54 protein-coding genes, 1 tRNA gene and 1 pseudogene (1 of these 56 only partly in view) are annotated in these 55744 nt (G+C 64.0%); 30 read left to right on the forward strand and 26 right to left on the reverse strand.

All coding sequences use genetic code 11. The features are described 5' to 3' along the window. Positions 1-90: 90 nt before the first annotated feature. Complete coding sequence (locus F7R19_RS03995) at positions 91-999, reverse strand: glutamate/aspartate ABC transporter substrate-binding protein (RefSeq protein WP_061957563.1); 909 nt, start codon at positions 997-999, stop codon at positions 91-93. A gap of 151 nt (positions 1000-1150) precedes the next feature. Then, positions 1151-2428 carry a D-amino acid dehydrogenase gene (locus tag F7R19_RS04000; RefSeq protein WP_150979427.1) on the reverse strand — a complete coding sequence of 426 codons (1278 nt, stop codon included), beginning with the start codon at positions 2426-2428 and terminating at the stop codon, positions 1151-1153. Between the two features lie 182 nt (positions 2429-2610). Between F7R19_RS04000 and F7R19_RS04005 the strand changes: the two genes are divergently transcribed. Continuing rightward, positions 2611-3564, forward strand: coding sequence for a LysR family transcriptional regulator (locus tag F7R19_RS04005; RefSeq protein ID WP_150979428.1), 954 nt, complete (start codon positions 2611-2613; stop codon positions 3562-3564). A gap of 89 nt (positions 3565-3653) precedes the next feature. Next, positions 3654-4988: a polyamine export protein PaeA gene (locus F7R19_RS04010; RefSeq protein WP_150979429.1), complete on the forward strand. Its 1335-nt coding sequence runs from the start codon at positions 3654-3656 to the stop codon at positions 4986-4988. Between the two features lie 265 nt (positions 4989-5253). Here the strand turns inward: F7R19_RS04010 and F7R19_RS04015 are convergent, their stop codons facing one another. Next, complete coding sequence (locus F7R19_RS04015; RefSeq protein ID WP_150979430.1) at positions 5254-5532, reverse strand: helix-turn-helix domain-containing protein; 279 nt, start codon at positions 5530-5532, stop codon at positions 5254-5256. Positions 5533-5710: 178 nt separating this feature from the next. Between F7R19_RS04015 and F7R19_RS04020 the strand changes: the two genes are divergently transcribed. From F7R19_RS04020 to F7R19_RS04035, 4 genes are all read left to right on the forward strand, one after another. Then, positions 5711-6037, forward strand: coding sequence for a hypothetical protein (locus tag F7R19_RS04020; RefSeq protein ID WP_150979431.1), 327 nt, complete (start codon positions 5711-5713; stop codon positions 6035-6037). 78 nt (positions 6038-6115) lie between these two features. Beyond that, positions 6116-6664, forward strand: coding sequence for a hypothetical protein (locus F7R19_RS04025; RefSeq protein WP_150979432.1), 549 nt, complete (start codon positions 6116-6118; stop codon positions 6662-6664). A gap of 102 nt (positions 6665-6766) precedes the next feature. Next, positions 6767-7012: a hypothetical protein gene (locus tag F7R19_RS04030; RefSeq protein ID WP_150979433.1), complete on the forward strand. Its 246-nt coding sequence runs from the start codon at positions 6767-6769 to the stop codon at positions 7010-7012. A 476-nt stretch (positions 7013-7488) separates the two neighbouring features. Further along, positions 7489-7719 (forward strand): major capsid protein, encoded by a 231-nt coding sequence (locus F7R19_RS04035; RefSeq protein ID WP_170292553.1) that lies wholly within the window; start codon positions 7489-7491, stop codon positions 7717-7719. Positions 7720-8551: 832 nt separating this feature from the next. Here the strand turns inward: F7R19_RS04035 and F7R19_RS04040 are convergent. Further along, a complete protein-coding gene (locus F7R19_RS04040) occupies positions 8552-8812 on the reverse strand; it encodes a hypothetical protein (RefSeq protein ID WP_150979435.1) in 261 nt (86 codons plus the stop codon). A 127-nt stretch (positions 8813-8939) separates the two neighbouring features. Between F7R19_RS04040 and F7R19_RS04045 the strand changes: the two genes are divergently transcribed. The 5 genes from F7R19_RS04045 to F7R19_RS04065 all read left to right on the forward strand — a co-directional run bounded on the left by F7R19_RS04045 (position 8940) and on the right by F7R19_RS04065 (position 12399). Continuing rightward, complete coding sequence (locus F7R19_RS04045) at positions 8940-9272, forward strand: hypothetical protein (RefSeq protein WP_150979436.1); 333 nt, start codon at positions 8940-8942, stop codon at positions 9270-9272. Continuing rightward, positions 9272-9571, forward strand: coding sequence for a DUF2523 domain-containing protein (locus tag F7R19_RS04050; RefSeq protein ID WP_150979437.1), 300 nt, complete (start codon positions 9272-9274; stop codon positions 9569-9571). Before F7R19_RS04045 ends, F7R19_RS04050 begins: the two co-directional genes overlap by 1 nt. Next, on the forward strand, positions 9568-10731 hold the full coding sequence (locus tag F7R19_RS04055; protein ID WP_150979438.1) for a zonular occludens toxin domain-containing protein: 1164 nt from the start codon (positions 9568-9570) through the stop codon (positions 10729-10731). The genes F7R19_RS04050 and F7R19_RS04055 overlap by 4 nt, the downstream gene beginning before the upstream one ends. Positions 10732-11236: 505 nt before the next feature. Continuing rightward, entirely contained in the window at positions 11237-12112 is an 876-nt protein-coding gene (locus F7R19_RS04060) for a rolling circle replication-associated protein (protein ID WP_150979439.1), read from the forward strand. A gap of 29 nt (positions 12113-12141) precedes the next feature. After that, positions 12142-12399: a hypothetical protein gene (locus tag F7R19_RS04065; protein ID WP_150979440.1), complete on the forward strand. Its 258-nt coding sequence runs from the start codon at positions 12142-12144 to the stop codon at positions 12397-12399. Here F7R19_RS04065 and F7R19_RS04070 read toward each other — a convergent pair. The 4 genes from F7R19_RS04070 to F7R19_RS04085 form a co-directional block, all read right to left on the reverse strand. Continuing rightward, entirely contained in the window at positions 12396-12986 is a 591-nt protein-coding gene (locus F7R19_RS04070; RefSeq protein ID WP_150979441.1) for a recombinase family protein, read from the reverse strand. The genes F7R19_RS04065 and F7R19_RS04070 overlap by 4 nt on opposite strands. A gap of 186 nt (positions 12987-13172) precedes the next feature. Continuing rightward, positions 13173-13262 (reverse strand) — tRNA-Ser (locus tag F7R19_RS04075). Between the two features lie 83 nt (positions 13263-13345). Then, the gene (gene serS, locus F7R19_RS04080) at positions 13346-14653 is read right to left on the reverse strand and encodes a serine--tRNA ligase (RefSeq protein WP_150979442.1); all 1308 of its coding nucleotides are present in this window, start codon (positions 14651-14653) and stop codon (positions 13346-13348) included. A gap of 126 nt (positions 14654-14779) precedes the next feature. After that, on the reverse strand, positions 14780-16153 hold the full coding sequence (locus F7R19_RS04085) for a replication-associated recombination protein A (protein WP_150979443.1): 1374 nt from the start codon (positions 16151-16153) through the stop codon (positions 14780-14782). Between the two features lie 220 nt (positions 16154-16373). Here F7R19_RS04085 and F7R19_RS04090 point away from each other — a divergent pair, with 220 nt between their 5' ends. Beyond that, entirely contained in the window at positions 16374-17057 is a 684-nt protein-coding gene (locus F7R19_RS04090; RefSeq protein ID WP_150979444.1) for a hypothetical protein, read from the forward strand. Between the two features lie 206 nt (positions 17058-17263). Next, positions 17264-17431 carry a hypothetical protein gene (locus F7R19_RS29655; protein WP_167585503.1) on the forward strand — a complete coding sequence of 56 codons (168 nt, stop codon included), beginning with the start codon at positions 17264-17266 and terminating at the stop codon, positions 17429-17431. Here the strand turns inward: F7R19_RS29655 and F7R19_RS04095 are convergent. The 3 genes from F7R19_RS04095 to F7R19_RS04105 form a co-directional block, all read right to left on the reverse strand. After that, the gene (locus F7R19_RS04095) at positions 17428-17853 is read right to left on the reverse strand and encodes a hypothetical protein (RefSeq protein ID WP_150979445.1); all 426 of its coding nucleotides are present in this window, start codon (positions 17851-17853) and stop codon (positions 17428-17430) included. The genes F7R19_RS29655 and F7R19_RS04095 overlap by 4 nt on opposite strands. 18 nt (positions 17854-17871) lie before the next feature. Continuing rightward, complete coding sequence (gene lolA, locus F7R19_RS04100; protein ID WP_061957556.1) at positions 17872-18507, reverse strand: outer membrane lipoprotein chaperone LolA; 636 nt, start codon at positions 18505-18507, stop codon at positions 17872-17874. A gap of 133 nt (positions 18508-18640) precedes the next feature. Further along, positions 18641-20971: a DNA translocase FtsK gene (locus F7R19_RS04105; RefSeq protein WP_150979446.1), complete on the reverse strand. Its 2331-nt coding sequence runs from the start codon at positions 20969-20971 to the stop codon at positions 18641-18643. A gap of 181 nt (positions 20972-21152) precedes the next feature. Here F7R19_RS04105 and trxB point away from each other — a divergent pair, with 181 nt between their 5' ends. The 3 genes from trxB (at position 21153) to F7R19_RS04120 (ending at position 23530) form a co-directional block, all read left to right on the forward strand. Beyond that, a complete protein-coding gene (gene trxB / locus F7R19_RS04110) occupies positions 21153-22106 on the forward strand; it encodes a thioredoxin-disulfide reductase (RefSeq protein WP_061957554.1) in 954 nt (317 codons plus the stop codon). 96 nt (positions 22107-22202) lie between these two features. Beyond that, a complete protein-coding gene (locus tag F7R19_RS04115; RefSeq protein WP_150979447.1) occupies positions 22203-22868 on the forward strand; it encodes a Smr/MutS family protein in 666 nt (221 codons plus the stop codon). A gap of 14 nt (positions 22869-22882) precedes the next feature. After that, positions 22883-23530 carry a trimeric intracellular cation channel family protein gene (locus F7R19_RS04120; protein ID WP_150979448.1) on the forward strand — a complete coding sequence of 216 codons (648 nt, stop codon included), beginning with the start codon at positions 22883-22885 and terminating at the stop codon, positions 23528-23530. A gap of 90 nt (positions 23531-23620) precedes the next feature. Here the strand turns inward: F7R19_RS04120 and glnK are convergent, their stop codons facing one another. Both glnK and F7R19_RS04130 read right to left on the reverse strand, forming a co-directional pair. Further along, a complete protein-coding gene (gene glnK / locus F7R19_RS04125) occupies positions 23621-23959 on the reverse strand; it encodes a P-II family nitrogen regulator (RefSeq protein WP_061957551.1) in 339 nt (112 codons plus the stop codon). 102 nt (positions 23960-24061) lie between these two features. After that, a complete protein-coding gene (locus tag F7R19_RS04130; RefSeq protein WP_150979449.1) occupies positions 24062-26125 on the reverse strand; it encodes an NAD(+) synthase in 2064 nt (687 codons plus the stop codon). A 153-nt stretch (positions 26126-26278) separates the two neighbouring features. On the opposite strand from F7R19_RS04130, the gene F7R19_RS04135 reads away from it, so the two are divergent. Next, on the forward strand, positions 26279-27469 hold the full coding sequence (locus tag F7R19_RS04135) for a GNAT family N-acetyltransferase (RefSeq protein WP_084004039.1): 1191 nt from the start codon (positions 26279-26281) through the stop codon (positions 27467-27469). Between the two features lies 1 nt (position 27470). Here F7R19_RS04135 and F7R19_RS04140 read toward each other — a convergent pair whose 3' ends face one another. Beyond that, positions 27471-27656, reverse strand: coding sequence for a cytochrome b (locus tag F7R19_RS04140; protein ID WP_407648720.1), 186 nt, complete (start codon positions 27654-27656; stop codon positions 27471-27473). A gap of 140 nt (positions 27657-27796) precedes the next feature. Between F7R19_RS04140 and F7R19_RS04145 the strand changes: the two genes are divergently transcribed. Further along, entirely contained in the window at positions 27797-28339 is a 543-nt protein-coding gene (locus tag F7R19_RS04145) for a hypothetical protein (RefSeq protein WP_150979450.1), read from the forward strand. 19 nt (positions 28340-28358) lie between these two features. Then, positions 28359-28626 (forward strand): annotated as a pseudogene (locus F7R19_RS04150) (peptidogalycan biosysnthesis protein); the annotation flags it as partial. A 1-nt stretch (position 28627) separates the two neighbouring features. On the opposite strand, the gene F7R19_RS04155 reads toward F7R19_RS04150, so the two are convergent. Next, entirely contained in the window at positions 28628-29203 is a 576-nt protein-coding gene (locus tag F7R19_RS04155) for a cytochrome b (protein WP_150979451.1), read from the reverse strand. Between the two features lie 194 nt (positions 29204-29397). Between F7R19_RS04155 and F7R19_RS04160 the strand changes: the two genes are divergently transcribed. Then, a complete protein-coding gene (locus F7R19_RS04160) occupies positions 29398-29901 on the forward strand; it encodes a hypothetical protein (RefSeq protein ID WP_150979452.1) in 504 nt (167 codons plus the stop codon). A gap of 85 nt (positions 29902-29986) precedes the next feature. Here F7R19_RS04160 and ppa read toward each other — a convergent pair whose 3' ends face one another. Further along, positions 29987-30514, reverse strand: a complete 528-nt coding sequence (ppa, locus tag F7R19_RS04165) for an inorganic diphosphatase (protein WP_150979453.1) — start codon at positions 30512-30514, stop codon at positions 29987-29989. Between the two features lie 235 nt (positions 30515-30749). Here ppa and F7R19_RS04170 point away from each other — a divergent pair, with 235 nt between their 5' ends. From F7R19_RS04170 to F7R19_RS04185, 4 genes are all read left to right on the forward strand, one after another. Then, on the forward strand, positions 30750-32186 hold the full coding sequence (locus F7R19_RS04170) for an aldehyde dehydrogenase family protein (RefSeq protein ID WP_061957542.1): 1437 nt from the start codon (positions 30750-30752) through the stop codon (positions 32184-32186). Next, positions 32179-32421 carry a hypothetical protein gene (locus F7R19_RS04175; protein ID WP_061957541.1) on the forward strand — a complete coding sequence of 81 codons (243 nt, stop codon included), beginning with the start codon at positions 32179-32181 and terminating at the stop codon, positions 32419-32421. Before F7R19_RS04170 ends, F7R19_RS04175 begins: the two co-directional genes overlap by 8 nt. A 154-nt stretch (positions 32422-32575) precedes the next feature. Continuing rightward, positions 32576-33337: an SDR family oxidoreductase gene (locus F7R19_RS04180; protein WP_061957540.1), complete on the forward strand. Its 762-nt coding sequence runs from the start codon at positions 32576-32578 to the stop codon at positions 33335-33337. Positions 33338-33413: 76 nt separating this feature from the next. Next, positions 33414-34727 carry an MFS transporter gene (locus F7R19_RS04185; protein ID WP_061957539.1) on the forward strand — a complete coding sequence of 438 codons (1314 nt, stop codon included), beginning with the start codon at positions 33414-33416 and terminating at the stop codon, positions 34725-34727. A 176-nt stretch (positions 34728-34903) separates the two neighbouring features. On the opposite strand, the gene F7R19_RS04190 is transcribed toward F7R19_RS04185, so the two are convergent. The 6 genes from F7R19_RS04190 to F7R19_RS04215 form a co-directional block, all read right to left on the reverse strand. After that, positions 34904-41005 carry a hybrid sensor histidine kinase/response regulator gene (locus F7R19_RS04190; protein WP_150979454.1) on the reverse strand — a complete coding sequence of 2034 codons (6102 nt, stop codon included), beginning with the start codon at positions 41003-41005 and terminating at the stop codon, positions 34904-34906. A 36-nt stretch (positions 41006-41041) separates the two neighbouring features. Then, on the reverse strand, positions 41042-43237 hold the full coding sequence (locus tag F7R19_RS04195; protein WP_150979455.1) for a methyl-accepting chemotaxis protein: 2196 nt from the start codon (positions 43235-43237) through the stop codon (positions 41042-41044). Between the two features lie 52 nt (positions 43238-43289). Next, a complete protein-coding gene (locus F7R19_RS04200) occupies positions 43290-43835 on the reverse strand; it encodes a chemotaxis protein CheW (RefSeq protein WP_061958987.1) in 546 nt (181 codons plus the stop codon). Positions 43836-44037: 202 nt separating this feature from the next. Continuing rightward, a complete protein-coding gene (locus F7R19_RS04205) occupies positions 44038-44406 on the reverse strand; it encodes a response regulator (RefSeq protein ID WP_061958986.1) in 369 nt (122 codons plus the stop codon). Between the two features lie 33 nt (positions 44407-44439). Beyond that, entirely contained in the window at positions 44440-44937 is a 498-nt protein-coding gene (locus F7R19_RS04210; protein WP_150979497.1) for a response regulator, read from the reverse strand. Positions 44938-45312: 375 nt separating this feature from the next. After that, positions 45313-45483 carry a rubredoxin gene (locus tag F7R19_RS04215; protein WP_008644874.1) on the reverse strand — a complete coding sequence of 57 codons (171 nt, stop codon included), beginning with the start codon at positions 45481-45483 and terminating at the stop codon, positions 45313-45315. A 252-nt stretch (positions 45484-45735) separates the two neighbouring features. On the opposite strand from F7R19_RS04215, the gene hemL reads away from it, so the two are divergent. Further along, the gene (gene hemL / locus F7R19_RS04220; RefSeq protein ID WP_150979456.1) at positions 45736-47028 is read left to right on the forward strand and encodes a glutamate-1-semialdehyde 2,1-aminomutase; all 1293 of its coding nucleotides are present in this window, start codon (positions 45736-45738) and stop codon (positions 47026-47028) included. Here the strand turns inward: hemL and dapA are convergent. Continuing rightward, positions 47015-47950, reverse strand: a complete 936-nt coding sequence (gene dapA, locus F7R19_RS04225) for a 4-hydroxy-tetrahydrodipicolinate synthase (RefSeq protein ID WP_150979457.1) — start codon at positions 47948-47950, stop codon at positions 47015-47017. The genes hemL and dapA overlap by 14 nt on opposite strands. Positions 47951-48319: 369 nt before the next feature. Between dapA and F7R19_RS04230 the strand changes: the two genes are divergently transcribed. The 3 genes from F7R19_RS04230 (at position 48320) to F7R19_RS04240 (ending at position 50366) form a co-directional block, all read left to right on the forward strand. Then, positions 48320-48922, forward strand: a complete 603-nt coding sequence (locus F7R19_RS04230) for a LemA family protein (RefSeq protein ID WP_061958984.1) — start codon at positions 48320-48322, stop codon at positions 48920-48922. A gap of 67 nt (positions 48923-48989) precedes the next feature. Beyond that, complete coding sequence (locus F7R19_RS04235; RefSeq protein WP_099047631.1) at positions 48990-49817, forward strand: TPM domain-containing protein; 828 nt, start codon at positions 48990-48992, stop codon at positions 49815-49817. Between the two features lie 12 nt (positions 49818-49829). After that, positions 49830-50366, forward strand: coding sequence for a TPM domain-containing protein (locus F7R19_RS04240; RefSeq protein WP_150979458.1), 537 nt, complete (start codon positions 49830-49832; stop codon positions 50364-50366). 21 nt (positions 50367-50387) lie between these two features. Here the strand turns inward: F7R19_RS04240 and F7R19_RS04245 are convergent, their stop codons facing one another. Continuing rightward, positions 50388-51659 (reverse strand): MFS transporter, encoded by a 1272-nt coding sequence (locus F7R19_RS04245; protein WP_084004173.1) that lies wholly within the window; start codon positions 51657-51659, stop codon positions 50388-50390. Between the two features lie 80 nt (positions 51660-51739). On the opposite strand from F7R19_RS04245, the gene F7R19_RS04250 reads away from it, so the two are divergent. Both F7R19_RS04250 and F7R19_RS04255 read left to right on the forward strand, forming a co-directional pair. Continuing rightward, entirely contained in the window at positions 51740-52657 is a 918-nt protein-coding gene (locus F7R19_RS04250; protein ID WP_061958981.1) for a LysR substrate-binding domain-containing protein, read from the forward strand. Positions 52658-52868: 211 nt separating this feature from the next. Then, positions 52869-53657 carry a metallophosphoesterase gene (locus tag F7R19_RS04255; protein WP_150979459.1) on the forward strand — a complete coding sequence of 263 codons (789 nt, stop codon included), beginning with the start codon at positions 52869-52871 and terminating at the stop codon, positions 53655-53657. 197 nt (positions 53658-53854) lie between these two features. On the opposite strand, the gene groL is transcribed toward F7R19_RS04255, so the two are convergent. Continuing rightward, positions 53855-55498, reverse strand: coding sequence for a chaperonin GroEL (gene groL, locus F7R19_RS04260; protein ID WP_061958979.1), 1644 nt, complete (start codon positions 55496-55498; stop codon positions 53855-53857). Between the two features lie 90 nt (positions 55499-55588). Continuing rightward, positions 55589-55744: the 3' portion of a co-chaperone GroES gene (groES, locus tag F7R19_RS04265; protein ID WP_061958978.1), read on the reverse strand. The gene runs 135 nt beyond the window's last position; 156 of the gene's 291 nt are visible here — the last part of the coding sequence; the start codon falls outside the window, past its right edge — the gene reads right to left on this strand; its stop codon occupies positions 55589-55591.

Genomic DNA, 55744 nt, shown 5'->3' on the forward strand with positions numbered 1-55744 from the left:
GCGCCAGCCCGCTCTACGCCCCCCTCGTCTACAAAGAAAAACGAGGGGGAACATCCAGTGCCGCTCAATGAAAATGAATCTGAACGAGCCTTACTGGAACGCCTTGTCGTTAGGCTCGGCGAACAGTTGTTTCATCTCCGGCGACAGCGCATAGTTCATATTGATATTGCGCGGCGGAATCGGCTGCAGGAACCACTTCGTATATAGCTTCTCGGCTTGGCCGCTCTTCTGGATATCGGCCACCACGCCATCGACAAGTTTCTTGAACGAGGCGTCGTCTTTGCGGAACATGCAGGCATAGTTTTCGGTCTGCAGCGGCGTGCCGACCACCGCCCAGTCGGCGGCGTTCTTGGCCTTGGTGCGCTCGCCGTAGAGCAGCGGCTCGTCCATCACGAATGCCACCGCGCGGCCCGACTCCAGGATCAGGAATGCCTGGCCATGGTCTTTCGCGCTGGTCAGGTTCATGTTCATGCCTTCGCCATTCATCTTCACCAGCAGGCGCTCGCCAGTGGTGCCGGCCGTGGTCACCACGTTCTTGCCCTTCAACTGCGGAAAGTCCGTCACGCCCGAATCCTTCTTCGTCAGCATGCGGATGCCGTAGATGAACAGGCTGTTCGAAAACGCCACCTGTTTCTGGCGTTCGGTGTTGTTGGTGGTGCTGCCGCACTCGATATCGATCGTGCCGTTCTGCATCAGCGGAATGCGGTTCTGCGAGGTGATCGGCGTGAGCTTGACCTGCAGGTTCGGCATGTTCAGAGTCGACTTGACCTTGTCGACGATCGCCAGCAGGTAGTCATGCGAATAGCCCATGACATTGTTGCCATCGGAATACGAAAACGGAATCGACGACTCGCGATACCCGAGCGACATCACCCCGCTGTCCTTGATCTTCTTGAGCGTGTCGCCATCGGCGGCGTGGGCGCCGGCGGCAGCGCCGGCCAGCAAGGCGGCGGCTGCGAGGCGGTGGATGGAATTCGGACGGACAGACAGTGACTTCATGATTCGCTCCTTGGAGGGGGCTTGGTTTTTAATGGCAAGACCTGAGGCAATCTCGCTACCCAACGTTCACTTCGATACCGCGTACTGCTGCGTACTGATGACTGACGACTGCTACCTGCTTCCCGTACAACCCGTTTGGCGTCGCCCTGCACTAGGCCGACGCTGCACTGAAATCTTCCGCGTCCAGCGCTGGCTTGCGCCCGGCCAGACGGTCGGCCAGCAGCCCCGCGCTGCCCATGGCCAACGTAAAACCAAGCGCGCCGTGACCGAGGTTGAGCCACAGCCCCGGCACGCGCGATTCGCCGATCATTGGCAGTCCGGTCGGGGTGGCCGGCCGCAGTCCGGCCCATGGCCGCAGCGCATCGAGGTCGTCCCCGTTCGTCACGTTGCCGAAGACCGCGCGCGTCTGCGTGACCAGGGTCTGCGCGCGCTGCCGGTCGACCACTGCGCCGCCGCGCACGATATCGGCCATTCCCGCCACGCGCAGAGTATTGCCGATCCGTGCATAAACGATCTTGTTGGCAAAATCCGTCACGCTGATATGCGGCGCGGTCGCGCCGTCGACAATCGGCACGGTGATGCTGTATCCCTTCAGCGGCCACAACATCGGCCGGACGCCCGTCGGGCGCAGCAACGGCACGCTGCCGATGCCGCCCGAAACGATCACCAGATCGGCGGCGATCTCGCCACGGTCGGTGCGCACGCCGGTCACTCGACCGCCACTGCGCACCAGTTCAGTTACCCGCGTGCCAAAGCGCAGCGACACGGCCCGGTTGCCTTGCAACAGATGGGCCAGCGACACGCAGAAGCGATGACAATCGCCCACTTCCTCGCTCGGCGTGTAGATCGCGCCGGCAATATCGTGTCGAATGGCTGCCAGCGCGGGCTCCAGCGCCACCGTCGCGTCGCGGTCGAGCGCCTGCTGCTCGCAGCCCAGGCTGGCCTGGTAGTCGAGCAACCGGCAGGCGGCCTCGTAGGCCGCAGCGTCGCGATGCACCACCAGCTTGCCGCGCCGGGCGAAATCGAATCCGCCGCCCTCTTCGCGCGCGTCGGGCCGATCGACGAAAGCCTGCATCAGATCTCGCGAGTAGAACGCCAGCCGCAGCAGCTTGCGCGTGGTGGCCTCGCTCGTCGATGCGTTACACGCCCGCACAAATGCCATCAGCCAGCGCCATTGGGCCGGATCTGCCGACGGGCGGAAGCGCATTGGCGAATCGCGGTCCAGCAGCCAGCCCGGCACCTTCGACAACACGCCCGGACCGGCCAGCGGCGCCACGTAGCTGTAGCTGAGCTGCCCGCCGTTGGCGAAGCTGGTTTCCTCACCCGGTCCGTCGTGACGTTCAACCACGGTGACTTCATGACCATCATTGGCCAACCGCCACGCAGTGGTCATGCCGACCACGCCGGCACCCACGATCGCTACGCGCATCTGACTTGCCTTGTATTCCGAACCAACAATGGGCCAGAGCGTAGAGCAGTCCGTGCGGCTTGCCCAATGCCAATACGTGCCAGAATATGTCCTCAAGCTATAGGTGACCGCCACCCGGGTCTACCCGTAGTGCACAGCACCAATTTCCGCACCAAAGCGGCCATTTCGATGGCACCACAACGATGCGCCTGCGCCAGATCGAAGTCTTCCGCGCGGTGATGCTGACGGGCACCGTCAGCGAAGCCGCACGCCTGCTCCATGTATCCCAGCCGGTAGTGACGCGCGTACTGCAGCATGCGGAAGCGTCGCTGGGCTTCCGGCTGTTCGATCGGCAGCGCGGACGGCTGCAGCCCACGCCCGAAGCCCGCGCGCTCTATGGCGATGTCGAAAGGCTATATGGCGAGATAGAGCGTGTGCGGCGCGTATCCGAAAGCTTGCGCCACAAGGGCGCGGGCCGGCTGCGCGTGGCGGCCACACCAAGCCTGGCCAATCCGCTGCTGGTGCCGGCGGTGCGCCGTTTTTGCGCGCGCCATCCCGACACGCAGGTACAGGTGCTGACGCACCACACCAACGAGATCGTCGCCGCGCTGCTGGCCAACCAGATCGATGTCGGCTTTGCCTTCTCGCCGCCGCGCCACGAGGCTATTACCAGCGAACCGGTTGCCGCCGGCCGCATGCTGTTGGCGGTGCCACGCGCCCAGCCGCTGCCTTCGGTCGGCCGTCGCGGCACCGTGCCGATCCGCAAGGTCATGGAGCGGCCTTTCATTGGCTATGACGATGACAGCTCGCTTGGGCTGCTTGTGCGGCAGACGCTGGCGCGGCATGCGCTGGAGCCGCACTCGACGCTGGAAGTCCAGACGTATTCGCTCGCGCTGGCGCTGGTCGATGCGGGCCTCGGCCTGACGTTGCTCGACCAGTACACCGCGTTGAGCGCCAATCCCGCGCATGTCGCCCTGCACGATGTGCAACCGGAGTTACCGTTCGAAATTCAGATGCTGCGCGCCAGTCATCGCGGCGCATCGAGCCTGGTCGATGACATGCGCACGCAGTTTGCAGCCGCCGCGCAGACGCTGGCCGCCACGCTGCATGAGCGGCTCGAAACGCCTGTCGCGCAGTTCGACGCGACAGCGCGCTGATCGCACTTCATCGACATTGACCAGACAATTGACAGCCCACGGCTGCGTGCACCATCATCGACACGCACCGATCAGCGCATGACCTACCCATGTTCGTCCTGACCCTTCTACTGCTGGTGCTGGCGAGTGCGTTCTTTTCGATCTCCGAGATCGCCCTGACCGCAGCCCGGCGCACCAAGCTACAAGTCCTCTCCGAACGCGGCGACCGCCGCGCCACCAAGGTATTGCTGCTCAAGGAAGAGCCCGGCAATTTCTTTACCGTGGTGCAGATCGGCGTGAACAGCGTGGCGATTCTGGCCGGTATCCTCGGCGAGAAACACGTTTCCGACCTGCTGTTCGATCTGCTGCTGCCCTGGCTGAGCCCCGGCACCGCACAGCGCGTGTCCAACATCGGATCGTTCCTGATCGTCACGCTGCTGTTCATCCAGTTCGCCGACCTGGTGCCCAAGCGCGTGGCGATGACATTCCCGGAAGCCTGCGCGATCCGGGTGATTGGTCCGATGCTGACGCTGCTGAAGGTATTCAAGCCAGTGGTCTGGGTGTTCAACGCCGCGGCCGATGCGATTCTGAAATTGCTCAAGATTCCGACCAAGCCAGTCGACCAGATCACGACCGAGGACATCGCCGCCATGGTCGACGCGGGCGCGGAAGCCGGCGTGCTACACAAGCACGAATTGCATTTGATCGAAAACGTGTTCGAGCTGGACTCGAAACCGATCACGGCCATCATGACGCAGCGCGACGACGTGGTGTTCCTCACGCTCGACGAGCCCGCCGACAGCGTGCGCCGCAAGCTGGTCAAGCAGCCGCACGCGCAGTACCCGGTGTGCGGAAAAGGCGTCGACGACGTGCTGGGCTACATCGATTCGAAGGACATCCTGCAACTGATGCTTGCCGACGATTCCGGCGTGGCGCTCGACAGTCTGTCCAAACACTACGACAAGAACGTGCTGGTGATACCGGACACGCTGACGCTGTCCGAATCGCTCACGCGATTTCGCGAGATGCACGAGAGCTTTGCCGTGGTGATGAACGAATACGGCCTCGTGGTGGGCGTCGTCACGCTGGACGATATCGTGGGCGCGCTGATGGGCGACATCCTGTATTCGGCCGAGGATGAGCAGATCGTCCGCCGCGATGCCACGTCGTGGCTGGTAGACGGCCTTACGCCGCTGGTCGACCTGAAAAAGGCGCTCGATCTGGACAGCCTGCCCGGCGACGACTATGTCGACACCGCGGCCGGGCTCGTCATCTATGCGCTGAAGCGGATTCCAAAGAAGTCGGAATCGATCACGGTCGGCGGCTTCCGTTTCGAAGTGCTCGACATCGACCACCACAAGATCGATCAGCTGCTGGTGTCCCGCATCTCCGCCGCGGCGCCGCAAGGCTCCAGCACGCCCGACAGCGAGGCGCCACGATCCTGACGATTGGCGGCATCCCGATGGGGCTCGGCATGGATGCGAGGAACGGCCTGTCGACGCACCGAATGCACCGAGCCCCGCACGTCCCTCTGAACGATGCCCCGAAAAACAAAACCGACGCGTGCTTGTCGCGGTTCGTCGGTCTGTGAATATGATCGGTGAACGGTGATCCGTGAAGGTGCCGCAGAAAAACAAAACCGACGCGTGCTTTCGCAGGCGTCGGCTCTAGATTTACTACGCTGTTTTTGTCTGCTGGTGGTCGAATCAATCAGCAGCTTTTTGTTTGGCGGAGAGGGTCCTTATCGAACCCGTCGTAGGCTGATTCAACGTCAGCGTAGCGGCTCCAGAAATACGCCATGTCCGGTTCCCTTTCGGTCTCGAAAGCGGCGATGACTTCTAGTGGGTCCAGTCCGCAGGCCTCTGCGATCCGCACTTCCTCCTCCACTGAGATGCGTGTCTGACCGTTCCGGATGTTTTGCATCCGGGTACGTTCGATGCCGCTTTTGTCGGCCAATGAACGCACGCTATTGAAGTTGGCCTTTTGCATGAAAACATCAATGAGCATTCGTGTTGACATAGGTGCACCTGTGAATTAGATTTCTAATGCCAGTTAGATTTCTAACTCGGGTTAGTTTTCTAAGGCATGTTGGAGTGTAGGGCGTAAACAACGCCGCGTAAACCGTGACCCGGTAGGTCCGGGTGTCCAAATGTAACGAGGGGAAATCATGAAATTCAAAGCTCAACTGTTCGTTGTGAACTCCACGCCGTGGACGTTCGATAACAAGTCCGGCATCAAGCACGTCGCTCAAATGCTGATCACGTCGGCCCATCAGGACGATGACGGCAATATCGTCGAAGAAACCTTCGTGGCCCGTCTCAAGGTGCCCGAATCCATGAAAGACACGCCAGCGGGCGAATACCTGACCGAACTGCGTCCGTTCGCAGATGCAAACGGCAACCTCGATTTCAAGGTGGTCAAGCTGGTCCCGTTCGGTCGTCCAGCGGCAAATGGAAAGGCCGGCGCAGGGGCCACGGCTCAGGCGGCTGCATAAGTTCCCTCTCCCGCCCGGGAGACATAAACGGGCTTACAGGCCGGAAAGACGGCCAATTTTTCGTTTACGGGATAGGTCATGGCATTAGAAGACGTTCGCTCCGGGCTGGTCATTGCCGCGCAAACCGTTGGCGGTGTCTCGGCGCTGGTGGTCCTTACTGGTATCGGCATCAAGGTGCGTCAGTGGCAAACGCGGGCCATTGGGAATGCTGACCCCGCACCTGCCCGTGAAGACTGGATGTTGACCGATGCGGAGATTGACGATGCGACAGGTGAAGGGGCAAGCGTCGCGGAGTTGATTGAGATTGGGCGCGACAGGCTGGCGGATTTTGAGGATCAGCAAGCTGAGTTGATGTCCTTGGTTGAGGCACTGAACAGCGCCCTGCTCTACATGGTCACGGTGGCCGATGACCCGACGCAAGGTATTGCCGGGTTGGAGATCGACAACATTCAGTGGCGGATTCAAGCGGTGACGGAACGGCTGGATCTGCGTGAGGAAATTCTGAGCAACACGGTCGACATTGTTCAGCGGCTCAACACGGCGATTTCTGAAGCTGAGGGCGGTGACGCTGAGTACTTAGTGACCCTGCTGCCGATTGTTCCGGAGGGCACAAGTGATGTGGCTTAGCGTGATGGCGTGTTTCAGCGTGACGGCGGCGGAACGGCTCGCGCAACGCCGGTTTAAGCGAACCCTGTATCTGCGCTATCGCGCGGCGCTGGAGGGCTGATCGTGACGGTGTGTGTCCAGGCGGATGCGAGTGGCGTGCTGACGGTGATGGTGCCGCAACCGGCTGACACGTCGACATGTGCCTACGTGCTGCAAAGCGGTCCGGAAGTGAAAGCAAATCCATTCGCGCTGTCGGTCGAGGATGGTACGCAAGTGGGCTGGGGAATCGTGGCGGTATGGGTAGCGGCGTGGGCTGGCCGCATGCTGATCAAGGCGCTGAGCAACGGTGATGAGGTGCAAGCGGAGTGAACGGGGACGACACCTCTCCCCTGCAAGCCCCGCTCGGATCGTAGCGTCTGGATTTTCAAATTCAAACGTAGTTTGGATTTGGAAACGCAGATGCGGAGTGCACCACGGAAGTGTGGTGGAAACCGTATCTCTCACTGGTCGTAGCTCGCGGCTTGTGGGTATGTGGGCAGGTCGCGTGCCTGTGGGCAAGTTGGGTGCGGTTTGGGGAAAACGCGCTTTTTGTTTTCCCAAACCGTGCCCGGCTTGTCCACAGGTGGAAAGCGACGAACCCCGAAGGGGCTGTCCACATATCCACATGCCCTACAGCATCCGCCCTGGCTGATTGTGTGAAGGGCGTGAGCGTAGAGGATTCAGGTAAGCAAACGGGGTCATGTTTGCTTACCTGAATGCTCGTAGCGGGAGTCACTACGGGCGTTCTTTCGGGCTGGTGCCCAAAGCTGGCGGGGGCGATCCCGCACCGTATCTGGAGAAATCTCATGATCTCGAAGCGTCTGAATCTGCGTGCTCGTCTGAAGGCTGCTGCAAACCGTGGCGCCGTCGTTGCGGCCGGTATGGCTGCTACCACTGGTGTTGCTCTGGCTGAAGTCGATGCCAAGGTGTCGTCCGGTCTGACCACTGCTGCAACGGACATTGGTGCCGTGGCTGCACTGGTGACGTTGGTCGTGCTGGCCATCAAGGTCGGCAAGTGGATCAACCGCGCGCTGTAATCGCGGGCCACGGGCATCAGTAACGCGGGGAGCTTCGGCTCCCCTTTTACTTCAAGCGTCACGTGTGACACGAAACTAGGGAGTGGGAAATGGGGTTCTGGATCGTGGTGGCACTGCTCGGCGCGGCCTTCATTATTTTCACGGCATGATCAGACGGGTGATTGCATATGGCTTCCTACTTCTCAATCTCTCGGGCTGCGCGGCACTGGATACGGCTCCGGCTGGTTCCTGTGCTACTGGCTATAGCCATTGCGTTTGGCCTGAGTACGGTTTCTGATCAGGCGCGTGCCGATGCTCCCGTTAGTGGGTTGGTGTTTTCTGCTTGTTCGACTCTATCGACATCGTGTCCATGGGCCAGGACGGCAGACGAGTTGTGCGTAGTTCCAAAGATCGCGGTGGTTCAGCCTTTGGTGACAACGGTGACCAGTGTAAGCGGAGCATTTTGCTACTACAAAAAGTCTGATAACACTACCGGCACGTTGCAGATGTCCTCGCAAGCTCGTTGCGCGGATGGTTCGATACCCGTGAGTGGTCCTACGAATTCGCAGTGTGGTACGCCTGCGCCAACGTGCCCCGCCAAGGGTCAGACATCGAGCGCGAATTACTACACCGTCGTGAGCGATTTACAACTTGGTTACAGCCTCGATTTCTGCATTCCGATGACTGGGACGTCTGGCGGATGCGGTATGACTGCCTCGGGCCGCGCTGGTGGTCTTAACAAGAACAGCGGTAAGTGGGAATACCAGTTCATGGGGCCGTTGACGACAACAGGTCAGGTATGCACTGGGAACGGGATTGGCGTCACGAACCCAAAGACTGACACCGAAGCCCCTCAGAAGTGCGATAAGACGGCCGGCATGTGCACGGGTACGGTGAACGGGGTTGAGGTGTGCTTGAAGTGCGCGCAGACGGATACGGCAAACACGCAAACGAAGACGACCACGAACCCGGATGGCTCGACGTCGCAGACCACGACAAACACGACTACTACGGTCAATAACAGCAACGTTACGACGACCACCACCACGACGACCACGACGACGCCGGCCGGGGGTGGTACGCCGACCACCAGCACGAAGACGGATTCGACCACAGAGTCTAAGGACAGCTACTGTCAGCGCAACCCGAACGATCAGGCGTGTAAGTCGACGTCTAGTCTGTCTGGCGGTACAGATTGCGTAACGCCTCCCACGTGCAACGGTGATGCGATTCAGTGTGCGATGGTCGATCAGCAATGGCGCACGCGGTGTCTCTTTGACAAACAGTCGACGCTGTCCGATTTGGGGAATTCCGTCACAAGTGGCAATGATCCGGATGCCGGGAAACATCCCCAGCTCGAAGCCAATCGCACGGTCGTAGACATGTCGACGCGTATCGATAGCACCCCGTTTCTGACCGGTGGCGGCGCTCTGCAAGATCAGGTGATGCCTGTGAATGGGCGCACGGTGACTATCCCGCTCTCGAAGCTCAATCAGTACTTGGTGATTGTCGGAAACATCTTTGTGGCTATTGCGCTGATCGGTGCGGCCAAGATCGTTACAGGGGGTGCGTGATGCCGCTTTTTATTGCCGCGCTGATCGGCGGGCTTATCCAGGCTGCGGGGTCGATGGTCGGTCGCGTGCTGATCTCTCTTGGGATTGGGTATGTCACCTACTCCGGTGTTTCGGTGTTGCTCAACGCGTTGAAGGCGCAGGTGATCAACAGCTTCTCCGGCCTGCCTGCGGTGGCCATTCAGGTGTTAAGCATGATGAAGGTGGACGTGTGCCTGAACATTCTGTTTAGCGCGCTTGCAGCTCGGCTGCTGGTGAAGGGACTTACGTCGGATCGATTCACGCGGATGGTGCTGAAATGACAACGGCGGTCGTCAATCTTGTCACGGGGCTCCAAGGTGCGAGCAAAACGCTGTACACGCTCTCCACTGTTAAGGACATCGCAGAGAAAGAAGGGCGGCAAGTCTACTACCACGGTATCAATGATTTGAAGTTGCCGTGGACTCTGTTGGAGAAGCCGGAAGACTGGCCCAAGGTGCCTAACGGCTCCATTGTGGTCATCGATGAGGCGCAGCAGTGTTATCGCTCGCGGCCGGCCGGTGCTGCTGTTCCTGCGCATGTATCGGCACTGGAAACGCTTCGGCATAAGGGCATCACGCTGTGGCTGATCACACAGCATCCGATGCTGCTTGATAACCATGTGCGTCGGTTGTGCGGGCGTCACCTGCATCTGATTCGGCGGTTTGGTGGCCAGTCAGCAAACGTGCATGAGTTCAACGCAGTTCGTGAAGGCGTGGACAAGCCCGGTGGCCGCAAGGATTCCATCCAGACCGTATTCAAGTTTCCGAAAGCGAATTTTTCGCTCTACAAATCGGCTGAGGTCCATACGGTTAAGCGCAGCATTCCGAAGCGTGCGTTCGTACTGCTGTTGCTGCCGGTTGCGCTCGGTGGTATCGGCTGGATTCTCTACAAAAATTTCTACGGGAATCGCGGAGCGTCGGAAACTGTGACAGCGTCTGCAAGGGTCGGTGAAATGCCTTCGGGTGGGTCAGCCGCGGGGAATGTGGATGGCGGTCACGTGAAGACGGCTGAGGAGTACATAGCAGGCTATCAGCCGCGCATTCCCGGCCTCGATTACACGGCGCCTGTGTATGACAAGTTGACTGAGCCTAAGCGCGTTCCGGTGCCTGCCGCTTGCGTGACGGGCAAAAACCACTGCCAGTGCTACACGCAGCAAGGAACGAAGCTCCAGGTCAAGGCAGATCAATGCGCGCAGATCGTCCGTGACGGCTTTTTTATGGCGTTCGACCCAGACGGTGAGAAGCCCGCTATGGCCGCTGTGGCCGCAACCCCTGCACCCTCCCCTTCCCCTGCACCAATGGCGACGCCTGAGCCCGCTCCGGTTCAGCCACAGGTGGTTGTGGTGAACGATCTGGGGCGTAGTGGTCGTGCACGGTCTGCGATGGAACTGGATGCGTTTGGTGACGACGACACGGTGACTAAGCGTTTGGTACGTAGATAAGCGTGACGTGTGACGAGAATTGGAGGGGAAACGATGGATGCTGTGCCGGAGTGGGTTGCGTTGGTGGGGATTCCGCCGTGGGATGGGGAGTGGGAAGCGCCTCGATATCGGGCGCTGGTGCATGGGAGCGGGCTTGGATGCTTTCGAGCTGAAGCGATTTGGATGCTGGGTGGGTTGATGGCGGCGTGGTAGTAGGATCGCGACGCAATTTAGTTTCACGATCGAGGGCGGATCTGTGGCAAGAAATTGCGAGAAATGGGTGCGGCGGTTGTATCGCCGCGATGGGCAGGAAAGGCGGTGGTGAAGCTCAGAAGTGGCACAGGGCGTCATGGCGGCGACAGGCCGAAGGCCGGCGCCGCCGGGGCGCGCGAAGCGCGCCTACTTGTATCAATAACACTTAAGAAACAGAGGTACGCGGCGGCGTAACGCAGGGCAAAGAAAAAGCCCGGCAACAGCGGCAACTGTTCCGGGCGTGATCCATAACTCAACTTGATAGGGATTTGCTATGGACAACGCAATGGTAGGCGATGAGCGGCCGGTTGGGAAGGTCTATTCGGAAGGCATCACGGTGCGCGTGCGACGATTCGGAAATGGCCAGGTGGAAATTAACGGGTTCCCCTCAACGGCGTGGCATCGAATCAACGATGTCCGCCTGCTGCCAAAGCGTACTGAGACGGTACGCGGTGAGTCGGAACATAAGGAACGAAACGAGGAAATCTCGGTGCGCCGCGCTACACAACAGATTCGCGTGCGTTGCAAACAGGTCAACGCTGACACGATGTTGACCCTCAACACGCGGGAGAACATTCAGGATATGGATGACTTCTACCCGCTCTGCAAAGAGTTTTTCCGGCGCATGCGGAAGCATGGCGATTTTCACTATGTAGCGGTGCCTGAGCGCCAAAAACGGGGCGCATGGCATTTGCATATTGCCTGCCAAGGCAAAGTCGCCCGTAGGCTCGTTATCGCGGTCTGGCTGCGTGTTGTTGGCGGCAAGGGTAACGGGTATTGCCACATCAGCAATCCGGGGCGTTCTGAATCGCAGGCACGCAACGGCAAACGTTGGGAGCCGCATCGGCTGGCCGCCTATATCTCGAAGTACATCAGCAAAGATATTTCCGGGCGTGAGCTGAACGACAAGCGCTATTGGACGTCCCGGGGCATCGTGGTGCCTGAGCGTGAGACGTGGGGCACGTGGATGGACTATCCGTCGATGTACGACGCCACATTGCCTGTGCTGAAGTACCTGCAGGGTGCTGCGGGCATCGATGACTTGGTGTCGTACATCAGCGTAAAGAACGGATCATTTTGGTTTGCGACGGGGCCTAGGTTCGTTGGCCCACAGGCGCAGCCTTTCCTTGAGGAAACCGAAGGGAATTAACGCAACGTGTGACGTAAAAAACTTCGACTATGAAAGATACCAATGATCGCCGAACAGGTGAGCTTGTACCGGTGAAGCGAAAGCGCGGCCGTCCGGTGTCCGGCAGTGCGATGACTCCGGCAGAACGGCAGGCCGCGTACAGGGCGCGTAACGGGCTGGTGCCCGTTACTGTCGAGTTGCCTGCTGAACTGGTTGATGAGCTGAACGAATACCTGCGTTTTAAAGACACCACGCGAAACGCTGTGTTTGAGAAGCTGCTGCGCACGCAGTTACTGCGGAAGCGTTAGGCGGCATCTAGCAGGCTCGGCTGCAATCGTTCGTGGTGGCGCTTAATTGCACGTTTGATGCTTGAAATATGAGTGCCGTACTGGCGGGCTAGTGCGGACTTGGTGTGTTTGCCCGTGAACCATAGGCGTAATGCCTCGGCTTCGTCTGCCTCACTCATTGCTGTAGGTCGTCCCATCTTTACGCCGCGTCGGGCTGCGGCGGCCATTCCTACCTTCGTGCGCTCTCGTATTAGCTCCCGTTCAAATTCAGCGAACGCGCCTACGATTTGGAAGATCATCCGCCCTGCTGGCGATCGCGTGTCGATGTGTTCGGTCAGACTGCGGAACTGCGCGCCTGTCGCCTCGATACGTTCGATGATGATGAGTAGGTCTTTCAGTGACCGTGCGATGCGGTCTAGTTTGTAGACGACGACGGTGTCTCCCTGGCTGATCGTGTTGAGCATTTCCTCAAGCACTGGCCGCTTCGATGCGCTGCCTCCCGAACGCTTTTCGGAAAAAATAAAACCGACGCCTGCTTCTCGCAGTGCGTCGGTTTGTGCGTGTGTTTCTTGTTCCTGTGTGCTGACTCTGGCGTATCCGACTAACATGCTGCTTCGATCATTGTTGTTGTGTGGAACAACGTATGTCGGGCAGTGTGTAGTAGTTCGCGTACCCCGCTAAGGACGGGCTTCGTAGAAAAACAAAACCGACGCGTGTTTGCACAGGCGTCGGCTTGAGATTTACTACGTTGTTTCTGTCTGCCGGTGGTTGAATCCGACGGCAGAGTTTTGTTATGGCGGAGAGGGTGGGATTCGAACCCACGGTACCGTTGCCGGTACGCCTGATTTCGAGTCAGGTACATTCGACCACTCTGCCACCTCTCCGGTAACTTGGTCGTCGCGTTGGCGGCGAAACCAAGATTATAGGGACATTGCCATGCCGAGCGCAAGTCCCTGCGCAACAATTTTTATGCTTCCGGTTCCAGGCGCGTGGCGCCGCCCATGTACGGCTGCAGCGCCTTGGGGACGTTGAGCGATCCGTCGGCGTTCTGGTAGTTTTCCAGGATCGCCACCAGCGTGCGGCCGACCGCCAGTCCGGAGCCGTTCAGCGTGTGCACCAGTTCCGGCTTGCCTTGTCCGGCCCGCGAGCGCGCCTGCATGCGACGCGCCTGAAAATCGCCCATGTTGGAGCACGAGCTGATTTCGCGGTAGGTGTTCTGCGCCGGAATCCACACTTCGATGTCGTAGGTCTTGGTGCTGCCAAAGCCCATGTCGCCGGTGCACAGGACCACCGTGCGGAACGGCAACTCAAGCTTTTTCAGGATGGCTTCGGCGTGGCCAGTCATGTGCTCCAGCGCGTCCATCGACTGATCGGCGGGCACCACCTGCACCATCTCGACCTTGTCGAACTGATGCTGGCGAATCATGCCGCGCGTGTCCTTGCCGTACGACCCCGCCTCCGAGCGGAAACACGGCGTATGCGCAACGAAGCGCAGCGGCAGCTTGTCAGCCGAGACGATCGCATCGCGGACGATATTGGTCAGCGGCACTTCGGCCGTCGGAATCAGGTAGAAATTCTCGATGGCGTCCTGGCCGTCCTCGCCGCCAACCTTGCGCGGCACCTTGAACAGATCGTCCTCGAATTTGGGCAACTGCCCCGTGCCGCGCATCGATGCCGCGTTCACGATGTACGGCACGTACATCTCGGTATAGCCGTGCTCCAGCGTGTGCGTGTCCACCATCAACTGGACCAGCGCGCGATGCATGCGCGCCACGCCTCCACGCAGGAAGGCAAAGCGCGAGCCGGTCACCTTCGAGGCGGTCTCGAAGTCGAGGCCGAGTTTTGCGCCGACGTCGACGTGATCCTTGACTTCGAAATCGAAGCTGCGCGGCGTACCGATGCGACGCACTTCGACGTTCTGGGTTTCGTCCTTGCCCACCGGCACGCTTTCGTGCGGCAGATTGGGAATCGACATCATCGCGTCAGCGATCTGGTCCTGGATTTCCGCCAGGCGCACGGCGGACGCCTTCAGCGTGTCGCCAATGCCAGCCACCTCGGCCATGGGCGCCGAGGCGTCTTCGCCCTTGCCCTTAAGCATGCCGATCTGCTTGGACAGCGTGTTGCGGCGGGCCTGCAGGTCCTCGGTCTGCGTCTGCAGTTGCTTGCGTTCGGCCTCCAGGGCCTGGAACGTCGCCACGTCAAGTTGGAATCCGCGCGTGGCGAGGCGTTGGGCCACGGCGTCGATGTCTTTGCGGAGCAGCTGGATGTCGAGCATGTTGCAATCGGTGTGCATTACCGGCGACATGCCGGCGAACGCGACATTTTACTGCACCGGCATCACCGCACGGTGCCGAATCTGCCCCGATTTCGGCGGCTTTTCCGCCGATCGGGCCGATTTGTCTCAGCTCTGGTCGCCCTTGGGGCCCCTGTCGGACTTTGCCGCCGGCTTGTCGCGCTCGTTGTGCGCACGATGCCACGCGTCGTCGAGATCGCGCAGATGCCTGAGCTTGTCGCCGATCTTGCCCTCCAGGCCCCGCGGCGTGGGCTGGTACCAGTCCTGCCGGCGCAGATCATCGGGCAGATAGTGTTCGCCAGCGGCATAGGCCTCGGGTTCATCGTGCGCATAGCGATACGCATGTCCGTAGCCCAGTTCCTTCATCAGCCGGGTGGGCGCATTGCGCAAATGCACTGGGACGGCACGCGACTTGTCCTTCGCGACGAAAGCGCGCGCAGCGTTGTACGCGTTGTAGCCGGCGTTGGACTTCGGCGCCACCGCCAGATAGATCAGCGCCTGCGCCAGCGCCAGTTCGCCTTCGGGCGAGCCCAGGCGCTCGTACGTTTCCGCGGCGTCCAGCGTGATACGTGCGGCGCGGGGATCGGCCAGGCCGATATCTTCCCAGGCCATCCGCACGATGCGGCGCGCCAGATAGCGCGGATCTGCGCCGCCGTCGAGCATGCGGCAGAACCAGTAGAGCGCGCCATCGGGATCGGATCCGCGCACCGACTTGTGCAACGCGCTGATCTGGTCGTAGAACGCATCGCCGCCCTTGTCGAAACGGCGCAGGTTTTCCGACAACGCGCTGCCGAGTAACGCGGTATCGATTGCCTGCGCCCCGGCATTGCGCGCGGCGCGCACCACGATCTCAATGTTGTTCAGCAGCTTGCGACCGTCGCCGTCGGCCGAACCAACGATCAGGCCCATCGCCTCGTCGTCCCACGTCACGCCGCCAAGTTCCTGACTGGCGCGCAGCACGAGCTGTTTCAGTTCGCTGTCGTCCAGGCTCTTGAGCACGTAGACCGCCGCGCGTGACAGCAATGCACCGTTGACTTCGAACGAGGGGTTTTCGGTGGTCGCGCCAATAAAGACGAACAGGCCGCTTTCGACGTGCGGCAGGAAGGCATCCTGCTGACTCTTGTTGAAGCGATGCACCTCGTCCACGAACACCAGCGTGCGGCGGCCATGGGCGCGGAATTGCTCGGCGCGCTCGACGGCTTCGCGGATATCCTTGACGCCCGACAGCACTGCGGACAGCGCAATGAATTCCGCGTCGAAGGCATCGGCCATCAGGCGCGCCAGCGTGGTCTTTCCCACGCCTGGCGGGCCCCACAGAATCATCGAATGTGGCTCGCCCGACTCGAACGCAACCCGCAGCGGTCTACCGGCGCCCAGCAGGTGCTGCTGGCCAATCACCTCGTCAATATTGCGCGGGCGCAGGCGTTCCGCGAGCGGCTGCCGGGAACGGTCAGGGGAGTCGGAGAACAGCGAATCCGCCACGATGCAAAAACCTTTCGATTGACACGGCCGCCAGCGTGGCGGCGCAACGCCACAGTGTAGACGATCCTGCGCAGGCGAATTTTTGTGGCGCGCCCTAAAGTCCGATCCGGCGATGCCGATAACACCCAATGGCCAGCGCCCCAAGCGGCGCGGCAAGCTGGGCGCCGGCATGGGACCGGCGACTATCGCGGGGCAATATTTTCGATACTCGGGGATTTGTATGCTGCGTTACCGCATGCTGATGTTCAAGGTGAACCGGCTGGCGAACAAGAACAAGCTCAACGGCGTGGAAGAGATTTCGCTGGCGGGCCAGTTCACCGAGCTGATCGCATCGCAGGAAGACGCCGACCGCGTCATTACCGACCTGTTCGACCATGAAAACGCCCATGTGCGGCGCGTCGGGCTGTCCGCGATTCGCCGCACGCGCCGCTTTGGTGGGCGCCTGCTACTGCCGGCGCTGCTACGACGCATGGTCGATGCAGAAGGCTGGATTCGTCACGACGCCGTGTGGATCCTGCAGGAAGCGTCCCTCGATGGCGCCGAACTGCGCGCCGCGCTGCGGCGCGTGGCTGGCAATGTCCGCCTGCCCCAGGACGCTGTGCGCGCCAAGCAGAATCCCGCCGACGGTCATCTGCATGCCGCAGTGCGGGCGCGCCAGTATCTCGACGTGCTGATCGCGAAGTCGGCGGCCGCTCACAATGCGGCGCTGGCCGCGGGCGGCGGTTTGCCCGGCGCGACGGATGGCAAGCCGTATGCCCAGGATTCGGTCGGACATATCGGTGCGGTGCATCGCCAATTGCAGCGCAAAATCGCCGGGCGCAAGCTCAAGAGCAGCACGAAGCTCACCTTCCGCAAGGTAGAGTCGCGCTACGCTGAAAACGACAACCGCCGCTTCCTGCTCTGATCGCGGCAACTATTGGCAGCTGCGCTGGCCATTCCGGCAATTGCCAATGCAGTTGCCAGTCCGCCGGCGCGCAAAATGCTGCGCCGCCTCAATGAGCAATTTCTGACCGGATCTGAATTCTTTCGAAACAGGGAATCAGCAGACAGCGTGCGCTTACCATGGCGAAACAGTCGGCACCGCGCCGGCACGTTACAAGGATATCCGCCATGGCCATCACGACCCGCATGCGCAAGAAGAAGCAATACAAGAAAGCCGTGCTGAAGCTGCGCGCAGCGATCAAGCGTGGCGATGACGAAGCCATCCGCATCCGGCGCGAAAAACTACAGGCCCTGCCCAAGCCGCGCCAACGCTACGCACGCGAGTCGATGGCCTAGCCCTTGGCGCGGTCGACGAGCGCTTTCACGGCGTCGGCCGGTAACGGACCATGGCAACTACGCTCGCCGCCTGCCTGCCCCACGATCAGCCAGACTTTGTCCGATGCGCCGGTGGGATGGAAAACCCATGCGGGTCCGCGCGCGCTATTGCTGGCCGGCAGGTCTTCGAGCACGCCGTTGTGCGGCGATTGCAGCAAGGTCGCGCAGTCATTCTGGGCGATGCGCGTTGCCTTGAGGAAATCGGTATTGCCCAGCACTTCAGGCAACGCCGTATCGGACCCGCGCAGGAACGCGTCAACATCGAAATGGCTGGCCTGGCTGTGCGCGCATGCCGAAAGCGCCAGCGCCACGGCCAGCGCGCCGGAGGGCAGTGCCAGACGGCGCAGCGCTGCGTTATCGAAGCGGACAGGGACGTGTTTCATGTCGAATCCTTGGGCGTCTTATTGCTTCACCACGTCGGCGCCCTTCGGCACCGCGAAGCGGAATGCGTCCGCCGGCAGCGAGGGGTTCTTCTGGATGCCCGAAAAGGTCAGCATCGTGGTGTTGCCAAACGCGTCGCGTAATTCCATGGCTTCGAGATTGCCGCCCTTGAAGCCGATGCCGATCCGTTCGAATTGCGTGTCCTTGGCCTTGGGCGTCAATTCAAGCCACTCTACGCCATCACGCGCAGCACCGTTCTTCACGTCGAAGTTGCGGCTGAGGTCATTGCTGCCGAACAGGATGGCGGCGGGGCTCGACCCCAACGCGCCGTCGAGCTTGCGCTCGGTAACCTGGTTCAGATCCTTGTCGTAGATATAGAGCGTCTGGCCGTCGGCCTGCAGCAGCTGGTCGTAAGGCTTGGTATAGCGCCACGTGAATTTGCCCGGGCGCGCGAACGAGAACGTGCCGCTGGACGTGCCAGCCACCTTGGCGTCGGCGCCCTGGCCCTTGATCTGCTTCTGCGTGAATTCACCGCGCGCCGATTTCACGCTGGTGACGAAGGTCTGCAATTGATCTGTGGCGGCGGCCTGGGCGGCCGGCACGGCGGCCAGCAACGCCAGCGCCGCGCACAGCGGCGCAAGAATGCGATGTCGCATGGAAATCAATTCCTTACTGAGTCGTCAACGACCGGTTAGAGAGCGTCACAGGGGTGCGAATTCCGCCCGAAGCTGTGACGACGGTAACGGTATATTACCCGTCACATCCATATGCCGCGCAATGGGACGAATCTCAATCGTCGCCTACGGCGCTCCCGGCCGGCACCAGAATATCGCGGTTGCCGTTGCCAGACATGGCCGACACCAATCCGGCTTTTTCCATGTCTTCGAGCAGTCGCGCCGCGCGGTTGTAGCCGATACGCAGATGGCGCTGCACCAGCGAGATCGACGCGCGGCGATTCTTGATGACCACTTCGACGGCCTGGTCGTATAGCGGATCGGACTCGGCACCGCCGCCACCGATCCCTGCGCCGCCGCCCAGGCTGTCGCCCGCGCCGTCGCCGTCCACCAGGCCACCTTCGAGAATGCCCTCGATATAGTTTGCTTCGCCGCTTTCCTTGAGCTTCTCGACCACGCGGTGCACTTCATCGTCCGATACGAACGCGCCGTGCACGCGTATTGGCAGACCGGTGCCCGGCGCCAGATAGAGCATGTCACCCATGCCCAGCAGCGCCTCGGCGCCCTGCTGGTCCAGGATCGTGCGCGAATCGATCTTGCTGCTGACCTGGAAGGCAATCCGGGTCGGCACGTTGGCTTTGATCAGGCCCGTGATCACGTCGACCGACGGCCGCTGCGTCGCCAACACCAGATGCAGGCCGGCGGCGCGCGCCTTCTGTGCGATCCGGGCGATCAGTTCCTCGACCTTCTTGCCGACGACCATCATCAGGTCGGCCAGTTCGTCGATGACGATCACGATCACCGGCAGTTTTTCCAGCGGCTCGGGCGCGTCGGGAGTCAGGCTGAACGGATTCGGGATCTTTTCTTCCCTGGCCGCCGCTTCGTCGATCTTCTTGTTGTAGCCGGTCAGATTACGCACGCCCAGCTTGCTCATGAGCTTGTAGCGGCGCTCCATTTCGCCGACGGCCCAGTTCAGCGCATTGCCGGCCTGGCGCATGTCGGTCACCACCGGGCACAACAGGTGCGGGATGCCTTCGTAGACGCTCATTTCGAGCATCTTCGGATCGATGAGGATCAGGCGCACCTGGTCGGCCTTGGCCTTGTACAGCAGCGACAGGATCATGGCGTTGATGCCCACCGACTTGCCGGAGCCGGTGGTGCCGGCCACCATGCAGTGCGGCATCTTGGCCAGGTCGGCCACCATCGGCTTGCCGGCGATGTCCTTGCCGAGCGCCATGGTCAGATTCGACGCGCTTTCGTTGTAGACCTGCGAGCCGAGGATTTCGCCGAGCCGCACGGTCTGGCGCTTCGGATTCGGCAGTTCCAGGCCCATGTAGTTCTTGCCGGGAATCGTCTCGACCACGCGGATCGACACCAGCGACAGGCTGCGCGCCAGGTCGCGCGCCAGATTCACCACCTGGCTGCCCTTGACGCCAGTAGCGGGCTCGATTTCGTAGCGCGTGATGACGGGGCCGGGATAGGCGGCCACCACCTTCACTTCCACGCCAAAGTCCTTGAGTTTCTTCTCGATCAGACGCGACGTGTATTCGAGGGTTTCGGCGCTGACGGTTTCCTGGTGCGCGGGCACGGGATCGAGCAGCGACAGCGGCGGCAGATCGGAATCCTGGATGTCGGCAAACAGCGGCTGCTGCTTTTCGCGTTCCACGCGCTCATGCTTGGGCACGGCCTGCGGACGCACGATCTGCACCGGCGCGGCCTCTTCCTGCCGTACGCGCTGCACTTCGACGGTCTCGGTGCGCTCCACCTTGGCGGCGGCGCCGATGATGCGGTCCTGCTTTTTCTCGCGACGCGCCTTGAAGCCCGCGAACAGCATTTCGACCATGCCGCCGACCTGCTCGGCCACCGTAAGCCACGAGAAGTGGAAGAACAGGGACAGGCCGATCGCAAACATCAGCAGCAACAGCAACGTGGCACCCGAGAAACCAAGCGCCATCTGCAGCCAGCCGCCGAGCAGGTCGCCCAGCACACCGCCGGGCGCGCGCGGCAGCGCGGCGCGCAGCGGATACATGCGGATCGCCTCCAGGCCCATGCTCGACACCAGCGTCAGCGCAAACCCGATCCAGCTCACCGCGGCGCCATGGTGCTGCGCTTCAGGCACGCGCTCGGGCAGTTCGGCGGTCAGCACCCGCCAGCCGCGCCAGCAACGCCGCATCAGCAGCACGCTCCACCAATAGGCGGAAAAACCGAAGATGAAGAACAGCACGTCGGCCACCCAGGCGCCCACGCGGCCGCCCAGATTGTGGATATCGGCCACCTGGCTGGCGTGCGACCAACCGGGATCGGCCTTGGAATAGCTGGCCAGCACACACAGGAAGCCAAGCGTCACGGCGAGCAACAGGAACCAGCGCACCTCGCCAAGCAGCTTGCCGATGCGCGAGGGAAGTGCCGACGGGTCGGTCCGGGTAGTCGTGGTAGCGCGAGCCATGCGTTAGTGTCTGTTCGATCGTGCGGAGTGGACGATGGCGGCCATTTTAACCTTGTGCGGGACTATCGCCCTCATTGGAATTTGCAACAGTCGGCAATCGCCGCGCCACTTATAATGGCGGTTTCGAGTGACACCGGCGCGACCGCCGCACCGGCTCACTTGTCGCCTACAGGAATGCATCATGTCTGCAAAACACGCAAAAGTGCTGATTCTCGGGTCCGGCCCGGCTGGTTATACCGCCGCCGTCTACGCGGCCCGCGCCAACCTGAATCCGGTGCTGATCACCGGTCTGGCCCAGGGCGGCCAGCTGATGACCACGACCGACGTGGAAAACTGGCCCGCTGACGCTAACGGCGTGCAGGGCCCAGATTTGATGCAGCGTTTCCTGGCGCACGCGGAGCGCTTCAATACCGAAATCATCTTCGATCACATCCACACCGCGAAACTGACCGAAAAACCGATCCGGCTGATCGGCGATTCGGGCGAGTACACCTGCGATGCGCTGATCATCGCCACCGGTGCGTCGGCCCAGTATCTCGGGCTGCCGTCGGAGGAAAGCTTCATGGGCCGCGGCGTGTCGGCCTGCGCCACCTGCGACGGTTTCTTCTACAAGAACCAGGAAGTGGCCGTGATTGGCGGTGGCAACACGGCCGTGGAAGAAGCGCTTTATCTGTCGCACATCGCCAGCAAGGTCACCGTGATCCATCGCCGCGACAAGTTCCGCGCCGAGCCGATCCTGGTCGACCGCCTGCTGCAGCGCGTGAAGGAAGGCCGCGTGGAACTGCGCTACGACCATACGCTCGATGAAGTGCTGGGCGACCAGTCGGGCGTGACCGGCGTGCGCATCCGCAGCACCAAGGACGCCAACGCAACCGAGGACCTGAAACTGGCCGGCGTGTTCGTGGCGATCGGCCACAAGCCCAACACCGACCTGTTCGAAGGCCAGTTGGAGATGAACAACGGCTATATCGTGACGAAGAGTGGCCTGTCGGGCGACGCAACGGCCACCAATATCCCCGGCGTGTTCGCGGCCGGCGATGTGCAGGATCACGTCTACCGCCAGGCCATCACCAGCGCCGGCACGGGCTGCATGGCGGCGCTGGACGCCCAGCGCTACGTCGAAGCGCTGAAGTAACCGCGCCGCTTCGGATTGCCTGATCGGGGACGCCCGCGCTGCCGCGGCCGTCCCCGATTCTCTATAATCAACGCCGAGCTTTTCCAGAGTCTTCCTATGTCGCACGGCGCAAAAACACCCCCCAGGCGATTCGGCCTCAACGATCTGGCCGCACTGCGAGACAACCTCAAGGCCGACGCCGAGCGTCGCGAGGCCGAGCGCCGCGCCCAGGCCGAAGCCGCGCAGCGCGCCCTTGAGGAAGCCAATGTCTTTCGCGCCAGTATCGGCAACGTCAGCGCCCTGCGCGACCGTAATCGCGTGCAGCATCCGCCCAAGGTGCCCGAGCCGATTCCGGTGCAGTCGCAGCGCAATGACAAGGCTGTGCTCGAAGCGTCGTTGTCCGATGAATTCGATGTCGAGAACCTGCTCGATATCGACGAGACGATGTCGTTCCGTCGCCCGGGCATTGGCGAGGACATCATCAAGAAGCTGCGCCGCGGCGAATGGGTGCCGCAGGACAAGGTGGACCTGCACGGCCTGCGCAGCGACGAGGCGCGCGAGGCGCTGGCCAGTTTCCTGCGCCGTTCTGTGCGCAACGGCGTGCGCTGCGTGCGGGTGATTCACGGCAAGGGCATGGGATCGCCCGACAAGCTGCCGGTGCTCAAGGGTAAGGTGCGCAGCTGGCTGGTGCAGAAAGAGGAAGTGATTGCCTTCGTCCAGGCCCGCGAATCGCTGGGCGGCGCGGGCGCCCTGATGGTCCTGCTTCGCCAACCGCGTTCCTGATCGTTCGCCCCCCCATGCACTTTCACTTGCCGTTCGATCTGCTGATGGGGCGGCTGCCGCTGATTCTCCACATCATGGAGATCACGGGGGTGCTGGCCTTTGCCGTGTCGGGCGTGGTGGATGCGCGCAAGCAGCGGCTCGACGCGGTGGGCACCTTCATCGTGGCGTTTGCCACGGCATTCGGCGGCGGCACCGTGCGCGACGTGCTGCTCGATCGCCGGCCGTTCTACTGGGTCGATCACGAATACTACGTGCTGCTGATCTTTGCGATGTCGATCGGTGCATCGATCGTCTTTCGCGTGGTCAGTTCCGTGGCCTCGGACCGCACCATGCTGGTGGCCGACGCGATCGGCCTGGGACTGTTTTCCGTCACCGGCACATCGCTGGCGCTGGTGGCGCAGATGACGCCCACCGTCGCGGTCATGATGGGCATCATTTCGGCGGTATTTGGCGGCGTGCTGCGCGACGTACTGTGCAACGAGGTGCCGATGATCCTGCGCGACCGGTCGCCCTACGCCACCTGCTCCTTCATTGGCTGCTGGGTCTACGTCGGACTCACCTGGCTGCGCGCCGATCAGGAAGTGGCATTGCTGGCAGGTGCGTTGGTGACAATGGGCATGCGACTGCTGTCGGTGCAGTTCGGCTGGAAATTGCCGAGCTAGCCGGCGTCGCCGGCGCCGGCGCCGCAGTGCCTTCGCCCAGAAAGCAAAAAGCCGGCAAATGCCGGCTTTTCACCTTTTCTGCCTGGGCAATCAGACCGCGGCCTCGTCCTGCTCGCCCGTACGAATGCGGATCACGCGTTCGATCTCGGTGACGAAGATCTTGCCGTCGCCGATCTTGCCGGTGTGCGCAGCCTTGACGATCGAGTCGAGCACGGTGTCGAGCTGGTTCTCGGCCACCACCACTTCGATCTTGATCTTCGGAAGGAAGTCGACCACGTACTCGGCGCCGCGATACAACTCCGTGTGACCCTTCTGGCGGCCGAAGCCCTTCACCTCGGTCACCGTCAGGCCGGTCACGCCCACGTCTGCCAGTGCTTCGCGCACTTCGTCGAGCTTGAACGGTTTGATGATGGCGGTAATCTGCTTCATGGCTGGCCTCTGTCTCTAAGGTGTCGGAAGATGACAGATTCTAGCCCGAAACACCACATCGGGATTGCGACCAGCGCCACATAGCGCGTCGTCGGGGCCCGATCAGTCCGGAATCCGGGCCAGATCGCGCATCCACGCCGCCGATTCCCCATCGCTGGGCGCGCGCCAGTCGCCGCGCGGCGACAACGACCCGCCCGAGCCCACTTTCGGGGCGTTCGGGATGCAGGAACGCTTGAACTGGCTGGTGCGGAAGAAGCGGTCCACGAAGATGCCGAGGACGCGTTTGATTTCCGGCAGCTGGTAGCTGTTGCGCGCCACATGCGGCCCGTTGGGCCACACACCGCGCGCCGCATCGCCCCACGCATGCAGCGCCAGGAAGGCGACCTTGGACGGCGTGTAGCCGTAGCGCAGCGTGTAGTAGAGGTTGAAATCCTGCAACTCGTACGGCCCGATAATCTGCTCGGTCTTCTGCTCGGGCGCCTTGTCCTGCCCGTTTCCGGCCGCGCCGCTTGGCACCAGTTCGGGGCTGATGTCGGTATCGAGCACTGCCAGCAGCACATCCTGTCCGCCCTGCGCCACCTGCCCCGTTTCTGCCACCCAGCGCACAAGGTGGCTGATCAGTGTCTTGGGCACGCTCGCGTTAACGTTGTAATGCGACATGTGATCGCCGACGCCATAGGTGCACCAGCCCAGCGCCAGTTCGCTGAGATCGCCGGTGCCGATCACGATCGCACCGTTGTGGTTGGCCAGCCGGAACAGGTGGTTGGTGCGCTCGCCCGCCTGGACGTTTTCGAACGTGACATCGAACACCGGCTCGCCGTGCGCGTAGGGATGGTCGAGGTCCTTCAGCATGGCCATGCAGCTCGGCCGGATATCGATCTCGCGCGCGGTGCAGCCAACCAGCGTCATCAGTTCGCGCGCCTGCTTGAGCGTGCGATCGCTGGTGGCGAAGCCGGGCATGGTGTAGGCCAGGATGTTGGCGCGCGGCAAGCCAAGACGGTCCATCGCCTTGGCGCAGACCAGCAACGCATGCGTGGAATCGAGCCCGCCAGACACGCCGATCACCACCTTCGAGATCCGGCTCGACGACAGCCGCTGCACGAGCGCCTGCACCTGGATGTTGTAGACCTCCATGCAGCGCTCGTCGCGGCGACGCGGGTCGGCCGGCACATACGGAAAGCGCTCGACCTTGCGTTGCAGCGGCAGCGTCTGCCCGGTCGGCACATCGACACGGAACGCCACCACGTCGAATCGCTCGACTTCGTCGCGATGCCGACGCACCGAGTGCCCGAACGTGGTCTGGTGCATGCGCTCGCGCGACAACCGCTCGAGATCGACATCGGCGAACAACAGGTGCGAAGTATCGGCAAAACGCTCCGATTCGCCCAGCAGTTCACCGTTCTCGTAGATCAATGCCTGACCGTCCCAGGCCAGATCGGTCGATGATTCGCCCTTGCCGGCCGACGTGTAGAGGTAGGCCGCGAGGCAGCGCGCAGACTGCTGCGACACCAGCTGATGCCGATACCCCGATTTGCCGATCACGATATTCGATGCCGACAGATTCACCAGCACCGTGGCGCCGGCCAGCGCCGCGAACGACGACGGCGGCACCGGCACCCACACGTCTTCGCAGATCTCCGCATGAAAGCGGAAGAACGGGATGTTTTCGATGTCGAACAGCAGGTTCGCACCGAACGGCACGTCGGCACCGAGCAGCGAGATGGTATCGACCACCGCGTTGTCGGCCGCGCTGAACTGGCGCGCCTCATAGAATTCCCAGTAGTTCGGCAGGTAGCTTTTCGGCACCACGCCCTGCACGGTACCGTTTGCCACCACCACGGCGCAGTTGAACAACTGGTGATCGACCAGCACGGGCATGCCGACGATCAGCGCGGCGCGGATGCCGGCGGATGCTTCGACGATCGACTGCAGCGCCAACTCGCATTCGCGCAGCAGCGCGCGCTGGTGAAAGAGATCGTCGCAGGTGTAGGCGGACAGGCCGAGTTCAGGGAACGCCACAAGCGCCGCGCCGCCAGCGGCGGCTTGCCGGGCCAGCGCGATGGTCTGCTCGGCGTTGAAGGCGGGATCTGCCACGCGGCACTCCGGCACGCCGACGGCCACGCGCGCAAATCCATGGGAATAAAGATTGAAGAACGGGTGCGTCATATCTGGCCCTGAGTCTGCCCGCGGGATCGGGCGGCGGATTTCCGCATTTTACGACGCACTCGCCACCGAGGTGGCGCTGCCCTGCATCGCAACATTGTTTCCGGTAGACTCGGCCAGCAGCCGGCCGTGAAAATCCTGTCTTCATCCGTCTTCATGAATGAATCGCGCCCCAACTACCGCACGGACATCGTGCTGGACCTTGCCGAAATCGATGCCGCCGAGTGGGACGCCTTGCTTGCCGCGCAGGCCGAGCCCACGCCGTTCCTGCGTCATGCCTTCTTGCACGCAATGCACGCGAGCGGCAGCGCCACGGACGACACCGGCTGGTCGCCCCGTTTTCTGACGCTGTGGGCGCAGGACGGCCACGGCCCGGGTCGCGACCGGCTGGCCGGTGCGATGCCGCTCTACGCCAAGTCCCACTCCTACGGTGAATACGTGTTCGACTGGGCATGGGCGGACGCCTATCGCCAGCATGGCATCGCGTACTACCCCAAGTGGCTGTCCGCGATTCCGTTCACGCCGGTGCGCGGCGCAAGGCTGCTGGCCCAGGACGAATTGGCGCGACGGGTGTTGTTGCGTTTTGCGCTGGCGCTAGCCGAAGAAAGCCAGCTTTCGTCGCTGCATATCCTGTTTCCGTCCGATCACGAGGCAGACCTGATGGACGAAGCCGGCATGCTGATGCGGCATGGCGTGCAGTTTCACTGGACCAATGCCGGCTACGAAAATTTCGACGCCTTCCTGGCCACGCTATCGCAGAAAAAGCGCAAGAACATCCGCGCCGAGCGGCGCCGCGTTGCCGAAGCCGGCATAACCTTCCGCCAGTTGCGTGGCGCGGAGATCGACGACGATGCGTGGAAATTCTTCAACCGCTGTTATCGGCAGACTTATCGCGAGCATCATTCGTCGCCGTATCTGAATCTCGACTTCTTTAGGCGCATTGGCGCGGCCATGCCCGAGAACCTGCTTCTGGTGATCGCCCAGCGCGAGGGCCGCGACATCGCCAGTTCCCTGCTGGTCTACGATGCCTCGCCGCCGGTCAGCACACTTTACGGCCGCTACTGGGGCGCGATCGAACACCACCCGTGCCTGCATTTCGAAACCGCGTACTACCAGCCGCTCGAGTTCTGCATCGCCGAGGGCATCCGCACCTTCGAAGGTGGTGCCCAGGGTGAGCACAAGATGGCGCGTGGATTTTTGCCTGTGGCCACGCGCTCGGCGCACTGGCTTGCGCATCCGTCGTTCGCCGATGCCGTCGAACGATTTCTCGAACGCGAGCGCCAGGGCATCGACGCCTATCTGGACGAACTCAACGAACGCAACCCGTTCGCGCGGCAGTCAGACTGATCTACCTGCTGCGCCACATCCGGCGCAGCGTGTTGTCGCCCAGCATGTAGTGATGGAACAGTGCGGCCATCGCATGCAGCCCGATCACGGTGTAAAACGCGGTGCCGATGGATTCATGGAGATCCTTGGCGATGCCCTTCAGTTGCACGTCCGCCACCACCGTCGCCGGCATCGTCCGGCCGCCCATTCCAGCAGATGCCCGCCCGCATCGAGCGCAACGATGCCTCAAAGACCCACACCTGCCGCCTTGTTGATGAGAGGCAAATCGCATCGCGGATTCCGCGCGGACACTCTACGTTTTGCCACTTGCGAGCCAAGGAAACACACATGCTTACCGCTCACCAGTTTGACAAGCTGGAGCAACTCTGTGCCGCGCGCCTGCGCATGGTGCCGCTCCACGTGAGGGGGCCCAATCCCCAGGATCCCGCCGATCAATTTCAGATATTCCAGCTCGAGCGGCATAGCGAAGATCAGTATTACCTGATCTCGACCGCGCATGCCCGCGCCCGCGTGCCGCCGCTGCACGCCTGTTACGTGTTCGTGATCCTGCAGGATGATCCGGGCCGGGTGTATTGCGGGCTGGTGGACGAGCTGGACAGCTATATCGGATTCGTAGTGGAAGGACATACATCGCTTTCGATGCGTGCCCCGGTCCTGTACGCCGGCACACTCCAATTCGAGTTGGGCCGCCTTGTCAGCTGGAGCAATGGCAGCGGCCACTACCGCCCGCCGGCCTCGCTGGCCTCCGTCAATTTGATTCCGGCAGTGCAAAGGCTGCTTCCTAAGGAAAAATTCCAGGACTTTTTTTCGCCAATGCAAGAACTACGACTCCGCACGACGACGCCAGAACGCCGCCATTCCATCCCATAAAAACCCCGCCACAAAATGCCGGTACTGGGACGCGCTCGAACATCACCCATGCCTGCATTTCGAAACCGCGTACTGCCAGCCGATCGAGTTCTGCATCGTCGAGGGCATCCGCACTTTCGAAGGCGGTGCGCACGGCGAGCACAAGATGGCGCGTGAACTCCTGCTGGCTTGCGCATCCGTCATTCGCGGATGCCGTCGAACGATTTCTCGAACGCGAACGCCAGGGCATCGACGCCTATCTGGACGAACTCAACGAGCGCAATCCGTTCGCACGGCAGGCACACTGAGTTACTTGCCCCGCCACATCCGGCGCAGCGTGTTGTCGCCCAGCATGTAGTGATGGAACAGCGCAGCCATCGCATGCAGCCCGATCACTGTGTAGAACGCGGTGCCAATCGATTCGTGGAGATCCTTGGCGATGTCCTTCAGATGCGCGTCCGGCGCCACCATGGCCGGCATGGTCAGGCCGCCCCATTCCAGCAGATGCCCACCCGCGTTGAGCGTGACGATGCCAAGGATCGGTTGCGCGACGATAAACAGGTAGAGCACCCAGTGCATCGCATCGCCGGCCAGCTGCATCCAGCGCGCGCCGGGTTCTGCCGCAGGCGCGCCGCGCACCAGCCGCCACAGCAGACGCGGTACGGCCAGCGCCAATACCAGCGCGCCAGTCCATTCGTGAACGCTCATTGCCAGCGCACGCGCCGGCGTGCCCTTGGCGGCGAATCCCTTGAGTTCGATCGCGGCATACGCAGCGGCCACCAGCAGGAATATCGCCCAATGCAGAACGATGGCCAGACCGTTGTATCGGGCGAAGCCGGCACGGGCATCGCCGGCACCGCCGGCTTGTGCATTTGTGGGAGTCATAAGCAATTGCGTCCTCGAGGATGGGCTTAAAGGGGCCGAGCAACACGGTGCCGGCTTTCGTCAGCCCGCTATTCTGACCCGGCCCGCCCACCTGAACGACCACCACCAGCCGCATCGTTGATGACAGGCAAATCGCATCGCGGATTCCGCGCGGACACTTTACGTTTCGCCACTTGCGAGCCGAGGAAACTCACATGCTTACCGCCCACCAGCTTGACGAGCTGGAGCAACTCTATACCGCGCGCATGCGAATGGTGCCGCTTCCCCTGAAGTGTCGCAGCCTCCAGGATCCCGCAGAACAATGGCAGATCTTTCAGCTCCAGCGGCATAGCGAGGATCAGTACTATCTGATCCCGACGGCACATGGGCGCCGCCGCGTGCCGCCGCTGCACGCCTTTTACACTTTCGTGATCCTGCGGGATGATCCGGGCCGGGTGTACTGCGGGCTGCAGGGCGGGCTGCCAAGCCAGATCGAGTTCGAAGTGGAAGGACACACATCGCTTTCGATGCGCGCCCCGGTCCTGTACGCCGGCTCCATCCAATTCGATCGTGGCCGCCTTGTCAGTTGGACCAATGGCAGCGGCCACTACCGCCCGCCGGCCTCGCTGGCGACCGTCAATCTGATTCCAGCAGTGCAAAGGCTGCTGCCGAAGGAAAAATTCCAGGACATTTTGGGTCCCATGCAGCCACGCAATTGAACACGTTGCCGCCGGCACACCGCCATACCAACCATAAAAAAACCCGCCACGAAAGGCGGGTTTCTTGCACCGGTGCCGCGTCCGCTTACTTCTTGAAGTTGGCCACGCCGTCGGTGATTTCCTTGTGGGCTTCCTCGATGCCGGCCCAGCCTTCAACCTTGACCCACTTACCCGCTTCGAGTGCCTTGTAGTTCTCAAAGAAATGCTTGATCTGGTCGAGCAGGTTTTGCGGCACGTCCGACAGGCCCTTGATGTGTGCGGTGGCAGGCGACAGCTTGTCGACCGGCACAGCCACCAGCTTGGCATCGACGCCCGACTCGTCGGTCATCTTCAGCATGCCCAGTGCACGGCAACGCACCACAGCGCCAGCCAGGATCGGGAACGGCGTGAGAACCAGCACGTCCACCGGGTCGCCGTCGCCCGACAGCGTTTGCGGGATAAAGCCGTAGTTGGCCGGGTAACGCATGCCCGTGCCGATAAAGCGGTCGACGAACAGCAGGCCGGTTTCCTTGTCGGCTTCGTACTTCACCGGATCGCTCTGGGCCGAAATCTCGATGATGACGTTGAAATCGTTGGGAAGGTCCTTGCCCGGCGAGACGAGGTTGAAGCTCATGCGAGTTCTCCGAATACCTGTGGAATGGGATGGCCGGCATTATAGCGGGTTGGTCCTGACCACAGGCTGACAGCGCGCCACGCCACTGCATTGGCCGCGACGCCTGCGGCACACCGCGTCGGCACCGGCCGCGGATGTGCGCCCGGACCGATGTCTTGCGCACCGGTCACGCTGCGCCATAATGCGACATTCCCGATTTTCAGCATCTGCTCCATTGCGGAGCCCGGAGACACGTATGCATGCCCAGCATTTCGTCGCCAACCGTCTGATTGCGCCCGATTCCGGCCTGCGCATCAAGGTGTTCGACCCGTCCAGCGGCGAGCCGTTTGCCGAGATCGCGCGCGGCAACGCCACCGACGTCAGCGTCGCCGTGCACGCCGCTCGCCAGGCCTTGGAAGGCGAATGGGGTGCGATGGACCCGGCCGATCGCGTGCGCCTGCTTAATCGCGTGGCACTCAAGCTGATCGAGCATGAGGACGAACTGGCCGAACTGGAAGCGCGCGACACCGGCAAGCCTTTGCGCCAGGCCCGTGCCGATGCCCGCGCCGTGGCGCGCTATTTCGAGTTCTACGCCGGCGCCGCCGACAAGCTGCACGGCCAGACGATTCCCTATCGCACCGGCTACACCGTGCTGACCGTGCGCGAGCCGCACGGAGTCACCGCCCACATCGTGCCGTGGAACTACCCGCTGCAGATCTTCGGCCGCAGCGTCGGCGCGGCGCTGGCCACCGGCAACGCCTGCGTGGTGAAGCCCGCCGAGGACGCCTGCCTGTCGATCCTGCGCGTGGCCGAACTGGCCGCCGAGGCGGGGCTGCCCGAAGGCGCGCTGAATATCGTCACCGGCTACGGCCATGAGGCCGGCGCCGCGCTGGCACGACATCCCGGCATCAACCATATTTCATTCACAGGGTCGCCCGAAACCGGCAAGCTGGTCGCGCAGCTTGCCGCCGAAAACCATGTTCCGGTGACGCTGGAACTGGGCGGCAAGTCGCCGCAGGTGGTGTTTGCCGATGCCGATCTCGATGCGCTGCTGCCGGTGGTGGTCAACGGCATCGTGCAGAATGCGGGCCAGACGTGTTCGGCCGGCAGCCGTCTGCTGGTGGAGCGCCCCGTGTACGAAACGCTGCTCGACCGTCTGTCGGGCGTGTTCGAATCGCTCCGCGTGGGGCCTTCGGCGCTCGACCTCGAATGCGGCCCGTTGATCAGCCGCAAGCAGCAGCAGCGCGTGTGGGACTTCGTCTCCGACGCGCAGCACGCCGGTATCGCGGTCATGGCGCAGGGCCAGATCGTCGGCGACGCGCCGGAGTCCGGCTACTATCAGGTGCCGATGCTGTTCCGCGACGTGCCGCCCACCCATCGGCTTGCCCAGGAGGAAGTGTTTGGCCCGCTGCTGGCCGCCATGCCGTTCGATACCGAAGACGAGGCCGTGCGCCTGGCCAACGGCACGGCCTACGGTCTGGTGGCCGGCGTCTGGACGCGCGACGGCGCCCGCCAGATGCGGTTGGCGCGCAAACTGCGCGCGGGCCAGGTCTTTATCAACAACTACGGCGCCGGCGGCGGCGTCGAGCTGCCATTCGGCGGCACCGGCCAGTCGGGCCACGGCCGCGAGAAGGGCTTCGAAGCCCTGTACGGATTTACCACTCTGAAAACCATCGCCATTCAACATGGGTAGCATTAATTTCCTTTCGGTCGCGTTCGCCATCTTCTTTTTCTGGATGGCCTGGCACGTCAAGAACAAGCGCGCCACCAATCCATCGGGCATGCCCCGCCTGCAGGTGTTCAAGCGCAAATGGGGCGACACCGTGGGCGACCGCGTGCACTGGTGCCTCTACGTGGCGCTGCCGTTTTTGCTGGCGCTGATGATGGTCGCCAACGCACTGCGCGGACGCGGACCGTTCTCGCATTGAGTGCATTGAGCGCACTGACTTGCACCCCAATCGCCATGCAATGATTTGCGCCGTTCGGCCTGATTCGCACTGATCGGCCCAATTCGCTTTATCGATGTTCCGCCCGCAGCGCGGCACAGACCGCGCCGGGCCTCACCCAAACAGGAGACAGGCAATGACCAGACTGGCTGGCAAGGTGGCGATTGTGACGGGCGGCGGCTCGGGATTTGGCGAAGGCATTGCGCGGACCTTCGCGCGCGAGGGGGCTGGCGTGATGGTGGCCGACCTCAACGCCGAAGCCGCCGAGCGCGTGGCCGCGGCGATTCGCGATGCGGGCGGCCAGGCGCACGCGGTGCGCGCCGACGTTTCGCGCGGCGACGACGTGGCGGCGATGCGCGACGCCACGCTCAAGGCGTTCGGCGACGTGCATTGCGTGGTCAATAACGCCGGCACCACGCATCGCAACAAGCCGATCCTCGAAGTCACCGAAGAAGAGTTCGACCGCGTCTACGCCGTCAACGTCAAGAGTATCTATTGGTCGGCCCACCATTTCATCGGACATTTTCGCCAGCGCGGCGGCGGCAATTTCGTCAATGTCGCGTCCACCGCCGGCATCCGTCCGCGTCCGGGCCTGGTCTGGTACAACGGCAGCAAGGGCGCGGTGATCGTCGCCAGCAAGGCAATGGCCGCCGAACTCGGTCCCGACAACATCCGCGTCAATTGCGTCAATCCCGTCATTGGCGCGACCGGTCTGCTCGAGCAGTTCATGGGCATGCCGGACACGCCCGAGAATCGCGCCAGGTTCCTCGCCACGATCCCGATGGGCCGCATGTCGACCCCGCAGGACGTGGCCAACGCCTGCCTGTATCTGGCATCGGACGAAGCGGCGTTCATCACCGGCACCTGCATCGAGGTGGACGGCGGACGCTGCGTCTGAGCGGCGCGCCAAAGAATCCAGTTTTTTCACCAGCGGTAACGTCGTACATCTACAAAAACCCAACGAGGAGACACCGATGACAACCACCGCAGTCAATACCGGCGCGCGCGACGCCAGTTTCGAAGACGCCGTCTATCGCAAGGTCAGCTGGCGGCTAGTGCCTTTCCTGCTGCTCTGTTACGTGGTGGCCTATCTGGACCGCGTCAACGTGGGCTTCGCCAAGCTGCAGATGCTCAGCGACCTCAAGTTCAGCGAAACCATCTACGGCCTGGGCGCGGGCATCTTCTTCATCGGCTACTTCCTGTTCGAGGTGCCGAGCAACGTCATCCTGCACAAGGTCGGCGCGCGCATCTGGATTGCGCGGATCATGATCACCTGGGGCGTGATTTCGGCGGCAATGATGTTCGTCACCACGCCGACCATGTTCTACGTGCTGCGCTTTCTGCTGGGCGTGGCCGAGGCCGGCTTCTTCCCCGGCATCATCCTGTATCTGACCTACTGGTATCCGGCCAATCGGCGCGGTCGCACCACCACGTATTTCATGACCGCCATTGCGCTGTCCGGCGTGATCGGCGGGCCGCTGTCCGGCTGGCTGATGCAATCCTTCGACGGCCACAACGGCTGGTCGGGCTGGCAATGGATGTTCCTGGTCGAAGGGATTCCGTCGATCCTGGTCGGCATCTGGGTGCTGCTGTTTCTGGACGACCGCATCGCGCACGCCAAATGGCTGAACGCGGAAGAGAAAGCGCTGCTCGAGCGCAATATCTCGGCCGAGAACCAGCACAAGGAAGATCCGCCCGTCGCGCAGGTATTGTCCAGCCCGCGCGTCTGGCTGATGAGCGCGATCTACTTCAGCTTCGTGATGGGGCTGTACGGCGTGAGCTTCTGGCTGCCGACCATCATCAAGCAGACCGGCGTGAAAGGCGCGCTCGATGTGGGCCTGCTGACCGCCATCCCGTATGGCTGCGCCGTGATCGGCATGGTGCTGGTGGCGTATAGCGCGGACCGCAGCGGCGAACGGCGTTGGCATATCGCGCTGCCCGCGCTGGCGGGTGCGGTGGGGCTGGTGCTGTCGGTGCAATGGCATGGCGACACCACGCTGGCCATGGTGGCCCTGACGCTCGCCACGATCGGGATCCTGACCACGCTGCCGCTGTTCTGGAGCCTGCCGACCGCCTTCCTGGCCGGCACCGGTGCGGCCGCCGGCATCGCGCTGATCAATTCGCTGGGCAACCTCGCGGGCTTCATCAGCCCCTACGCCGTGGGCTGGCTCAAGGACCTGACGCAAAGCACCGATTCCGGCATGTATCTGCTGGCCGTGTGCATGGTGGTGGGCGCCGCGCTGACGTTGTCTGTGCCAGCCAGGATGGTCAACAGGCGCGGCGAGTGATGCGTGGCTACCAATGCGCAGATGCCGATCGGTAGCCACTGAAGCGCGGTGAATCGAACCCAGCCGCCGCTGCGGCGGCGTGGCCCGCTTCCGCGCAGCGGGCTTCATCGACGAACGAGCCGCGCCGCTGCAGCCGGATCACGCCAGCACGGCGTACCGGCCAGTGACGCGCCTCGTCAGCTGTCGCCCAGCATCTGCGCGACCGATCCGGCTGCCATGGCGGCCTTTTCGCCGATCAGTTGCTGCAGCGTGCGCAGCAATTCGTCCTCGTTGAATGGCTTGCCCAGATAGACGTTCACGCCGATCTCGGCCGCATAGCGGCGGTGTTTTTCGGCGGTGCGCGACGTGATCATGACCAGCGGCATATGGCTGGTGCGCGAATCGGCACGCACGTTGCGGGTCAGGTCGAAGCCGTCCATGTTCGGCATCTCGATGTCGACCAGCATCGCGTCCGGCATCACTTCCTGCAGCTGCCGCAGCGCATCCACGCCATCGCGCGCCAGCACCACCTGATAGCCGGCGCGTGTCAGCAACCGCTGGCTGGCCTTGCGCACGGTCAGCGAATCGTCCACCACCATCACGGTCGGCTGCGTCACTAGGCCGGCCACCGGCATTGTCGCGCCGGCGCCCACGAACTCCGCCACGGCGCCCATCTGCTGCGGCGCGGGCAACGCCGGCATGGCCGGCGCCGCTTCGCCGCGCTCGCGAATCCAGCGCTGCGCCAGCACCACCGGGTTGTAGATCAGCACGATCTCGCCGTCGCCGAGCGTCGTGGCGCCAGCGATGCCTTCCAGGCGCGCCAGATGCGGGCCGATGTGCTTGACCACCACTTCGCGGTTGCCGATCACGTCGTCGACGTGCACGGCCACGCGCTCCGCACCCGAGCGCACCACCACCACCGGCGAATACTTGCGGCCCGACGCCATCGCCGAGGTTTCCTCGAGCAGCGCGCCAAAATAGAAGAACGGCACTTCGATGCCGCCGGCCATGAACCGGCGCGCGTTGTACGCATCGAGCAGCGGCTTCTCGCGCAGTTGGTGAACCTGATCGATCATGCCGCTTGGCATCGCGTAGAGGCGCCCGCCCAGCGATACCAGCAGCACCTGCGTAATAGCGGTGGTCAGCGGCAGATGCACCGTAAAGCTCGTGCCGCGGCCGGGCTCGGTCGACAACGTGATGCGGCCGCCCAGCGCCACGGTTTCGGATCGCACCACATCCATGCCCACGCCACGGCCAGCCAGTTCGGACACCGAGTCGGCCGTCGAAAAACCGGGCGCGAAGATCATCTCGGTCAGGCGGGCGTCGCTGGCGTCTTCATCGGCCGTCAGCAACTGGCGGGCGATCGCACGTTGGCGGATACGGGTCAGGTCAAGTCCACCGCCGTCGTCAAAGAACGTCAGCACGACTTCGTTGCCTTCCTGCTGCACTTCCAGCGTCAACGCACCGGTGGCCGACTTGCCGGCCGCGCGGCGCACCTCAGCCGGCTCGATGCCATGCACCACCGCATTGCGGATCAGATGCTCGATCGGGCCGGCCATGCGGTCCAGCACCGAGCGATCGATTTCCACGGTGCCGCCCTTGATCAGTAGCCGCACTTCCTTGCCGGTCTCGGTGGCGGCCTGGCGCGCCACGCGGTACAGGCGTTCGGCCAGCGCGTCGAACTGCACCATGCGCGCCTGCATCAGCCCGCGCTGCAGCCCGCGCGTCAGCCGCGCCTGCGCGGCCAGGTCGCCCGAGGCGCGGTCGAAGCCGCGCTGCAGGTTCTGCTCTACGGTCGCCACGTCGTTGACCGACTCGGCCATCATCCGCGTCAGTTCCTGGAAGCGCGTGAAACGGTCGAATTCCAGCGGATCGAATTCCTGATTCTGCTGCGCGTCGGCGATCCGCGACGCCATCTGCGTTTCCGCCTGGATCTCGATTTCGCGCAGTTGCATGCGCAAGCGCGCGACGTTGTCGTTCAGTTCGCCCAGATAGCTGCGCAGCGCCACCAGTTCGCTGTCCAGACGCGCGCGCGTGGCGCCCACTTCGCCGGCATCGTTGATCAGCGTATCGAGCGTGCGGGCCTGCACGCGGACCAGCGCGCGCTGGCGCTCCGCATCGGTCGGCAGGGCCATCGGCGCGACCGGGGCCGCGACGAGCGGAGCGGCGGGCGCCGCCGGCTGCGTCGACGACGGCACCAGCGCGTTTTCCTGCGGCGCCGGCGACCCCGCCACCAGTCCGTTGATCACGTCGGCGTCGTCCACCGGCAGCAGGCGGCCGTTCTGCAGCGCGTCGACATGCGCGAGGATGCGGTCGTACCAGGCGTAGAGCTTGCCGAACAGATCGGGCGACACACGTTGTCCGCGCACGCTGGCGTCCAGCAGCGTTTCCATTTCGTGCGCCGCCTGCCCCAGTGCCATTGCACCGGCCATGCGTGCGCTGCCCTTGAGCGTATGCAGGCCGCGCAGGATCAGGCCGCCATGCTGCGCGTCTTCGGGCGCGGCTTCCCACGTGCGCAGCATCTTGCCCAGTTCGGGCAGCGTGCCCTGCGCTTCCTCAAGGAAGATCTCGACCAGCGCCGCATCGAGTTGCGACACATCGGTGGACGAGTCCTCCTGCGACAACGTATCGGGCGCATCCAGCGAATCGCGCGAATCGGCCGACACATGGGCCACGGCCACCGTGTCGTGGCGCGCGGCGGGCATCGGAATCACCACGGCGTCGTGCAGCGCCGTCACTGGCGTCAGCGGCGATGTGGGCGATGACAGAGTCGACGCCGACACCGGCGGCAGCGAGGTGATCGGCGTCAGCTTCACGGGCGGCAGCGCCGCCTGCGACGCGTGGGCGTCCGCATCGATCTCGGGCAATGGCGCGTGCTGGCCGAACAATTGCGACACCGATCCTTCCTGACCGGCCGATTGCTCCGCGGGCACCGCCGCGCGAGGTCGCACCAGCGCGCGCTCGCCGAAATCGTTGAGATCGCGGCAGATCGCGCGGTCGGCCTCGGGCCAGATGCCGGCGGCAAACTGGTGCAGCATCGCGCGCAGGCGGTCGACAGCCTGCTCCAGCAAGCGGAAATCGCCCGGATGCATGACCACCGGATGGCGGCCCAGTAGCAACAGCAAGTGTTCCAGCGCCTCGGCGATCTCGCGCACCGGCTCCAGGCCAACGGTCGACGCGCTGCCCTGCAGCGTATGCGCGACGCGCAGCGCCAGCTCGCTCGGGCACGGATGGTTTTCGTGCTTCCACTCGGACAGATCGGTGGCGAACTGCCGCAGCAGATCGTCCGCCTCCTGCAAGTAGACGTTGTAGAGCGCCAGCCCGATCCGGACCGGGCCGATCACCTTGAAATTGTCGTCGTCGCTGCCCAGGCCGCCGGCAAAGCGGAACGGCAGCACGTTGCTGTCGTCGCCATCCGCCGCTTGCGATGCGGGCGGCGTCAACGTTGCGTCGCTTGGAGGCACGTCGATGGCAAACGCATCGGCGCCAGAGCCGGCCACGTCAGTTGTGCGGGCGATGTCGGCGATATCGGCCTGCGCTTGCGCGGCAAAGCTTTCAGACGTATCGACCGCCATGACGTCCGCCGCCTGCGGCGCGTCGGCCGCCACGGACGCGGCGGCATCGGCCAGCAGGGCGTCCAGCGAGTCGAGCGGCAGCGCCGCAGACCCCGACAACGACGTCGCGCCGGGCTCGCGCACGCGCTGTGCGGCATCGACCAGCGGCGCGATCTCGCGCAGCGTCGACGGATCGTCGCGCAACGCCAGCGCCCATTCGTGCAACAGATCGTGCGCCTGCTGCAGCAACGCGAGGAGTTCGGGCTGCGGCTCGCGCGTTTCGGCGATCCACAGGTTCATCACCTGCTCGACGGACCACGCGGCTTCGCCGTAGCGGTTCAGGCCGACCATGCGGCTCGAGCCTTTCAACGTGTGGAACGCGCGGCGCACGCGGATCAGGACATCGGCATCGCGCAGCGCATTGATGCCTGCTCGGATGTCGGTGGCGATATTGCCGAGCACTTCTTCCGCCTCGGACAGAAAGATCTCGAGCAGTTCGGCGTCGATGGCGGCGGCGTCGACCGGCATCGGCGCAGCAGCAGAAATCGCCGGCGGTGCGGCAGCCGATAGTGGATCGGCCAGCGCCACCACCATGCGCTCTGCGGCGGAATCGCTGCCAGCCAGCCACGCGTGCAACTGCGTGGTGGCTTCCCGGACCTGGCGGCGCAGCGCGGCATCGTCGTCGATCGCCGCCTGGTCGGACAAGGCCTGCAGTGCGGCGCGCAGCCGCTGGATCTCGGGCGAGTCCGCCGCGGCGGCCACCCGGATCGCGTCCATCGCGGCAGTGCGCGCCGCGGCCAGCGCCCCTTGCGGCAGGCCCGCCGGGCCCGGCGCGTGCGCGGCCAGCGGGTCTTCGTCTGCGGCATTGGGCTGCTTGCGGCCGAATTCCAGCAGATCGGCAAACGCATGCACGGCACCGAGTTCTGCCGCGATATCGGACAGTTGCTCGACGCGCGCCACATCGTCCACGGTCTCGCGCAGAACGCCCAGGCGTTGCAGCACGGAGCGCACCGCGGCCAGCGCCGCATCGGTATCGGGCTCGATGCCAGCGGGCATCGCCGCGCTGCCGTGGATCCGCTCGATGCTGGCCAGCAGCGCGTCAAACGCCTGCGCGGCGTCGTCCAGCGCGTGCGCGGCGTCGGCCCGCGCCGTGTTGCGATCGTAAGTATCGAGCCACGATTCGCCGCTATCGAGTTGCGCGCGCACCTGCGCCACGGCCTCGGTGCGCTGCGCCTGGGCGCCGGCGGCATCGACCATTGCGCACAGCCAGTCTGGCGCCACCGCATCGGCATCGGCCAGGCAAACAGCCAGGGCATCGCAGCGTTGCGCAAATTCGGCCGCCGAAGCGTGTCCTGACTTGCCATGCACGCGCCACGGCATCGCCAGCACGCGGGCAAGGAACAGTGCCACGCCACCCCGGCCCAGCGCATCGTGCATGGGGCGTTGGCCGGCATACGCCGCGGCGGCGGTCAGACATTGCTGCAAGGCGGGCTGCGCCAGCGGCATGGCGGCCTCGGCCAGCGATGCCAGCGCCAATTCCCATCCCGCCTGGTCGTCGCCGGCCGCGCGTTCGATCGCGGCAGCGGCGTTTTGCAGATTGCGCGTGTCGATCGGATCGAGCCAGCCGTAAAAACGCTTGCGATAGTCGGCGCGCGCCACGATGTGCGCGGGATCGACGCGGAACGCGCGCAGACTGCGCGCGATATCGGCACGCAGCACCTGCACCGCGGCCTGCTGCGCTGGCGGCGTGGTGTCCTCGGGGCCGTCCGGCGTCAGCCCCGTGCTGACCAGAAAGAAGACCGCATCGTTGAGCAGCGCCTGCGGCACGCGCACCTGTCCCTGCAGGTACTGGCGCACCAGCAGATGCGCGCGCGCGGCGAAGCGCTTGGCCAGCAGGTCGGATGGCAGCAGACCCTGGGCGAGCGCCCGGAACACCAGCGCCAGCGCATGCCAGATGCCGCGATCGGGATTGTCGGTGGTGCGGCGCGCGTCCTGTTCGTGGTTGCGCACTTCGTCCAGCGCCGCCTGCAGCGGCAGCCACGCCTCGCGCAGCAACGATGCGTCGGTACACGGCGTAGGCAGCCGCAACGCCTTCAGCAGCGCCGCCTCGAAGCGCAGCCGTGCGCGCGTGACCGCCGACGTGGAGCGCGTAGGCAGCACGATGCCCGGCAGCATCTGCAGCTCCTCGATCCACAGGTCGGCCGGATGCACGCGCTCTTCCTTCATCAGCGCCAGCACGTCGGCATAGGGCTGGAACAGGCGCAGCGGATCTTCGGCGTCGCCGGCCATCAGATCGTCGACATACTCGGCAAGCGCCTGCACGCCGCCACGGAACACGGCGAGCGCCTGCGCGTCGGCGGCTACCGATCCCGCATCGATCGCTTCGAGCAGACGTCGCAAACCCTGGCAATAGGCGTCCACGCCGCGCAGGCCGACGATATGCACCGCGCCGGCGGCCTGGTGCAACTGCTGGCCCGCCAGGCGCAGCGCCGTGGTATCGCGCGCGCCCAGCGCCTCGGGCGTCTGGCGGATTTCATCGACATAGTGGCCGAGTTCGGCCGCGGCGTCGTCCAGCGCGGCGCGCAGGCTTGGCGCCAGCCACGCCAATACGGAAAGATCGCGCTGCGGCGCGGCCGGAATGTCAGGGGTTGCGGTCGTGGCCATCGGCGCCGGCTCTGGCGAGGCTTGGGGTTGCTGCGCGGCCGGGTCGGCCACGTCGCTCAAAACAGTGGAATTCAAGGACATGACCAGTTCCGGTGCGCCCGTCAAATGAAGCGGGCGTCAGGCGATCTTGAATCGCGATACCGAGTTGCGCAGTTCTTCGGTCAGTGCCGTCAGCTGCCGCACCGACTGTGCAGTCTGGCGCGTGCCGGCCGTGGTCTGCGCCGTCACTTGCAGGATGCCTTCGATGTGGTGCGCCACGTTGGTGGCCAGGCTTGCCTCATGCGACGTGGTTTGCGAAATCTGCTCGATCAGTTCGGCCAGCTGGCGCGACACGCGGCCGATTTCCAGCAGCGCAGCGCCTGCGTTATCGGACAGCCGCGCGCCTTCCACCACGCCCTGGGTGCTCTGCTCCATGGCATGCACGGCGTCCTGCGTGTCGGTCTGAATCGTGCGGATCAGCGCACCAATCTGCTTGGTCGCCTCGCCCGAGCGTTCGGCCAGGCGCTGCACTTCCTCGGCCACCACCGAGAAGCCGCGCCCCGCTTCGCCTGCGGATGCGGCCTGGATGGCAGCATTCAGCGCCAGCACGTTGGTCTGTTCGGTAATGTCCGAGATCAGTTCGACAATTTCACCGATCTCCTGCGACGATTCGCCAAGCCGCTTGATCCGCTTCGAGGTCTCCTGGATCTGGTCGCGAATGCCGTTCATGCCGGTGATGGCGTTCTGCACGGCCTGCTGGCCCTGCTCCGCCGCCGCCAGCGACGCGCGCGCCACGTTGGCCGATTCGGCTGCGCCGCGCGACACCTGCGTGATGCGATCGGCCATCTCCACCACCGATTCGCCGGTCTGGCGAATCTGACGCGACTGCTCTTCCGTGGTGGCCGCCAGTTGCACCGAGGTGTCCTGCACCTGCGCCGATGCGTGCTGCACTTCCCCAGCGGTCTGCTGCACCCGGCCGACCAGTTCCTTCAGTTCTTCCACGGTGTAGTTCACCGAGTCGGCGATGGCGCCGGTAATGTCCTCGGTCACCGTGGCCTGGCGCGTCAGGTCGCCGTCGGCGATGTCCTGCAGCTCGTTCATCAACTGCAGAATGGCCTTCTGCGTGGCATCGTTGTTGCGCTTTTCATCGAGACGGCGCGCTTCGGCTTCGCGTTCGCGCGCTTCGGCTTCCAGCGCACGCACGCGCGAATCGCGCAGGTACAGCGCGGCCAGCCCGGCCAGGCACAACAGCGTTGCGATGGCGGACAGCACCATCGCGCCCAGCGTCCACGGCCGCAGGCGCGCGCCTTCGGCGTAGGCGGACTGCAGTTGCGACAGTTCGCCGCGCAGCGCTTCGTTGTCGTTGAAGATCTGCTGCTGCGCCCGCTTGGCGGCAATCAGACCTGGCAGATTCTGCAGAATCGTCTGCGTGGTTTTCTGCACCGCTTCGAAACGCTGCGACAACTGCTGCAGATAGCTGCGTGTTTCGGCGTCGTTGGCCGGCGACAGACGCAGCGCCTCGGATCCGTTCATCAGGCCGTCGAGCGTTTCGCGGAAGGTGTTGGTGTCCTTGCCCAGCAGGAACGCCGTTTCCGGGTTCACGCCTTCGCCGGAAAGGAATTCGTTGAGGTTCTTGCCCAGCCGCTGCGTCAGCATCACCAACTGCGCGGATGCCGCCACTTCACGCGTGTTGGCGCCGGCCTGCAGCTTGATCGCGGCCACCTGTTCGGCGGCTTCGAGCAGTTCGGGGTTCGAGGCGTTGAAGATCTGCAGCGTCTGGCCGATGGTGGTCAGGATGGGCTGCTGGGCCAGCACGTCGGCCGCACTCTTTTCGGATCGCTTCCACGAGGTAAAGGCCTTTTCCAGCAGCGGCTCGGCGGCGCCGGTGGTGGCGCGCACATGCTTTTCGTCGCTACCGTTCTGCAGCGCCAGCAAGTCGGCCGTCAGCTGTTCCTTCGATTGCCGCAGCTGCGTGAATGCCTGCGCGTTGCCGAGCAACGCCACCGGCACGGCCTTGCCCAGACGCTGCGAGTGCATCAGCATGTCGCCCGCGATTTCGATCTGCGCCGCGCCGTTGGTAGCCTGCCGGTTATCGAGATAGACCGATGCCAGCAGTGCCAGCAGCGACACCACCACGCCGACCGTCAGCGCCCGCTGCTGGGACGAAAACGGCATGCGCGACAGCCAGCCCGTCATCAGTTCGACCGGGCTGCGGCCCAGGCCACCCTGCCCCGCGTCCCCCTTGGCGAACATCGATGCGCGCGGCGCGGCGGCTTGTGCTGCGACGCCGGCGGCAGCCGTGCGGCGACCGAGGCTGATCTTCTTGATTCCCATGGCAACCCTCTGTTTTGTTCGTGCTTTGTTTGTTCTTCGTTGGCTTTTCTGCTCAGGCCACGCTGCGGCCGGCCTGCAGGAATGCCGGCGCATCGAGCAGCCGCTGGATGTCCAGCACCCGCCAGTCGCGCCCCTCACGATCGGCGAACTGCGCGCCGAGCCACTCGCCGGACTCCCCATCCGACGCCGCCGGCGCAAGATCCGCCGCGTGGCGCAGGCCCACCACGCGCGTGGCGATGATGCCGCAGGCCCGTTCCACATGACGCGACAGCACGACGATCTTGCTGCCCGGCTGTACTGGCGTCGGTCCTTCGCCGCAGAACATGCCGAAATCGATCACGCCGAGCAGGTTGCCGCGCGCGTTGACGAGGCCGCGATACCACGGCTGCGTCAGCGGCACGCTGGCCGGCGTGCGCATTTCCAGCACCTCGCCGGTTTCCGTCAGCGGCAGCAGCCAGTTGCGCTGGCCCACCAGCACGCCCAGGTAGCTCTCGACCACCGGCAGGTTGCGCGCCTCGCGCAGGCGGCGGGCGAGCATGGCCTGGTAATCGTGCAGGCGGGTCTGGCGGGCTCGGAGGTCTTGGCGCGGCGCGTTCATGATGGGTTAGCAGATCCAGGAATTAAGCCGGAGACAGGCGCGCGGCGCGGCCGAAGCGAGATCGAATCGGACCGGGCCGCATCGAGACCGCATCGAGCCTGGAACATGGCCGGAACGACGCGAACCCGGGCCCGGATCGGCCAGCCCGCGCCGCGGTTCATGGCTGTCATCAATGGACATCGAACAGCCACGATTGCCGCGCTCAGTGCGCCAGCGCGGCAATCTTCGACAGCAGTTCGTCGCTGTCCACCGGTTTGACGATGTAATCCGATGCGCCCTGGCGCATGCCCCAGATGCGGTCGGTTTCCAGGCCCTTGCTGGTGCACATGATCACCGGGATGTCCTTGAAGCGGTCGTCGCGCTTGATCGCGCGCGTGGCCTGGTAGCCGTTCTGGCCCGGCATCACCACATCCATCAGGATCAGGTCGAAGGCGTCGGCCTCGAGGCGCGCCATGGCCTGTTCGCTATTGCCGGCCACGGAGACCTTGAAACCCTTCTTGCCGAGCAGGTCGGACATGAACAGGGCTTCGGTGGGCGAATCGTCGACGATAAGGATTTTGCTGATGGTCATTGTTTCATTCCTGGATGCTTCGGGCGGCACGCATCATGCCGCCACGGCCGCGCCCTCCTCCGGCACGCAGCCCGCCAGGCAGTGCTGGACGGCCTGCAGCAGGGCTTCGCGGGAGAACGGCTTGGCCAGATGATTGTGAGCGCCGACGAGCCGGCCGCGCGACCGGTCGAACACGCCGTCGCGGGACGACAGCATGATCACGGGGATCGCGTGGAAGCGCGGGCTTTTCTTGATCAGGGAGCAGGTCTGGTATCCGTCCAGCCGCGGCATGAGGATGTCGCAGAAGATGACGTCCGGGTGCAGGTCGCCAACCTTGGCCAGCGCCTCGAAGCCGTCCTCGGCCAACATGACCTGATAGCCCGCCTGCGTAAGGAAGATTTCCGCCGTGCGGCGGATGGTGCTGGAGTCGTCGATCACGAGCACCTTCGCGGCGGCCTCGCGGCTGGCCGCGGATGCTTCGCCGGCAACGGCAATGCCGCCGGCGCCGACCCCATCGACTGACGTGTCCGATTCTGTTTGAGTGACCCGCATCTTGTTCCCGCGGCCTGCTGACTGCATGAGATCGCAGACGCCGGCATTCACTTGAGAACTTCCGCACGGCACCACGCATGGCGCGCCGGCGGCCCCCGATTTTCCATTTCCCAGTCAAAAAACCCGGCTACCCGGCCGGTTGGCGGCGCGCTTTCGATGCACGCCTGCCGGTACTGCTCTAACTATTCTTGTGCGGCAACATCGTCTGTTGCGGCCTGCCGCCCTGCGATGGACACCCTGTGGGCGCCCGGCGGGCACGCTTGCCGCAGCGATGCTCAGTTTTGCCGCAGAGTGTGACAACTCGTGGTGGGGCCGTCAATCCGGAGCTTCCGGCGCGGCCGGCCGCACTGTCGCGTAAGCGCGACGCGCCTGGCCTCAGATCGCCACCATCTCGAAATCTTCCTTGCGCGCACCGCATTCCGGGCAGGTCCAGTTGATGGGTACGTCTTCCCATTTAGTACCCGGCGCGATGCCGTCTTCCGGCGCGCCCGCGGCCTCGTCGTAAATCCAGCCACAGATCAGGCACATCCAAGTCTTGTATTCCATATGCAGGCTCTTGCCACTCTCCATTAAAATCCAGCGCATGATGGTACCCAATCGGCGCCGATGACGCCACCCATGGGCCGGCAGAATCGGTCCAATATCGCCGCGTTCGCGCAATTTAGCGTGCAGATGCCGTTTGAACGGCGTTCTTTTGGTCGGGATTGTCCGAATTTCGGGCCCCGGCCGGGCACGCACGCCGCGCCGCCCCACCAGGCCGGACGCCTGTCTATTTCCTGAATCTTTCAGCCAGATCCCATGTCCCGTAACCAGCAGCTTTTCGATCGCGCCCAGCAAACCATCCCCGGTGGCGTCAACTCGCCCGTGCGCGCCTTCCGCTCCGTGGGCGGCACGCCGCGCTTCATCACGCGCGCCGAAGGCGCCTATATGTGGGATGCCGATGGACAGCAGTACATCGACTACATCGGCTCCTGGGGTCCGATGATCGTCGGCCACGCGCACCCCGATGTGGTGCGCGCCGTGCAGGAGACCGCTGGCCTGAGCTTTTCGTTCGGCGCGCCGACCGAAGGCGAGATCGTCATGGCCGAGGAAATCTGCAAGCTGGTGCCGTCGATCGAGCAGGTGCGCCTGGTCTCTTCCGGCACCGAAGCCACGATGAGCGCGCTGCGCCTGGCGCGCGGCTTCACTGGGCGCGACCTGATCGTCAAGTTCGAGGGCTGCTACCACGGCCATGCCGACAGCCTGCTGGTCAAGGCCGGGTCCGGGCTGCTGACGTTTGCGGACACCACGCAGAATGCGCCATCGTCGGCCGGCGTGCCGAACGATGTCACGCGCCACACGATGGTGCTTGAGTACAACAACGTGACGCAGCTCGAGGAAGCCTTCGCGCGCCACAAGGGCGAGATCGCCGCGGTCATCGTCGAACCGGTGGCCGGCAACATGAATCTGGTGCGCGCCAGCAAGGCCTTCCTGCAGTCGATGCGCAACCTGTGCAGCGAGCACGGCGCCGTGCTGATCTTCGACGAGGTGATGACCGGCTTCCGCGTGGCGCTGGGCGGCGCGCAGGCGCACTACGGCATCAGGCCGGACATGACCTGCCTGGGCAAGGTGATCGGCGGCGGCATGCCGGCGGCGGCGTTCGGCGGCCGGCGCGACATCATGGCCAAGCTGGCGCCTCTGGGTGGCGTGTATCAGGCCGGCACGCTGTCCGGCAACCCGCTGGCCGTGGCCGCGGGCCTGACCACGCTGAAGCTGATCCAGGCGCCCGGCTTCTATGACAGTCTGACCGCGCAAACCCGCAAGCTTGCCGATGGCCTGACCGCCGCCGCGCGCGCGGCGGGCGTACCGTTCGCCGCGGATGCCATCGGCGGCATGTTCGGCATCTATTTCACCAACGCCGTGCCGACCAGCTTTGCCGAGGTCACGCAGGCCGATGTGGGCCGCTTCAACCGCTTCTTCCACGCCATGCTCAACGAAGGCGTGTATCTGGCGCCGTCGGCATTCGAAGCCGGTTTCGTATCGGCCCGGCACGACGACGCGATCATCGACGCCACGCTGGCCGCCGCCGCGCGCGCCTTCAAGGCCGGCTGAGCGACGCCTGCGGCGCGGGCGGCAGCGCCGTCTCCAATGCCTCATGCAACCCCGCCAGCCGCGCGTCCAGTTGCGGCGCCGCGGTGGTCATCGGCGCGCGCAGCACGTTGCGCAACCAGCCTTGCCGCGCCAGCAGCGCCTTGAGCGGCGCCGGGTTCGGTTCGGCGAACAACGCCTCGATCAGCGGCGTCAGTGCATGAAACAGACGACGCGCGTGGTCCAGCCGCCCGGCTGCCATGGCGCGCCAGATCTCGACGAACAGGTCGGGCCGGCAGTGCGCCGAGGCGATGATCGCGCCCTGCCCGCCCAGCGCCAGCGTCCCCAGCAGTTGGTGATCCTCGCCAGCCAGTACCGACAGCCGTCCGTCGGCGATCAACGCCTGCGTGGTATGCGCATTGCCGCCGCAGTCCTTGATCGCGACGATATTGTCGTGATCGGCCAGCGCCAACAGCGTTTCCAGCGTCAGCGTGGCACCGGTGCGATACGGGATGTCATAGAGCACGAGCGGCGCGCGCGAGGCGTCGGCCAGCCGCGCAAACCAGTCGCGCAGCCCGGCCTGCGACGGGCGGATGTAGTACGGCGCGGGCACCAGCACGCCGGCCAGTGGCCGCGCGTCCAGCTCGCGCAGCCGCGCCAGCATGTGCCCGAGATGATTGCCGGCAAGCCCCATCGTCACGGGCAGATCGCCGGCCGCTTCCAGCACCGTGTCCAGTACCGCCAGTTGCTCGGCCGCATCGAGCGCGGCTGCTTCGCCGGTGCTGCCGCAGACCACGATGCCGGCCAGACCGGCGGCGCGATAGTGCGTCACCATGCGCCGCAGCGCGCCATGGTCGACGCCCTGCCGGGCGTCATCAAGAAAAGGGGTCACCAGCGGCAGCCAGATACCGTGCATGGCATGTTGTGTCGGCTGTGTCGTTTGCATCGAGAAAACTCCGGATCGACCGATCGGGAAACCGTCGATGCACGACGCCGCAGGGCACTTGGCTGGAAAACGCGAGGCGGGTAAGCCGATCGAGCCGGTGCTGCTGTTCCGTCGCCCATCTGACGGAACAGCGCGCTCCGGTCAGACGAGCGGCTGTTTTTTGGCTTTGGCGCGCGCAGCCGCAGCCGACGCACCCATGGCGGGAGCGAGGCGGATCGGAAAATGACGGGCTGGACGCGACATGGCAGCCAATCTACCACGGCCGCGGCCATGGCGCGACCGCCAAAATGCGGCCGGCGTCGCGCGGGCGCTGCGCTACACTCCAGAATTGCCGTCCCCATCGTTACCGGACATTCCAGGAGTTTCTTGATGCGTACTGTTTCCACCCCTGCCCTGTTCCGCTGGATCGTTCTTGGCCTGCTGGCCAGTCTGCTTTCCGCCTGCGGCTACAACGACTTCCAGAAAAAGGACGAAGCCGTGAAGGCCGCGTGGGGCGAAGTGGTCAACCAGTATCAACGCCGCGCCGATCTGATTCCGAATCTTGTCAACACGGTCAAGGGCTACGCCACGCATGAGCGCGAGACGCTCGAAGCCGTGACCAAGGCGCGCGCGCAGGCCACCAGCATCCAGGTATCGCCCGAAACACTGAACGACCCCGAGGCGTTCGCCCGCTTCCAGCAGGCGCAAGGCCAGTTGACCAGCGCGCTGTCGCGCCTGCTGGCCGTCTCCGAAAATTATCCGCAGCTCAAGGCCGATGCCGGATTTCGCGATTTGCAATCGCAGCTCGAAGGCACCGAGAACCGCATCACGGTGGCACGCCAACGCTATATCGCCGCGGTGCAGGACTACAACGTGCTGGCCCGCAGCTTTCCCACCAACCTGACGGCGATGGTGTTCAAGTACCCGGTCAAGCCGTCGTTCACGGTGGAAAACGAGAAAGCCATCTCGACACCGCCTGCGGTGAAGTTCTGATCATGACCGCTTCGGCCCTGCGCTTGCCATGCCCATCGCGCTCGCTTCGCTCCTTGCTCCGGCCGCCATGCGCAGACTGATCGCCCTGTGCCTGCTCGCCTTGACGCTGGCCGCGCCCGCGTGGGCCGCCGACGGCTTTGTGGCCGTGCCGCCATTGACCGCGCGCGTGACCGATCTGACCGGCACGCTCAGCGCCGACCAGCGCAGCGCGCTGGAAAACGTGCTGGCCGAATACGAGCAGCAGCGTGGCAGCCAGATCTTCGTGCTGATGCTGCCGACCACCGAACCGGAAACGCTCGACGCCTACAGCATCCGCGTGGCCGACGCATGGCGCGCGGGGCGCAAGGGCATCGACGATGGCGTGATCGTGCTGATCGCCAAAAACAACCCGCCCGGCCTGCGCAAGATGCGCATCGAAGTAGGACGCGGCGTGCAGGGATCGCTGACCGACGCGATGTCCAACCGCATCCTGCAGGACGTGATGGCGCCGCACTTCCGGCAGAACGATTTCTATGGCGGATTGGCGGCCGGCGTCTCGGCCATCCAGGCCACCATCGACAAGGAAGGACTGGCCGCGCCGCAGCGCAAGGCCGCGCAGGGCAACGTCGTGCTGGGCGACTGGCTGCCGGTGCTGTTCCCCCTGGCGATCATCGTGTTCTTCTTTCTGTCGGCGATGCTGCGCCGCGGCGGCAGCCCGCATATCGTGACCGGCCGTCGCGGCTGGCCCACCGGTACCGCGGGCGGACTCGGCGGCATGACCGGCTATGAGATCGGCCGGCGCTGGGGTGGCGGTGGTGGCGATGGCGGAGGTTTTGGTGGCGGCTCCGGTGGCGGCGGTTTCGGCGGCGGCGGGGGCGGCGGGTTCGATGGCGGCGGCGCGTCCGGCAACTGGTAACGGGAGCATTCGATGCAACAAACTTCTGCACCGCGTCTGCCGTTGCACCTTTCGCTCAAGCGCACGCTGCGTCATCTTGGCCATGGCACGCGGACGGCGCGCAAGGCGTTTCCGCGTGACGCGCGACACCAGTTGCAGGTGGCCGTGCACAAGGGCGAACAACATCATCGCGGCGAAGTGCGCGTGGTGATCGAGGCCAGCCTGCCGCTGTCTCTGGCTTGGCGCGGTGCGTCGCCGCGCGATCGCGCCCGCGCACTGTTCGGCGCGCTGGAAGTGTGGAATACCGAGGATCACTCGGGCGTGCTGCTGTATATCAACCTGGCCGATCACGCCGTCGAACTGCTGGCCGATCGCGGCATCGACGCCCGCGTCGATCCGCGCCTTTGGCACGGCATCTGCAATACGCTGGCGCAGGGCCTGGCGCAAGACCTGTCGGTCAAACCCGTGCTCGCCGCCATCGCCCAGATCCATGCGCTGCTGACCGAGCACTTTCCGGCCGATGCTGGCCGCAATCCCAACGAACTCGACGACCGCCCGATCATCCTGTAGGCGGCAGGAGCGCCCGAAACGCTAGGGGCGTTTTTCCATCAGGTACCAGATCGCGGCCAGCACCTGCACGGCGACCAGTCCGGCCCACACCATCATGTGCGCCGACACCGGATAGTGGCCGCCCGTAGCCGGGAAGAAGTCGAGCACGAAGCCGATGCCGATCTGGAACACGAAGGTGGCCAGGAACACCGTCAGCGTCATCGCCGTGGTGGCGCGCCCGATCAACGCATCGGGAAAGCGCCGTGCCAGCAGCGCGTAGGTCAGGATGCCGCTCGATCCGAACACGCCGTAGGCGCCCCACAGCAGGCTCAGCGGCACAAACGGCAGCCGTGCCATCAGCAGCAACTGGATCACGATGAAGCTCATCATCCCGAAACCTGCAAACGCATACAGGCTGATGCCGCGCCGCTCCAGATGGCGTGCGGCCCAGCCGGCGCCCACGCAGCCGGCCATCATGGCCATGCCGATCACGGAAACCAGCCGCGCCGCCTCGCCCGCGGCCAGCCCCTGCACGTCGCGCATGAAGGCGCTGACCCAAAGCGTCTGCACGGCAAGGAAGATGCCCTGATTGAGCAGCGTCAGCGGCACCACGCGCCAGAAGCGCTCGCTGCCCAGAATCTGCCGCGTGCCGCGCATCTGCTCGGCAAAGCTCTCCTTGCCCACGCGCTTGACGTCGGGCACGCCGAACCATAGCAGCACGGCCATGCCGAACGACACGACCGCCATGCCCACGCTGACCGTGCGCCAGTCGGTCCACGACAGCAGCCAGGACAGCGGCGTGCCGACCACGACCGCGCCCAGGCCGCCGATCGCCATCACCAGCCCGTTGAGCAACGGCATGCGCGAGAGCGGAAACCACATCGACAGCGCCTGGATCGCCGCGCCCAGGCACACCGAAACGCCGACGCCGATCATCGCGCGACCGGCGGCCAGCCCGGCCATGCCCGGCGCGGTGGCAAACACCAGCGACCCAGCCACGGCCAGCATCAGCAGCACGGCCTCGGTGCGGCGCGGCCCGAAGCGGTCGAGCAGAATGCCGGCGGGCAACTGCGCGCAGGCAAAGCCCAGGAAGTAGAAGCTCGTGAGCAGACCCAGGTCGCCCGCGGTAAGCCCCAGTTCGCGCGTCAGATACGGCGCGAAGCCCAGATTGACGCCGCGGAAGATGTATGACACCAGGAAGCCGAGCGAAAAGAAAGCCAGCACGCGCCAGCGTGCCGGTGAGGCGTGATGGGGTTGCGAGGCCGAAGTGGCCGAACGGGTGGAATTAACGGTGGATGCATTCATGCCCAGCATTGTGATCACCGTCGTGGTGCAAGACCAGCGAAAGATACCCGCAGCAATTGTGAGTAGAATTTGACGACTTATGGAAAACCATGGCTGCCAACCGTCCTCCTCACCTACCTCCGCTCCAGGCCTTGCGCGCACTGGAAGCCGCCACGCGGCACCGCAGTTTCTCGCGCGCAGCCGAAGAGCTGGCGCTCACCCACAGCGCCATCAGCCACCATATCCGCGCGCTCGAGAGTAACCTCGGCACCAAGCTGTTCCGGCGCACGGGCCTGTCGATGACGCCCACCAGCGCCGGCGCACGCCTGGCCGAACAGGTGCGCGGCGCGCTGGACCAGCTCGAGGCGGCGCTGCGCGAAGCCAGCGACGTCGCCGCCCCGCCCGTGGTGCGGCTGCAGGTCAGCGTGATGGCCGATCTGGCCAACGCCTGGCTGATCCGGCGGCTGCCCAGCCTCCACGCGCAAGCGCCGGAACTGGATCTGCATCTGCGACTGCATGCGGAAATTTCGCCGCCCGATCCGTATTCCGTCGATGTCGGCATCTGGCACCAGCGTGTCGATCTACCCGGATTCGAGTGCCACAACCTCATCGAAGACCATGTGATCGCGGTGGCCAGCCCCGCCCTGCTGGCCCGGTATCCCGGTTTCACCATCGCCGATCTGCCCAACCTGCCGATGCTGCGCTTTGCGCTGCGGCCATGGCGCGACTGGCTGGTACTGGCCGGCCTGCCGCCCGACGAACCCGAGCGCGGCCCGATCTTCCAGGACGCCGGCCTGATGCTGCAATCGGCCGTGGCGGGACTGGGCGTGGCCACGGCGCGGGCGCAACTGGCGCACGACTATCTGGCCAGCGGACAGCTTGTGCAGATCGGCACCACGCGCATTCCGTCCAGCCTGCACTACTGGGTCACATGGCGCGAAGGCAATCCGCGCGAAAAGGCCATCCAGCGCTTTCATGCGTGGCTGCGCGAGCAGGTTGCAGAATCGACATGGCCGTCTCGCACCTGAAACATCTCTCGTTTATGGCGTCCGTTATGTGGACATAGCGGACGCTTCCTACGCCTAACAACAAGCGTCACTTTTGGCGCGAGGATTCAGAACGGAAAGAGTCGGCGCCCGCAGGACCGTGCGCTGCGCTTGTTTATGCGCCTGGTCTTGACCAGGCCGTCTTTTTTTCGAAGAATCGACCGCACGTCATTGCCACTGCGCGGGAAATTCCATGAAGTTACGCATCCTCAGCGACATTCATCTGGAGCACAACACGCCCGACGCCGTGCCCGATTGCGCGGCCGATCTGGTCATTCTGGCCGGCGATATCGCCAACGGCCGCGACGGCATCGACTGGGCCGCGGGCGCGTTCAGTGCGCCGGTGGTCTATGTGCCCGGCAATCACGAATACTACGAAAGTGCGTTCGACAAGGTGGACCGCCTGATGGCGGACGGCGCGGCGGAATCGGGCAACGTCACGCTGCTGAACGGCGACGTGGCCGTGTTCGAGGATGCCCGCGGCCAGCGTGTGCGCGTGATCGGCACCACATGGTGGACTGACTACTGCCTGTATGGCGAGAACCGCATGGACGAGGCCATGGAGGCCTGTTCGCGCGTGATGGTCGACCATCGGCTGATCGCCACGGCCGGCGACGACGGCCAGCATCGCATGTTCACGCCCGCTGACGCGCTGGCACGCCACCAGGCGGCCACGGCATGGCTGGCACAAACGCTGGCGCAGCCGTTCGATGGCAAGACCGTGGTGGTCACGCATCACGGCCCCGACCTCGGCAGCCTCGACGCCCGATATGCGCACGACGTGGTGTCGGCCGGATTCCTGTCGCGCCGGCCCGATCTGGTTGCGCAAGCCGATCTCTGGATCCACGGCCATACCCACACCAGCTTCGACTACTGGATCGACGACTCCCGCGTGGTCTGCAATCCGCGCGGCTATATTTCCCGGCGCAGCGGCGCGCCCGAGAATCCGGTCTTCGACTGGAGCAAGGTGGTCGAGCTCTGAACGGCAATCCAACGGCGCGGCGCGGGCAACGGCTGCGTCGGCGCTCTCGGGCGCATCGATTTCTGCATCGCCAGCAACTTCTTCGACACGCCGCTTCGCGCCAGCGCGCGCGGCCGCCATAAAGAAAAACCCCCGAGGGCTTGCGCCACTCGGGGGTTTTTTCTGACAGGCTGGTTGGCCCGGCAGTCCGGGATGAATTACATCATGCCTTCCATGCCGCCCATGCCACCCATGCCGCCCGGCATTGCCGGAGCCGACTCTTCCTTCGGCGTTTCGGCCACGGCGCAGTCGGTCGTCAGCATCAGCGAAGCCACCGAAGCGGCGTTCTGCAGCGCGGTGCGGGTCACCTTGGTCGGATCCAGCACGCCCATTTCCACCAGGTCGCCGTACTCGCCCGAAGCGGCGTTGTAACCGTAGTTACCCTTGCCTTCGATGACCTTGGCCACCACGACCGAAGCCTCTTCACCGGCGTTCAGCACGATCTGGCGCAGCGGCTCTTCCATGGCGCGCAGCACGATCTTGATACCGGCGTTCTGGTCGGCGTTGTCGCCGGTCAGTGCCGAGATCGCAGCGCGGGCGCGCAGCAGGGCCACACCACCACCGGGGACGATACCTTCTTCCACGGCAGCGCGCGTGGCGTGCAGTGCATCTTCCACGCGGGCCTTCTTTTCCTTCATTTCGACTTCGGTGGCAGCGCCAACCTTGATCACGGCAACACCGCCGGCCAGCTTGGCCACGCGCTCTTGCAGCTTTTCACGGTCGTAGTCCGAGGTGGCTTCCTCGATCTGGGCGCGGATCTGCTTCACACGGCCTTCGATCGCGCCTGCATCGCCAGCGCCGTCGATGATGATGGTGTTTTCCTTGCCGATCTCGATGCGCTTGGCCTGGCCCAGGTCCTGCAGCGTAGCCTTTTCCAGCGTCAGACCGACTTCCTCGGCGATCACGGTGCCGCCGGTCAGGATGGCGATGTCTTCCAGCATGGCCTTGCGGCGGTCGCCGAAGCCCGGGGCCTTGACGGCGGCGGTCTTCAGGATTCCGCGGATGTTGTTCACCACAAGCGTGGCCAGGGCTTCGCCTTCCACGTCTTCAGCGATGATCAGCAGCGGACGGCCAGCCTTGGCCACTTGCTCCAGCACCGGCAGCAGATCGCGGATGTTCGAGACCTTCTTGTCGAACAGCAGCACGAACGGGTTGTCCAGGGCGACAACCTGCTTTTCCGGGTTGTTGATGAAGTACGGCGACAGGTAGCCACGGTCGAACTGCATGCCTTCCACGACTTCCAGCTCGTCGGCCAGCGACTTGCCGTCTTCGACGGTGATCACGCCTTCCTTGCCAACCTTGTCCATCGCTTCGGCGATGCGCTCGCCGATCGATGCATCGCTGTTGGCCGAGATGGCGCCAACCTGGGCGATTTCCTTGCTGGTGGTGGTCGGCTTCGACAGCTTCTTCAGCTCTTCGACGGCGGCGCCAACGGCCTTGTCGATGCCGCGCTTCAGGTCCATCGGGTTCATGCCGGCGGCAACGAACTTCATGCCTTCGCGCACGATCGACTGGGCCAGCACGGTTGCGGTGGTGGTACCGTCACCGGCGTTGTCGCTGGTCTTGGAAGCCACTTCCTTGACCATCTGCGCGCCCATGTTCTGCAGCTTGTCCTTCAGTTCGATTTCCTTGGCCACGGACACGCCGTCCTTGGTCACGGTCGGGCCGCCGAAGCTGCGCTCCAGCACCACGTTGCGGCCCTTCGGGCCCAGGGTCACCTTCACTGCGTTGGCGAGGATGTTCACGCCTTCGACCATCTTGGCACGTGCGGCGTCGCCGAACACTACGTCTTTTGCTGCCATGTTCTGAATCTCCGAATCTGGGATGGAGCGCCCCGCCTGGGCGGGGCGATCTGAAAATTGGGTACGACTGAAACGAGAGACCGGCGTCGCTTACTTGTTGACGACAGCCATGATGTCTTCTTCGCGCATGACCAGCAGTTCCTGGCCATCCACCTTCACGCCCTGGCCGGCATACTTGCCGAACAGCACGCGGTCACCCACCTTGACGTCGAGGGCGATGCTGTTGCCCTTGTCATCCTTCTTGCC

It is taken from the genome of Cupriavidus pauculus (assembly GCF_008801835.1).
Lineage (GTDB): Bacteria > Pseudomonadota > Gammaproteobacteria > Burkholderiales > Burkholderiaceae > Cupriavidus > Cupriavidus pauculus.

What these genes read in the sequence shown, in the direction of transcription:
- F7R19_RS03995 (WP_061957563.1), bottom strand. Translation starts at nt 999, where the DNA reads ATGAAGTCACTGTCTGTCCGTCCGAATTCCATCCACCGCCTCGCAGCC.
- F7R19_RS04000 (WP_150979427.1), bottom strand. Translation starts at nt 2,428, where the DNA reads ATGCGCGTAGCGATCGTGGGTGCCGGCGTGGTCGGCATGACCACTGCG.
- F7R19_RS04005 (WP_150979428.1), top strand. Translation starts at nt 2,611, where the DNA reads ATGCGCCTGCGCCAGATCGAAGTCTTCCGCGCGGTGATGCTGACGGGC.
- F7R19_RS04010 (WP_150979429.1), top strand. Translation starts at nt 3,654, where the DNA reads ATGTTCGTCCTGACCCTTCTACTGCTGGTGCTGGCGAGTGCGTTCTTT.
- F7R19_RS04015 (WP_150979430.1), bottom strand. Translation starts at nt 5,532, where the DNA reads ATGCAAAAGGCCAACTTCAATAGCGTGCGTTCATTGGCCGACAAAAGC.
- F7R19_RS04020 (WP_150979431.1), top strand. Translation starts at nt 5,711, where the DNA reads ATGAAATTCAAAGCTCAACTGTTCGTTGTGAACTCCACGCCGTGGACG.
- F7R19_RS04025 (WP_150979432.1), top strand. Translation starts at nt 6,116, where the DNA reads ATGGCATTAGAAGACGTTCGCTCCGGGCTGGTCATTGCCGCGCAAACC.
- F7R19_RS04035 (WP_170292553.1), top strand. Translation starts at nt 7,489, where the DNA reads ATGATCTCGAAGCGTCTGAATCTGCGTGCTCGTCTGAAGGCTGCTGCA.
- F7R19_RS04045 (WP_150979436.1), top strand. Translation starts at nt 8,940, where the DNA reads ATGGTCGATCAGCAATGGCGCACGCGGTGTCTCTTTGACAAACAGTCG.
- F7R19_RS04050 (WP_150979437.1), top strand. Translation starts at nt 9,272, where the DNA reads ATGCCGCTTTTTATTGCCGCGCTGATCGGCGGGCTTATCCAGGCTGCG.
- F7R19_RS04055 (WP_150979438.1), top strand. Translation starts at nt 9,568, where the DNA reads ATGACAACGGCGGTCGTCAATCTTGTCACGGGGCTCCAAGGTGCGAGC.
- F7R19_RS04060 (WP_150979439.1), top strand. Translation starts at nt 11,237, where the DNA reads ATGGACAACGCAATGGTAGGCGATGAGCGGCCGGTTGGGAAGGTCTAT.
- F7R19_RS04065 (WP_150979440.1), top strand. Translation starts at nt 12,142, where the DNA reads ATGAAAGATACCAATGATCGCCGAACAGGTGAGCTTGTACCGGTGAAG.
- F7R19_RS04070 (WP_150979441.1), bottom strand. Translation starts at nt 12,986, where the DNA reads ATGTTAGTCGGATACGCCAGAGTCAGCACACAGGAACAAGAAACACAC.
- serS (WP_150979442.1), bottom strand. Translation starts at nt 14,653, where the DNA reads ATGCTCGACATCCAGCTGCTCCGCAAAGACATCGACGCCGTGGCCCAA.
- F7R19_RS04090 (WP_150979444.1), top strand. Translation starts at nt 16,374, where the DNA reads ATGCTGCGTTACCGCATGCTGATGTTCAAGGTGAACCGGCTGGCGAAC.
- F7R19_RS29655 (WP_167585503.1), top strand. Translation starts at nt 17,264, where the DNA reads ATGGCCATCACGACCCGCATGCGCAAGAAGAAGCAATACAAGAAAGCC.
- F7R19_RS04095 (WP_150979445.1), bottom strand. Translation starts at nt 17,853, where the DNA reads ATGAAACACGTCCCTGTCCGCTTCGATAACGCAGCGCTGCGCCGTCTG.
- lolA (WP_061957556.1), bottom strand. Translation starts at nt 18,507, where the DNA reads ATGCGACATCGCATTCTTGCGCCGCTGTGCGCGGCGCTGGCGTTGCTG.
- F7R19_RS04105 (WP_150979446.1), bottom strand. Translation starts at nt 20,971, where the DNA reads ATGGCTCGCGCTACCACGACTACCCGGACCGACCCGTCGGCACTTCCC.
- trxB (WP_061957554.1), top strand. Translation starts at nt 21,153, where the DNA reads ATGTCTGCAAAACACGCAAAAGTGCTGATTCTCGGGTCCGGCCCGGCT.
- F7R19_RS04115 (WP_150979447.1), top strand. Translation starts at nt 22,203, where the DNA reads ATGTCGCACGGCGCAAAAACACCCCCCAGGCGATTCGGCCTCAACGAT.
- F7R19_RS04120 (WP_150979448.1), top strand. Translation starts at nt 22,883, where the DNA reads ATGCACTTTCACTTGCCGTTCGATCTGCTGATGGGGCGGCTGCCGCTG.
- glnK (WP_061957551.1), bottom strand. Translation starts at nt 23,959, where the DNA reads ATGAAGCAGATTACCGCCATCATCAAACCGTTCAAGCTCGACGAAGTG.
- F7R19_RS04130 (WP_150979449.1), bottom strand. Translation starts at nt 26,125, where the DNA reads ATGACGCACCCGTTCTTCAATCTTTATTCCCATGGATTTGCGCGCGTG.
- F7R19_RS04135 (WP_084004039.1), top strand. Translation starts at nt 26,279, where the DNA reads ATGAATGAATCGCGCCCCAACTACCGCACGGACATCGTGCTGGACCTT.
- F7R19_RS04140 (WP_407648720.1), bottom strand. Translation starts at nt 27,656, where the DNA reads ATGGGCGGCCGGACGATGCCGGCGACGGTGGTGGCGGACGTGCAACTG.
- F7R19_RS04145 (WP_150979450.1), top strand. Translation starts at nt 27,797, where the DNA reads ATGCTTACCGCTCACCAGTTTGACAAGCTGGAGCAACTCTGTGCCGCG.
- F7R19_RS04155 (WP_150979451.1), bottom strand. Translation starts at nt 29,203, where the DNA reads ATGACTCCCACAAATGCACAAGCCGGCGGTGCCGGCGATGCCCGTGCC.
- F7R19_RS04160 (WP_150979452.1), top strand. Translation starts at nt 29,398, where the DNA reads ATGCTTACCGCCCACCAGCTTGACGAGCTGGAGCAACTCTATACCGCG.
- ppa (WP_150979453.1), bottom strand. Translation starts at nt 30,514, where the DNA reads ATGAGCTTCAACCTCGTCTCGCCGGGCAAGGACCTTCCCAACGATTTC.
- F7R19_RS04170 (WP_061957542.1), top strand. Translation starts at nt 30,750, where the DNA reads ATGCATGCCCAGCATTTCGTCGCCAACCGTCTGATTGCGCCCGATTCC.
- F7R19_RS04175 (WP_061957541.1), top strand. Translation starts at nt 32,179, where the DNA reads ATGGGTAGCATTAATTTCCTTTCGGTCGCGTTCGCCATCTTCTTTTTC.
- F7R19_RS04180 (WP_061957540.1), top strand. Translation starts at nt 32,576, where the DNA reads ATGACCAGACTGGCTGGCAAGGTGGCGATTGTGACGGGCGGCGGCTCG.
- F7R19_RS04185 (WP_061957539.1), top strand. Translation starts at nt 33,414, where the DNA reads ATGACAACCACCGCAGTCAATACCGGCGCGCGCGACGCCAGTTTCGAA.
- F7R19_RS04190 (WP_150979454.1), bottom strand. Translation starts at nt 41,005, where the DNA reads ATGTCCTTGAATTCCACTGTTTTGAGCGACGTGGCCGACCCGGCCGCG.
- F7R19_RS04195 (WP_150979455.1), bottom strand. Translation starts at nt 43,237, where the DNA reads ATGGGAATCAAGAAGATCAGCCTCGGTCGCCGCACGGCTGCCGCCGGC.
- F7R19_RS04200 (WP_061958987.1), bottom strand. Translation starts at nt 43,835, where the DNA reads ATGAACGCGCCGCGCCAAGACCTCCGAGCCCGCCAGACCCGCCTGCAC.
- F7R19_RS04205 (WP_061958986.1), bottom strand. Translation starts at nt 44,406, where the DNA reads ATGACCATCAGCAAAATCCTTATCGTCGACGATTCGCCCACCGAAGCC.
- F7R19_RS04210 (WP_150979497.1), bottom strand. Translation starts at nt 44,937, where the DNA reads ATGCGGGTCACTCAAACAGAATCGGACACGTCAGTCGATGGGGTCGGC.
- F7R19_RS04215 (WP_008644874.1), bottom strand. Translation starts at nt 45,483, where the DNA reads ATGGAATACAAGACTTGGATGTGCCTGATCTGTGGCTGGATTTACGAC.
- hemL (WP_150979456.1), top strand. Translation starts at nt 45,736, where the DNA reads ATGTCCCGTAACCAGCAGCTTTTCGATCGCGCCCAGCAAACCATCCCC.
- dapA (WP_150979457.1), bottom strand. Translation starts at nt 47,950, where the DNA reads ATGCAAACGACACAGCCGACACAACATGCCATGCACGGTATCTGGCTG.
- F7R19_RS04230 (WP_061958984.1), top strand. Translation starts at nt 48,320, where the DNA reads ATGCGTACTGTTTCCACCCCTGCCCTGTTCCGCTGGATCGTTCTTGGC.
- F7R19_RS04235 (WP_099047631.1), top strand. Translation starts at nt 48,990, where the DNA reads ATGCGCAGACTGATCGCCCTGTGCCTGCTCGCCTTGACGCTGGCCGCG.
- F7R19_RS04240 (WP_150979458.1), top strand. Translation starts at nt 49,830, where the DNA reads ATGCAACAAACTTCTGCACCGCGTCTGCCGTTGCACCTTTCGCTCAAG.
- F7R19_RS04245 (WP_084004173.1), bottom strand. Translation starts at nt 51,659, where the DNA reads ATGCTGGGCATGAATGCATCCACCGTTAATTCCACCCGTTCGGCCACT.
- F7R19_RS04250 (WP_061958981.1), top strand. Translation starts at nt 51,740, where the DNA reads ATGGCTGCCAACCGTCCTCCTCACCTACCTCCGCTCCAGGCCTTGCGC.
- F7R19_RS04255 (WP_150979459.1), top strand. Translation starts at nt 52,869, where the DNA reads ATGAAGTTACGCATCCTCAGCGACATTCATCTGGAGCACAACACGCCC.
- groL (WP_061958979.1), bottom strand. Translation starts at nt 55,498, where the DNA reads ATGGCAGCAAAAGACGTAGTGTTCGGCGACGCCGCACGTGCCAAGATG.